Below are 57671 nucleotides of genomic sequence, written 5' to 3'. Positions count from 1 at the left end.
CGTCCGATCCAACGGCCACTCCGTCATGAGCGTCAGGCTAGTTACTCCTTACGGGGGGTCGAGGCGGCGTGTGCGGGTCCGTCGGCGGCCCGGCCAGAGCGTGCGCCCCGTCAAGTGCGCCCCAGCCCCGGGGCGCGCGCCCCGGGTCGGCTCGTAGAATCAGCGCACCATGGTTTACCTCGACCACGCCGCCACCACCCCGATGCTCCCGGAGGCGGTGCAGGCGATGACCGCCCAGCTGACCGTCACCGGCAACGCGTCCTCCCTGCACGCCGCCGGCCGGCGGGCCCGGCGTACCGTCGAGGAGGCGCGGGAGTCGCTCGCCGCCTCCCTGGGGGCGCGGCCCAGCGAAGTCGTCTTCACGGCGGGCGGCACGGAGGCCGACAACCTCGCAGTGAAGGGGCTGTACTGGTCCCGCCGGGCAGCCGATCCGGCCCGCACCCGGATCCTCGTCAGCCCCGTCGAGCACCACGCCGTCCTGGACGCCGTCGAGTGGCTCGCCGAGCAGGAGGGCGCCACCGTCGACTGGCTGCCCGTCGACGGCCACGGCCGGGTGCACGCCGACGCGCTGCGCGCGGCGCTCGCCCGCAACCCCGCCGACGTCGCCCTGGCCACCGTCATGTGGGCCAACAACGAGATCGGCACCATCCAGCCGATCCGCGAACTGGCCGAGGTGGCAAGGGAGTTCGAGATCCCGCTGCACTCCGACGCGGTGCAGGCGGTGGGCCAGCTGGACGTGGACTTCGCCGCGTCCGGGCTGGCCGCGATGACCGTCTCCGGCCACAAGATCGGCGGCCCGTACGGCATCGGCGCGCTGCTGCTGGGCCGCGAGCACGCCCCCGTGCCGGTGCTGCACGGCGGCGGCCAGGAGCGCCACGTCCGCTCCGGCACCCTCGACACTCCCGCCATCGCCGCGTTCGCCGCGGCCGGCCGGCACGCCGTGGCGCACCGCGAGGAGTTCGCCCGCGAGATCGGCGCGCTCCGCGACGACCTGGTCAAGGCGGTCCGGGCGGCCGCCCCCGACGCCCTCCTCGGCGGCGACCCCGACCCGGCCGGCCGGCTCCCGGCCAACGCCCACTTCACCTTCCCCGGCTGCGAGGGCGACTCCCTGCTGCTCCTCCTGGACGCCCAGGGCATCGCCTGCTCCACCGGCTCCGCCTGCACGGCCGGCGTCGCCCAGCCCAGCCATGTCCTGCTGGCCACCGGCATGTCCCAGGACCTCGCCCGCGGCACCCTGCGCTTCTCGCTCGGCCACACCTCCACCGCCCAGGACGTGGCGGCCCTGGCCGAGGTCATCGGCCCGGTGGTGGAGCGGGCGCGGGGCGCGGGGCTGAGCTAGGGACGGACGGTACCGCCGAGCCGAGCCGGATGAGTGGGTCCGGAGCCTGCCGGTCCGGCGGGGCGGGCCCAGGGGCTGTGCCCGCCCGCGGGTCACGTCCGGGGCGCCGGGCGGCGCAGTTCCGCGCGGACCAGGGCCAGGTAGCGGTCCCAGTCCCAGTGCGGCCCGGGGTCGGTGTGGTCGGTGCCGGGCACCTCGACATGGCCGACGATGTGCTCCCGGTCGGCCGGGAAGGCGTACCGGCGGCAGATCCCGGCGGTCAGCCGGGCCGACGCGGCGTACAGCTCCGGGGTGAAGGACTCCGGCCGGTCCACGAACCCCGCGTGCTCGATGCCCACGCTGCGCTCGTTGTAGCCGCGGTTCCCGGCGTGGAAGGCCACGTCCAGCTCGCGGACGGCCTGTGCGACGTGGCCGTCCCCGCGGACGACGTAGTGCGCCGACGCCTCGTGGAACGGGTCCCGGAAGACCTTCAGCGCGGTGGCGAAGCTGCCCTGGACGACGTGGACCACCACCCGGTCGACGGTGTAGTCGTCGGGGCGGTTCGCCTGCCGGTAGTTCGCCGGGGACGCGGCGGACCACTGGGCGCCGGCGAAGTCGACCTCGCCCTCCTTGCGCGGCCGGCTGTTCCCGGGCAGCCGCCACCACCAGTACGCCAGCTCCTCGCGGGCCGCCACCGCCGCCGCGCCCGCGGCCACCGCGGCACCGCCGCCGAGCAGCAGCGCCCGGCGCCGGGTGAGCCGCCGGCCGGTGCGCTTCCCGGACGCCGCGCCCTCCGCGCCGGCCGCCGCCGTCGTCTCCGCCACGCCCTCCGCCTCCTCCACGCTCTCCACAACGCTTTTCGGGCGTTCTCCGGTTCCGTCTACTCTGGAGGGGTTATGACTGATGCCGCCGCCCCCCGCCGCCTCCGCGTCCTCGCCGCCATGTCCGGCGGGGTGGACTCCGCCGTCGCCGCGGCCCGTGCCGCCGAGGCGGGCCACGACGTCACCGGCGTCCACCTCGCGCTGTCCGAGAACCCCAAGTCGTTCCGCACCGGGGCCCGCGGCTGCTGCACCATCGAGGACTCCCACGACGCCCGCCGCGCCGCCGACGTGATCGGTATCCCCTTCTACGTCTGGGACCTCGCCGAGCGCTTCCGCGAGGACGTCGTCGAGGACTTCATCGCCGAGTACGAGGCCGGCCGCACCCCGAACCCGTGCCTGCGCTGCAACGAGAAGATCAAGTTCGCCGCCCTCCTGGACAAGGCGCTCGCCCTGGGCTTCGACGCGGTCTGCACCGGCCACTACGCCAAGGTGATCCGCAACGACGACGGCACCCGCGAGCTGCACCGCGCCACCGACATGGCCAAGGACCAGTCCTACGTCCTCGGCGTGCTCGACGACCGCCAGCTGGCGCACGCGATGTTCCCGCTCGGCGACACCCCCACCACCAAGGCCGAGATCCGCGAAGAGGCCGCCCGCCGCGGCCTGTTCGTCGCCAAGAAGCCCGACAGCCACGACATCTGCTTCATCGCCGACGGCGACACCCAGGGCTTCCTCGCCAAGCGGCTGGGCACCGCCGAGGGCGCCATCGTCGACGAGTCCGGCACGCGGCTCGGCACCCACGACGGCGCCTACGGCTTCACCATCGGCCAGCGCAAGGGCCTGCGCATCGGCACCCCCGCCCCCGACGGCAAGCCCCGCTACGTCCTCGACATCTCCCCGGTGGACAACACCGTCACCGTCGGCCCGGCCCGCTCCCTCGACGTGACGGCGCTCACCGCGATCCGCCCCCGCTGGTGCGGCCGCCCGCCGGAGTCCGGCCCGGCCCGGTACACCGCCCAGCTGCGCGCGCACGGCGGCGAGACCGAGGTGACCGCCGAGCTGGTCGGCGGCACCGAGCTGCGGGTCGACTTCACCGAGCCGGTGCGCGGCGTCGCCCCCGGCCAGGCGATCGTGCTCTACGACGGCACCCGGGTCGTCGGCTCGGCGACGATCGCCGGCACCACCCGCCGGACGGCCGCCGCCGGGGCCCCGCAGCAGCAGGCCGGCTGACCCACCGTCACCCCGCCGCCGGCAGCCCCGTCCCGGCACCCCGACCCGCCCCGGCGCCGCCCGGGACAAATGTCATGGCCAAGTAGGGACAGTTGAGACTGCCGGCCGGGTGCCCCCGTGCCCGAGGCTTGGACCGTCCGCCACGGTGCAGCAGGCACCGGGCACGGCCCGACTCGGGGGAGACCATGGAGAGCCGGCAGCAGTCCACCGGAAGTCAGCTCGGCAAGGCCCTGATACCGCTGGTCGTCGACGCCGGCGTTCCGATGGCGTCGTACTACGTCCTCAGCAGCGGCTTCGGCATGAGCGACGTGGCCGCGCTGGCCTGGAGCAGCGTCGTGCCGGCGCTGCGCACGGTCTGGGGCCTGGTCCGGGAGCGCAGCGTCAACGGCCTGGCGCTGCTGATGCTGGTCGTCAACGTGGTGGGGCTGGCGACGAGCACCCTCACCGGCGACCCCCGGCTGATGATGGCCAAGGACAGCGCCACCAGCAGCGTCATCGGCCTCGCGATGCTGCTCTCGGTGGGCCTGGGGCGGCCGCTGATGACCGCCGGCCTCAAGCCCTGGGTGACGAAGGGCAGCCCGGAGGCGGACGCCGCATGGGACCGGCTGCGGGCGCACAGCGCGCGGTTCCGGCGGCTGGAGCGGCGGTTCACGCTGATCTGGGGAGCCGCGCTGCTGACCGAGTGCGTGGTCCGGGTCGTCTGCGTCTACCTCCTGCCGGTGCACGTCATGGTGTGGCTGGGCACGGTGCTGACGCTGCTGTCGATCCTGGTGGCCTCGATGGCCGGCGGCGCCTGCAGTGCCGAGTACATGGGGCGGCTGGTCGAGGCCGACATCCGGGACGCGCGCCGGGACGCGTCCGACGGGGCCGATGGGGTCGGCGGGGCCGGCGGCGACCGGGCCGCCGCGGTCGCCGTTCCCTCCGGCGTCTGAGGCGGCGCCGCGCGGGAGTTGGGGGAATCGCGTACAGATCGGGCGCGCCGGGCACCCCGCCCTCGATCGGCGGGGCCCGTTGCGCATAAGGTCGGCGATGCGACGGGACAACAGAGCCCCGCGTCGACGGTTCAACGGCGATCCGGACGGCACGCGGCTTTCGTCGGCCACGAAGGGAACGGAAGTCATGCCGACTGTTCACACTGGTGCCACGCACGGCGGTCCCACCGCCGGGCTCACCGCCCTGCATGCCGAGCTGGTCCGTCGGAATCCCGGTGAGGCGGAGTTCCACCAGGCGGCCCTGGAGGTCCTGGAGACGCTCGCCCCGGTGCTCACCGCCCGGCCGGAGCTCGCCGAGGCCAGGGTCCTGGAGCGGATCGTCGAGCCGGAGCGGCAGATCATGTTCCGCGTGCCCTGGCAGGACGACTCCGGCGAGATCCGGGTCAACCGCGGCTTCCGGGTGGAGTTCAACAGCGCCCTCGGCCCGTACAAGGGCGGCCTGCGGTTCCACGCGTCCGTCAACCTCGGCATCGTGAAGTTCCTCGGCTTCGAGCAGATCTTCAAGAACGCGCTGACCGGCCTGAACATCGGCGGCGGCAAGGGCGGCAGCGACTTCGACCCGCACGGGAAGTCGGACGCCGAGGTCATGCGCTTCTGCCAGTCCTTCATGACCGAGCTGCACCGCCACCTCGGCGAGCACACCGACGTACCGGCCGGCGACATCGGCGTCGGCGGCCGCGAGATCGGCTACCTCTTCGGCCAGTACCGCCGGATCACCAACCGCTGGGAGGCCGGCGTCCTCACCGGCAAGGGCCTGTCCTGGGGCGGCTCCAAGGCCCGTACGGAGGCCACCGGTTACGGCAACGTGCTCTTCACCGAGCAGATGCTCAAGCAGCGCGGCGAGGAGCTCGACGGCCAGCAGGTGGTCGTCTCCGGCTCCGGCAACGTCGCCCTCTACACCATCGAGAAGGCCCAGGCGCTCGGCGCCAACGTCGTGACCGTCTCGGACTCCGGCGGTTACGTCGTCGACGAGAAGGGCATCGACCTGGCGCTGCTCAAGCAGATCAAGGAGGTCGAGCGCGGCCGGGTCCGCGGCTACGCCGAGCGGCGCGGCGGCTCGGCCAAGTACGTCCCCGGCGGGCGCGTGTGGGACGTCGCCTGCGACGTGGCGCTGCCGTCGGCCACGCAGAACGAGCTGGACGCGGACGCCGCCCGGATCCTGGTCCGCAACGGCGTCAAGGCGGTCTCCGAGGGCGCCAACATGCCCACCACCCCGGAGGCGGTGGCGCTCCTGAAGGACGCCGGCGTCGCCTTCGGCCCGGGCAAGGCGGCCAACGCCGGCGGGGTGGCGACCAGCGCGCTGGAGATGCGGCAGAACTCCGCCCGCGAGGCGTGGTCGTTCGAGCGCGCCGAGGGCGAACTCGCCGCCATCATGCGCGGGATCCACGACACCTGTTTCCAGACCGCCGAGCGCTTCGGGCTGCCCGGTGACTACGTCGCGGGCGCCAACATCGCCGGCTTCGAGCGGGTCGCGGACGCGATGCTGGACCAGGGCCTGATCTGACGCCCCCGTTCACCCTGCGGGGCGCCGCGGGTGCCCCGTAGGGTGAACGGCATGAACATCTGCGTCTTCTGCTCCGCCGCCGACCTCGACGACCGTTATGTAGTGCCCGCCCGCAAGTTCGCCGAAATGATCGGCAAGGGTGGACATGCCCTGGTATGGGGCGGTTCGGACACCGGCCTGATGAAGGTCATGGCGGACGGCGTCCAGGAGGCCGGCGGCAAACTGCTCGGCGTCTCCGTGGAGTTCCTGGCGCACAAGGCGCGCGCCGGGGCGGACGAGATGATCGTCACCAAGGACCTCGCCGAGCGCAAGGCGCAGATGCTGGCGCGGGCCGACGCCGTCGTCGTCATGGTCGGCGGCACCGGCACCCTGGACGAGGCGACCGAGATCCTGGAGCTGCGCAAGCACGGGATGCACGACAAGCCGGTGGTGCTGCTCAACACCGCCGGCTTCTACGACGGGCTGCAGACCCAGTTCCTGCGGATGGCGGCCGAGGGCTTCCTGCCCGTCCCCCTCTCCGAGCTGGTGTTCTTCGCCGAGGACGGCGCGGCCGCGCTGGCCTACCTCGAGCAGCGGGCGAGCGCCCGGGGCTGACCTGCCGCCAGGGGCCACGCCGTAGGATCGGCCCCATGGGTACGCATTTGATCACAGGCGCGGGGTCGGGCATCGGAGCGGCGGTCGCGCGCAGGCTCGCCGAGCGCGGGGAGGAACTGTGGCTGCTCGCGCGGGACGTCGGCCGGGCCAAGGAGCTGGCCGAGCGGTTCCCCGGGGCGCACACCCTGGTCGGCGACCTCTCCGCCCCGGAGAAGCTCGACTGGGCGCTGGGCCACCAGCGGCTGCCGGAGCGACTGGACTCGATCCAGCACATCGCGGGCGTCATCGAGCTGGGCGCGGTCGGCGACCTGCCGGCCAAGGCGTGGCAGCGGCAGCTGACCGTCAACCTCGTCGCGCCCGCCGAGCTCACCCGCCTGCTGCTGCCGCTGGTCCGGATCGCCAAGGGCGACGTGGTCTTCGTCAACTCCGGTGCCGGGCTGACCGCGCACGCCAACTGGGGCGGCTACGCGGCGAGCAAGCACGGGCTGAAGGCGCTGGCCGACGCGCTGCGCGCGGAGGAGCACGACAACGGCGTCCGGGTCACCTCCGTCTACCCGGGCCGCACCGCCACCCCCATGCAGGAGAGCACCCACCGCCAGGAGGGCAAGGAGTACGACGCGTCGAAGTGGATCGACCCGGAGTCGGTGGCCACGGCCATCCTCACCGCGATCGACCTGCCGCGCGACGCGGAACTCAAGGACGTGGTGGTCCGCCCGGGCCGCTGACCCGCCCGTCTCTACCTCGCCCCCGTGCCGAGCGCACGGGGGCGACGTGCGTCGCGGGGCGGTCGCGTTTCGGGCGCGGGGCGGGGGCGTCCCGGGGCGTGTGGCGGGAGGGCACGGGGCCTCCGGGGTGGGTTGCGGACTGCTTCGCTTGACGTCCGCACACCCACCCCTCCGGCCCCGCACCCTCCCGCCACACGTACGGCCCGGCGCCGCATACCCTTCCCGGGTGAGTGAGAACACCAGGCACAAGTGGGCAGCGGGCGCGGCGACCGGGATCGGGTCGATGCCCGGCGGGGACGCCCGCGAAGCGGCGAAGACCGTCACCGGGTCGCTGGAGGACTTCCCCCATCTGCCCGAGCTCCCGGCACGGGGGCCCGGCGCCGACATGATCGGGCGGACCCTCGGCATGCTCGTCGAGCTCTACGCCCATGTGGAGCCCAGCGGCTGGCGGATCAGCGACCGGCCCGGCCGCGACACCCGCCGCGCCCGCTCCTGGCTCGGCGAGGACCTGGACGCCCTGGAGGAGTTCACCCAGGGGTACGAGGGGCCGCTGAAGGTCTCCGCGGTCGGCCCGTGGACCCTGGCCGCCTCCCTGGAGCTGCGCAACGGCGAGGCGGCGCTCGGCGACCCCGGGGCCTGCCGGGACCTCACCGAGTCCCTCGCGGAGGGGCTGCGCGCCCATCTCGCGGACGTCCGGCGGCGGGTGCCGGGCGCCGAGGTCGTCCTCCAGCTCGACGAGCCCTCGCTGACCGCGGTGCTCCAGGGCCGGGTGCGGACCGCGAGCGGCTACCGCACCCACCGGGCCGTGGACCGCGCGGTCGTCGAGGGCGCGCTGCGCGACCTCGTCGGCGCCGCGGACGGCGCACCGGTCGTGGTCCACTCCTGCGCGCCCGACGTGCCCTTCGGGCTGCTGCGGCGGGCCGGCGCCACCGGCGTCTCGTTCGATTTCGGGCTGCTCACCGAGCGTGAGGACGAGGCGCTCGGTGAGGCCGTCGAGGGCGGCACCGCGCTGTTCGCGGGCGTGGTGCCGGGCGTGGACGGCCCATTGTCAGACCCTGCCGGTAGCGTCATGGGTGTCCGGACGCTGTGGCGCAGGCTGGGGCTGGCACCGGGGCTTCTCGCGAAGTCCGTGGTGGTCACCCCGTCGTGCGGTCTGGCGGGTGCCTCGCCCGCCTACGCCCGCGTGGCGCTCGCCCACTGCGTCCGGGCGGCCAGGTCGCTCGCGGACAACCCTGAGTGACCGCCCACAAGGACACGGGAGGACAAGACGGTGGCTGGCGAACAGCACGCGGCGGCATCCGAGGTGCCCGCCGCGGCACGGGAGAAGCACGCGCAGCTCGCTGAGCAGATCGAGGAGCACCGCTTCCGCTACTACGTGAAGGACGCCCCGGTCGTCAGCGACGCGGAGTTCGACCGGCTGCTGCGCTCCCTGGAGGCACTGGAGGACGAGCACCCCGAGCTGCGCACGCCCGATTCCCCGACCCAGAAGGTCGCCGGGTCGTACGCCACGGAGTTCACCGAGGTCGCCCACCGCGAGCGGATGCTCTCGCTGGACAACGCCTTCGACGACGAGGAGCTGGCGGCCTGGGCCGAGCGGCTCGCCACCGAACTGGGCGGCGACCCGAAGAGCGCCGGCTACCACTTCCTGTGCGAGCTCAAGGTCGACGGCCTCGCGGTCAACCTCACCTACGAGCACGGCCGCCTCACCCGCGCCGCCACCCGCGGCGACGGCCGCACCGGCGAGGACATCACGCCCAACGTCCGCACCATCGCCGAGATCCCGCACCGCCTCCGCGGCGACCGGATCCCCGACCTGGTCGAGATCCGCGGCGAGGTCTACTTCCCGATGGAACGGTTCCTGGAGCTCAACGAGCGCCTGGTGGCCGACGGCAAGCCGCCGTTCGCCAACCCCCGCAACGCCGCGGCCGGTTCGCTGCGCCAGAAGGACCCCAAGGTCACCGCCACCCGCCCGCTGCACATGGTGGTGCACGGCCTCGGCGCCCGCGACGGCCTGGAGATCGACCGCCTCTCGGAGGCGTACGGCCTCCTCAAGGAGTGGGGCCTGCCCACCGCGACGCACAACCGCGTCGTCGACTCCCTCGCCGCCGTACGGGAGTTCATCGCCCACTACGGCGACCCGGAGACCCGCCGCACGGCGGTGGAGCACGAGATCGACGGCGTCGTGGTCAAGCTCGACGAGATCCGGCTCCAAGGCCGGCTGGGCGCCACCTCGCGGGCGCCGCGCTGGGCGATCGCCTGGAAGTACCCGCCGGAGGAGGTCAACACCAAGCTGGTGGACATCCGCGTCGGCGTCGGCCGCACCGGCCGGGTCACGCCGTACGCGGTCGTCGAACCGGTCACCGTCGCCGGCTCCGAGGTGGAGTTCGCCACCCTGCACAACCAGGACGTGGTCAAGGCCAAGGGCGTCCTCATCGGCGACACCGTCGTCATCCGCAAGGCGGGCGACGTCATCCCGGAGATCCTCGGCCCGGTCGCCGACCTGCGGGACGGCACCGAGCGGGAGTTCGTGATGCCGGCCGAGTGCCCCGAGTGCGGCGCGGCGCTCCAGCCCGCCAAGGAGGGCGACATCGACCTGCGGTGCCCCAACGCCCGCTCCTGCCCCGCCCAGATCCGCGAGCGGCTGTTCTATCTCGCCGGCCGCAAGTGCCTGGACATCGAGAACTTCGGCTATGTCGCGGCCACCGCGCTGAGCCAGCCGCTGGAGCCCGCCGAGCCGCCGCTGAAGGACGAGGGCGGCCTCTTCGACCTCTCCGTCGAGCAGCTGCTGCCCATCAAGTCCCATGTCCTGGACCCGGATTCGGGCCTGCCCAAGCGCGACCCGAAGACCGGCGAGGAGAAGGTCGTCACCTTCTTCGCCAACCAGAAGGGCGAGCCGAAGAAGAACACCCTCGCCATGCTGGAGAACATCCGCGCCGCCAAGGAGCGCCCGCTGGCCCGGATCCTCACCGGCCTGTCGATCCGCCATGTGGGCCCGGTGGCGGCGCAGGCACTGGCCCGCGAGTTCCGCTCCGTCGACCGGATCCGCGAGGCGAGCGAGGAGGAGCTGGCGGCCGTGGACGGCGTCGGCGCCACCATCGCCGCCTCGCTCAAGCAGTGGTTCGCCGTGGATTGGCACCAGGAGATCCTGGAGCGCTGGCGGGCCGCCGGCGTCCGGATGGAGGAGGAGCAGACGGGCGAGGAGGGCCCGCGCCCGCTGGAAGGCGTCACCGTCGTGGTAACGGGCACACTTCAGTCACACACCAGAGATGGCGCGAAAGAGGCGCTGCAGGCTCTCGGTGCGAAGGTGACCGGATCCGTTTCCAAGAAGACCGGATTCGTAGTGGTGGGCGACAACCCCGGTTCGAAGTACGACAAAGCCATGCAGTTGAAGGTCCCCGTGTTGGACGATGACGGCTTCGCTGTGCTGCTGGAGCAGGGTCCCGAGGCGGCACGAGCGGTAGCGGTCACTCCGCCTGAGGAGGAGTGAGGTGTCACCCCATCGGCGCATACCAGATTGATCTGGGAGGCCGGGTCGCATTCGGGCAACCGCTGCGGATCGCTGCCCGTGGCGGCCTTCCGCGTCCTACTGTTGACGTGTGCGCCTGTCGTGGCGCGGGCACAGCCGGCTGTGAGAGGGATCGGAATGAAACCGACCGACAGTGCCGCTCCGGCGTCGCGGCTCCGCCGGCTTGTGGTGCCCGCGTTGCCCGCGGCCGTGGTCATGGCGGCGGGCGTGGTGTTCGCCGCGGGTGTGCTGCACGCCCTGGGCCGCGGTGAACCGCTCTTTCCCGGCGGAGCCGTCGGCTGGTCGCTGGCGGTCCTGACCGGCGTCATCGTCGGCCATCTGGTCGCCCTCGGCCGCGACCGCTGGTGGGGCGGCACCGGCTCCGGGGCGGCCCTCGCCCTCGCCGTGCTCCTCCTGTACGGCTGGGTGCCGGCCGGCTTGGTCAGCCTCTCCGTCGTGCTCCTGGTCGGCGCCGCCCGGCGCCAGCGCTGGCGACAGGCCGTGGTCCACGGGGCCGTCGACCTCCTCGGCATCGGCGCCGCCGCGCTCGGCCTGGCCGCCTGCGGGGTGCACCCCGACGTCCACCGGCCCTGGGGCCCCGAGGAATGGGACCTCTCCGTGCTGCCCGAGGTCGTCGTGATGGCGGGCGGCTATCTGCTCGTCAGCCGGGGGCTGTTGTGGTGCAGCCGGCTGCCGCTCGACGGCGGTCTGCCCGTCCTCGCCCGCCCGGCGGTGGTGCGGCAGGCCCTGGTCGGCATCGCCCTGCTCGGCATCTCCCCGCTGATCGCGGTGTGCGCGGTGGGCGCCCCGCTGCTGCTGCCGCTCTTCGCGGTCCCGCTGATCGCGCTGGACTCCACCCTCTGGATAGCCCGGGCACGCGCCGAGGAGCAGCTGCGCGACCCGCTCACCGGCCTGCCCAACCGCCAGCGCCTGCTGGAGCGCACCTGGACGGCCCTGGACGAGGCCGGGCGGTCCGGCAGCCGGGCCGCCCTCGTCCTGATCGACCTCGACCGCTTCCGTTCGGTCAACGACACCCTCGGGCACCTCGCCGGCGACCGGCTGCTGCTCCAGATCGCCGACCGGCTGCGGCACGCACTGCCGCGCGGCGCCGAGGCCGCCCGGCTCGGCGGCGACGAGTTCGCCGTCCTGCTGCCCGCCACCGACTCCCTGACCAGCTCCCAGCGGGTGGCCCGCAACCTCGTCGCCGCCCTCGGCTCCCCGCTGGACCTCGACGGACTGACCCTCGTGCTCGAAGCCAGCGCGGGGGTCGCCGTTTTCCCCGAGCACGCGCTGGACGCCGAGGGCCTGCTGCGCCGCGCCGACGTGGCGATGTACCAGGCCAAGCGGGACCGCAGCGGCGTCGAGCTCTACGAGGCCAAGCGGGACGGCAACACCCCCGACCGGCTCGGCCTGCTGGGCGATCTGCGCCGCGCCCTGGACGCCGGCGACGTGGAACTGCACTACCAGCCCAAGGTCCGCTTCGACGGCCATGTCTCCGGCCTGGAGGCGCTGGTCCGCTGGGTCCACCCGGACCGCGGCCGGGTCCCCCCGGACGAGTTCATCGCCATCGCCGAGTCCTCCGGCCTGATGCCCCGGCTGACCGAGTACGTCCTGGAGACCGCGCTCGCCCAGGTGGCGCGCTGGCGCGCGATGGGCCTGGAGGTGCCGGTCGCGGTGAACGTCTCGCCCCGCGACGTGCACTCCCCGGGCTTCGCCGGCGCGGTCGCCGCCCGGCTCGCCCGACATCGCGTCCCACCGGGCGCCCTCCAACTGGAGATAACCGAACACGTCCTGCTGGAGGACCCGCAGCGGGCCGCCGACACCCTCGCCGGGCTCACCGCCCACGGCGTGAAGATGTCCCTGGACGACTTCGGCACCGGCTACAGCTCCCTGGTCCACCTGCGGCGCCTCCCGGTCAGCGAACTCAAGATCGACCGCTCCTTCGTGGCCCGGCTGGCCGTCGACACCGAGGACGCCGAGATCGTCCGCTGCACCCTCGACCTCGCCCACTCGCTGGGCCTGCTGGTCGTCGCCGAGGGCGTGGAGGACGACGAGACCTGGGAGCGGCTGCGCGACCTGGGCTGCGACGCCGTCCAGGGCTGGCTGGTGGCGGCCGCGATGCCACCGGACGAGACCACGGCCTGGTTGCGGGCCCGCGGTGAGCACGGCTGGCGCCGTGCGTCGGAGACGACCGCCCTGGCGGCGGAGAAGGCAGCCGAGCGCCCTTCGGGACAGGTCCTGAAGTGACCCGGCCACCGGCCGTCCCAACTCCCCGCTCCGACACCACCGCACCCGCCCAGGACCGGCCCCGCCCGGACCGGCAGACACCCGACGACCCCGCACCGGACGACCCCGCGCCGGAGCCAATCGCTCCGCACGACCCCGTACCGGACGCATCCGCTCCCGACGCCCCCGCACCGGAACCATCCGTTCCGGACGACCCCCCGCCGGGCGTCCCGGCTCCCCGGGGTCCGGCGGCGCCGGGTCCCAGGACAAACGATCCGGCCCCCGGCGCCCCGGACGCCCCGGCTCCGCCCGACGGCGCCGACGCCGACCCCGGTGAGCCGGAGCCGCCGGACGCCCCCCGGCCCCCCGCCGCGGACGGCGGCTGACCGCGCCGCCGCGGCCCCCGTCGACCCGCCCGGCCCGCCCCTTCCGGCGGCCCGTGCGGAAGCCCGTCGCGACGGTCCGGCGAAAGCGTTTCGCGGCAGCGTTCCCGTACGCCATAGGATTGGGCCGGAATACCCCGCCGGAGAATTCGCCCAGAAATCTCCTTCCGGAACACTCCGCCCAGAACACCGCCGAAAACACCAGAGGATCTCTGCATGCCTGGCATCACGCGCGAGGAGGTCGCCCACCTCGCCCGGCTGGCACGTCTGGAGCTGAAGGACGAAGAGCTCGACCACTTCGCCGGACAGCTCGACGACATCATCGGCGCGGTCGCCCGCGTCTCCGAGGTCGCCGGTCAAGACGTCCCGCCGACCTCCCACCCGCTGCCGCTGACCAATGTGATGCGTCCGGACGAGGTCCGTCCGTCGCTCACCCCGGAGCAGGCGCTCTCCGGCGCTCCCGCCGCGGAGCAGCAGCGTTTCAAGGTGCCGCAGATCCTGGGGGAGGAGTGACCACCATGGCAGATCTGATCAAGCTCACCGCCGCCGAGATCGTGGCGCGGATCGCCGCCGGCGAGCTCACCGCCGTCGAGGTCACCGAGGCCCACCTGGCCCGCATCGAGGCCGTCGACGAGAAGGTGCACGCCTTCCTGCACGTGGACCGCGAGGGCGCGCTGGCCCAGGCCCGCGCCGTCGACGAGAAGCGCGCCCGCGGCGAGAAGCTGGGCCCGCTGGCCGGCGTCCCGCTCGCGCTGAAGGACATCTTCACCACCGAGGGCATGCCGACCACCGTCGGCTCGAAGATCCTCGAGGGCTGGCTCCCGCCGTACGACGCGACGCTGACCAAGAAGCTCAAGGAAGCCGACGTCGTCATCCTCGGCAAGACCAACATGGACGAGTTCGCCATGGGGTCCTCCACCGAGAACAGCGCCTACGGCCCGACCGGCAACCCCTGGGACCTCACCAAGATCCCCGGCGGCTCCGGCGGCGGCTCCTCCGCCGCCCTGGCCTCCTTCCAGGCCCCGCTCGCCATCGGCACGGACACCGGCGGATCGATCCGCCAGCCCGCCGCCGTCACCGGCACCGTCGGCGTCAAGCCCACCTACGGCGGGGTCTCCCGCTACGGCATGGTGGCCTTCTCCAGCTCCCTGGACCAGGGAGGCCCGTGCGCCCGCACGGTGCTCGACGCGGCGCTGCTGCACGAGGCCATCGCCGGCCACGACCCGCTGGACTCCACCTCCATCGACGCCCCGGTCCCGCCGGTCGTCGAGGCGGCCCGCAACGGCAGCGTGGACGGGATGCGGGTCGGTGTCGTCAAGCAGTTCCGCGGCGAGGGCTACCAGCCCGGTGTGCTCCAGCGCTTCGACGAGTCGGTGGCGCTGCTCACCGAGCTGGGCGCCGAGATCGTCGAGCTGGACTGCCCGTCCTTCGACCTGGCGCTGGCCGCGTACTACCTGATCGCGCCCTCCGAGTGCTCCTCCAACCTCGCCCGCTTCGACGCCATGCGCTACGGCCTGCGGGTCGGCGACGACGGCACGAAGTCCGCCGAGGAGGTCACCGCGCTCACCCGCGAGGCCGGCTTCGGCCCCGAGGTCAAGCGCCGCATCATGCTCGGCACCTACGCGCTCAGCTCCGGCTACTACGACGCGTACTACGGCAGCGCCCAGAAGGTCCGCACCCTGATCACCCGCGACTTCGAGCGGGCCTTCGAGCAGGTCGACGTGATCATCTCGCCGACCACGCCGACCACCGCGTTCCCGATCGGCGAGCGCACCGACGACCCGATGGCGATGTACCTCGCCGACGTGTGCACCATCCCCGCCAACCTCGCGGGCAACGCCGCCATGTCGCTGCCCTGCGGACTGGCCCCCGAGGACGGGCTGCCGGTGGGGCTCCAGATCATCGCCCCCGCCATGGCCGACGACCGGCTCTACAAGGTCGGTGCCGCGGTCGAGTCCGCGCTCGGCGAGAAGTGGGGCCACCCGCTTCTGGAGGAGGCACCGGCGCTGTGAGCGGAATTGCGGGCACCGCCCAGGCCGTCCGGGCACTGGGGCAGAACGAGGACCTCGGAGGAGAGCTGTGAGCGGAAAGCTGGCCAAGGCGAAGAACTTCAAGAAGTCCAAGCCCGGCACGTACCTGTCCATCGGCACCACGCTGTTCGGCGCGGTGAGCGTCGTCAAGCAGGCGAAGAAGGCCAGGGGCGAGCACGACACGCTCCAGCTGGTCGACGCCGTTGTCTCCGCCGCCGCCATCGTCACCGGCGTCGCCCTGCTCGTCCGCGAACTGCGCCGTCTCAACGACGACGACGTCCTCGCGGGCTGACCGGCGCCGGACCTGAGAGGTTAGTTTCACCGTGACTGTCACCGACCTGGTGCCGTACGAGGACGCACTGGCCGCCTACGACCCCGTGATGGGTCTGGAGGTGCACGTCGAGCTCGGTACCAAGACCAAGATGTTCTGCGGGTGTGCGACCACCCTGGGCGCCGAGCCCAACTCGCAGACCTGCCCCACCTGCCTGGGCCTGCCCGGCTCCCTCCCGGTCGTCAACGCGACCGGCGTGGAGTCCGCGATCAAGATCGGCCTGGCCCTGAACTGCACCATCGCCGACTGGTGCCGCTTCGCCCGGAAGAACTACTTCTATCCGGACATGCCGAAGAACTTCCAGACCTCCCAGTACGACGAGCCGATCGCCTTCGACGGCTACCTCGACGTGCAGCTGGAGGACGGCGAGGTCTTCCGCGTCCACATCGAGCGCGCCCACATGGAGGAGGACACCGGCAAGTCCACCCACATCGGCGGCGCCACCGGCCGCATCCACGGCGCCCGGCACTCGCTGCTGGACTACAACCGCGCCGGCATCCCGCTCATCGAGATCGTCACCAAGCCGATCGAGGGCGCCGGCGCGCGCGCCCCCGAGGTCGCCAAGGCGTACGTCGCCGAGCTGCGCGAGCTCATCAAGGCGCTGGGCGTCTCCGAGGCCCGCATGGAGATGGGCCAGATGCGCTGCGACGTGAACCTCTCGCTGCGCCCCAACGGCACCGAGAAGTTCGGCACCCGCTCGGAGACCAAGAACGTCAACTCCCTGCGCTCCGTGGAGCGGGCCTGCCGCTACGAGATCCAGCGGCACGCCGCGGTGCTCTCCTCCGGCGGCACGATCGTCCAGGAGACCCGGCACTTCCACGAGGACGACGGCTCCACCACCTCGGGCCGGGTCAAGGAGGAGGCGGAGGACTACCGCTACTTCCCCGAGCCCGACCTGGTGCCGGTGGCCCCGTCCCGCGAGTGGGTCGAGGAGCTGCGGGCCGGCCTGCCCGAGCTGCCGCGCGTCCGCCGCAACCGGCTGCGCGAGGAGTGGGGCATCTCCGAGCAGGACATGCAGTCGATCCTCAACGCCGGGGCGGTCGACCTGATCGTCGCCACCACCGAGGCCGGCGCGGACGCCGCCGCCGCCCGCAAGTGGTGGATGGGCGAACTGGCCCGCCGCGCCAACGAGGACGGGGTGGACCCGGCCGCGCTGCCGATCACCCCGGAGCAGGTCGCCCGGGTCGCCGCGCTGGTCGCCGAGGGCTCGCTCAACGACAAGCTGGCCCGGCAGGTCATCGAGGGCGTGCTGGCCGGCGAGGGCGACCCGGACGCGGTCGTCGAGAAGCGCGGTCTGAAGGTCGTCTCCGACGAGGGCGCGCTAGGCACCGCGGTGGACGAGGCGATCGCCGCCAACGCCGCCATCGCCGACAAGATCCGCGGCGGCAAGGTGGCCGCGGCCGGCGCTCTGGTCGGCGCGGTCATGAAGGCCACCCGCGGCCAGGCGGACGCCGCCCGGGTGCGCGAGCTGATCTTGGAGAAGCTCGGCGTCGAGGGCTGATCCCCGCCCGTGTCCCGCAGCGGCCGTTCCTCCTCGGAGGGGCGGCCGCTGCGCGTGTGCCGGGCGTCGGCCGGCGCGGGCGCGGGCCAGGCTCGCCCGGGCCTCCGCCCGTAGGCGAGCGGGGAGTTGCCTCGCCACGATGCCGGGGGCGCGGAGCCGGGGAACGCCGAAGTTTTTCTTCGGGGGCGGAATGCCGTGGCCCGTCCCGGCGCTGTCACCGGAGAAGGATCAAGGACGGCGGCAGGAGCGGCAGCAGCGGCGCCCGCCGGAGAGCGGAGGAGTGGGGCATGGCGCAGCAGAACGTTCCGGTGCCGGGGCCGCGGGAGGTCGCCGCGCGGATCGGCCGGGTCGGGATCTGGCACGGCGGACTGGGCCGGGCGTCGGCCGCGGCCGCGCGGGAGTTCGCGGCCGGGGTGGAGCGGCTGGGGTACGGGGCGCTGTGGTTCGGCGAGGCCCAGTCCACCAAGGAGGCGTTCGCCCACGCCGGGCTGCTGCTGGCCGCCACCGAGCGGCTGACCGTCGCCACCGGCATCGCCAACATCTGGGTCCGGGACGCCACCGCGATGAACGCCGGCGCGCACACCCTCGCCGAGGCGTACGACGGCCGGTTCCTGCTGGGCCTGGGCGCCAGCCACGCCCCGCAGGTCACCGGGCGCGGCCACACCTACGCCAGGCCGCTGGCCGCGATGCGCGCGTATCTGGACGCGATGGACCGGGCCGAGTACGGCGCTCCGGTGGCCACGGCGCCCGCCCGGGTGCTCGCCGCGCTGGGCCCGAAGATGCTGGAGCTGGCCGCGGAGCGGGCGGCGGGCGCGCACCCGTACTTCGTCACGCCCGAGCACACCGCCCGGGCCCGTGAGGTGCTGGGCGCCGCCCCGCTGCTCGCCCCCGAGCAGGCGGTGCTGCTGGAGACCGACCCGTCCCGGGCCCGGGCCCTGATCCGCGAGCACCACCTCGGCTTCTACCTCGCCCTGCCCAACTACGTGAACAGCCTGCGCCGGCTGGGCTTCGAGGACGCCGACTTCGCGGACGGCGGCAGCGACCGGCTGGTCGACGCGATCGTGGCGTGGGGCGACGTGGACGCGATCCGGGACCGCATACGGGCGCACCACGACGCGGGCGCCGACCATGTGGCGCTCCAGCCGGTCACCGCCGGCGGCGATCTCGGGCTCGGGCAGCTGCGGGAGCTGGCGCCGGCGCTGCTCGGTTCCTGACGCACGGCGGCGACGTCGGGGGCATGCGGGGGAGGGGAGCAGGGGCGGAAAGTCCGTTAAGGGGCTTTTGGTGGGCGTAACCGCCCGATAAACAAGCAGGGTTGGCTCCTCGGCGTTCTCTGTGGGGAAGTCCACAAAGAGGACAAAGGATCTTTTCGGGCTGACACCCTGCACTCGGAAGCGGGTCCGCCGCGTCGGCGCACGGCCGCGGCGGACCCGCGCCGTCCCCGTTCCGCAAGCCCTGTCCGTCCGCGTTCGGCACCACCCGCTCCCGGGAGTTTTCGGCGCACAACCGGGAAGCAGCCCGTGACCGCTCTGGCTCGCTGGTGCCTCAGGCGCCGCCTCGTGGTGATCCTCCTCTGGCTCGCCGCCTTCACCGGGACGGCCGCCGCGGCGGGCCTGGCCGGGTCCGCGTACTCCACCGACTACGCGGTCCCCGGCACCGAGTCCGGGCAGGCCGGCGCGCTGCTGGCGAAGGCGTTCCCGGACCGCGCCGGCGACACCGACACCGTCGTCTGGCACACCGCCACCGGCAGCGTCCGCGCCGCCGACGTCCGCACCACCATGGAGCGCACGCTCGCCGACGTCGCCGAGCTGCCCGGCGTCGCCGCCGTCCAGAGCCCCTACGCGCCCGGCGGCGGCCGGCAGATCAGCCACGACGGGCACACCGCCTACGCCGCGGTGACCTTCCGCGCCTCGCCCGACGACCTGTCCCCGGCGCAGGCCGGCGCGGTGGTCCGGACCGCGCGGGCGGCGGCCGGCGGCGGCCTCCAGGTCGAGGTCGGCGGTTCCGGGGCCGCCCTCACCCAGGCACCACAGGAACGGCTGCCGGAGCTCATCGGGCTGGCCGCGGCGGCCGTGGTGCTCTTCCTCGCCTTCGGATCGCTGGCCGCGACCCTGCTGCCGATCATCACCGCGCTGGCCGCCGTCGGCACCGCCGCCGCCGGGATCAGCCTGCTCGGCCACGCCATGACCGTCGCCGACTTCGCGCCGATGCTGGGCATGCTGATCGGCCTCGGCGTGGGCATCGACTACGCGCTGTTCATCGTCACCCGGCACCGCAAGGGGCTGCGCGCCGGCCTCACCGTCCAGGAGTCCGCGGTGCGCGCGGTGGCGGTGTCCGGGCGCGCGGTGGTCTTCGCCGGCGCCACCGTCTGCATCGCCCTGCTCGGCATGCTCACCCTGCGGCTGGGCTTCCTCAACGGGGTCGCGCTGGCCGCCTCGCTCACCGTCGTCCTCACCGTCGCCGCCTCCGTCACCCTGCTGCCCGCGCTGCTCGGCCTGATCGGGACCCGGGCGCTGGGCCGCCGCGAGCGCCGCCGGCTGGCCGCCGAGGGCCCGCGGCCCGACCGGCGCACCGGCGCCGCCGCCCGCTGGGCCGGCTTCGTCGCCCGCCGCCCCAAGCTCCTCGGCGCCGTCGCCGCCGCCGTGATGGTCGCCCTGGCGCTGCCCACCCTCGGCCTCCGCCTCGGCACCTCCGACCAGGGCAACGACCCCGCGACCAGCACCACCCGCAAGGCGTACGACCTGCTGGCGGACGGCTTCGGGCCCGGCTTCAACGGGCCGCTGACCCTGGTCGGTTCCCTGGACGGCGCCACCGACCGGCTCGCCTTCGACAAGCTCCCCGGCACCCTCCGGCACACCCCCGGCGTCGCCCAGGTCGGCGGCCCGGAGTTCGACGGGGGCCACGCCACCGGCGTGATCACCGTCGTACCGGACAGCGCGCCGCAGTCCCGGCGGACCTCCGACCTGGTCGACCGGCTGCGCGGCACGGTGCTGCCGGCCGCCGCCGACGGCACCACGCTCCGGGTGCGGGTCGGCGGGGTCACCGCCGGCTACGACGACTTCGCCGCCGTCATCGTCGGCAAACTGCCGCTCTTCATGGGCGTGGTGATCGGCCTCGGCTCCGTCCTGCTGCTGCTCGCCTTCCGCAGCGTCGGCATCCCCGTCAAAGCCGCCCTGATGAATCTCGCGGCGGTCGCCGCCTCGTTCGGGATCGTCGTGGCGGTCTTCCAGTGGGGGTGGGGGAGCGAGGCGCTGGGCCTGGGCAGCGCCGGCCCGATCGAGCCGTTCCTCCCGGTGATCATGGTCTCGGTGCTCTTCGGGCTCTCCATGGACTACCAGGTCTTCCTGGTCAGCCGGATGTACGAGGAGTGGCGGCGGACGGGCGACAACCGGCGGGCCGTACGCGTCGGGCTCGCCGAGACCAGCCGGGTGATCAACTCGGCCGCGGTGATCATGATCGCGGTCTTCGCGGCCTTCGTCCTCAGCGGCGACCGGATCATCGCCATGTTCGGGATCGGCCTCGCCGCGGCGGTCGCGCTGGACGCCTTCGTCCTGCGCACCCTGCTGGTACCCGCCCTGATGCACCTGCTGGGCGGCGCCAACTGGTGGCTGCCGGCCTGGCTGGACCGCCGCCTGCCGCACCTGAGCATCGAACCGCCGCCGGAGCCCGCCGCACCCGCCCCGCCGGCGGACGACCGGCCCCCGGTGGCGGTCTGACGCCCGGAGCGGGCCGCGGGCCGGTTCTCATCGGACTCTCAGACGCGGCACCTACGGTCGCGCCCATGGGAACGACGACCGACAAGCGAACCGACGACGAGCCGATCAAGGAAGCGACGCACAAGAACGGGGAGACCGAGGACGGGGCGGCCGGCCCGCCCGCCGAAGGCGCCGGAGCCGACGAGGCCAAGGCCGGCACCACCGCCGGCCGGACCGCGACCGCCGCGGAATCCGGCACCGGCACCGACAAAGCCGCCGACACCGACACCGCCGCCGAGAACGACAACGACAAGGCCGACGCCGAGCACGAGGCCGACGCCCCGGAGGAGGAGCCCGAGCCCACCCGGTCCGGTGCCGCCGCCGGCGCCGGCGCGGTGGTCGCGGCCGGGCTCGGCCTCGCCTCCGTCACCGGCACCTGGCTCGGCACCCTGCTCGCCGAACGCCAGACGCTGCTGGGCCAGATCAAGCTCCAGTCCGGCAAGGCCACCGACCAGATCGCCACCCTCTACGGCGCCCCCTGGCACACCACCGCCCTGGTCAACGGGGTGTTCGCGGTGCTCGCCATGCTCGTCGCCGCGGTGGTGCTGACCGGCCGGCGCAGCACCTGGGCGCGGGCCGTGGCCTGGGGCGGACTGGCGCTCGGCCTCCTCGGGCTGCTGGTCTCGGCGGGCATGTACCTCGACCTGTTCGCGAGCCTGCCGAGCCTGCCTAAGGCACCGGGCGGCGGCGCCTGAGCCGCTCCTAAGGCCGGCGGCGGGCGCGCCTAAGGCGCCCGGGGCGCGGCGGCGGATTTCTCAGGTCCCGCACGCCCCCGGGCGCGGGATTCTGAGCCCCCGGCCGCCCGCCGCCCCCGGTTTCTCGGCCCCGCCACGGCCCGAAGATCGGGAACTCTCCCGATGTGGCGGACCCCCCTGGGCGACGAGAGTGGTGGTCGAAGGCGCCGGGCGACCGGCCCGGCGCCACCACCGCGTCCCAAGGGGAGCCACCATGTACGCCTCCGAACTCGAACTCCGGGTCCGCTACGAGGAACTGCGTCGCGAGGCCGACCGCCACCGCCTGGCGCGCGAGGCCGCCCGCGCGCCGCGGGCCACCGCCCGCTCCGGGGAGGACGAACCCGGAGGGCGGGTGAGTGCGGGCCGGGGCCGGCGGTGGGGGCGCGTCCGGCGCGCCGCCGCCTGACCGCACCCGGACCGTGGACACCACAGGGGCAGTTGTGGGTGTGCCGCACACCACTGCCGGAGTGTCGGACCCCTGTGCGATGCTCGGCACCGTGGAGAGCAGACCCCTCAGTCCCGTTTTCGTCGGCCGCGCGGCCGAAGTCGCCGAGCTGGGCGACGCGCTGGCGCGGGCCGCGGCGTCCCGCGAGCCGCAGGCCCTGCTGATCGGGGGCGAGGCCGGAGTCGGCAAGACCCGCCTCGTCGAGGAGTTCTGCGAGACGGCCCGCGCCCGCGGCGCCCACGTCGCGCTCGGCGGCTGCATCGAGATCGGCTCCGAGGGCCTGCCGTTCGCCCCCTTCTCCTCGATCCTGCACAGCCTCAACGCCCAGCTCCGGGACGAGCTGGCCACCGCCGTCTTGGGCCAGGAGGGCGAACTGGCCCGCATCCTGCCGGAGTTGGGCGAGCCGGCGGGCGAGTCGGGCAACGAGGAGCTGGGCCGGGCCCGGCTCTTCGAGCTGACCGCCCGCCTCCTGGAGCGGCTCGCCGCCCAGCGCACCCTCGTCATCCTCGTCGAGGACCTCCACTGGGCCGACCGCTCCACCCGCGAGCTGCTCGCCTACCTCCTGCGCACCCTCCACGACGCCCACATCCTCCTCGTCGCCACCTACCGCTCCGACGACATCCACCGCCGCCACCCGCTGCGCCCGTTCCTCGCCGAGATCGACCGGATGCGCACCGTCCGCCGCATCGAGCTGGACCGCTTCAACCGCGACGAGGTCCGCTCCCAGATCGCCGGCATCCAGGGCGGCGAGCCCGAGGAGGACACCGTCGACCGGGTCTTCAAACGCTCCGAGGGCAACGCCTTCTTCGTCGAGGAACTGGCCCGCAGCCTCGCCGACGGCTGCGTCTACGGCCTCAGCGACCCGCTGCGCGACCTGCTGCTGGTGCGCGTCGAGGCGCTCCCCGAGGACGCCCAGCGGGTGGTGCGGATCGCCGCCGAGGGCGGCTCCACCGTCGAGCACGAACTCCTCGCCGCCGTCTGCCAGATGCCCGAGGACGACCTCATCGAGGCGCTCCGGGCCGCCGTCGGCACCAACACCCTGATCCCCACCCAGGACGGCACCGGCTACCGCTTCCGGCACGCCCTGGCCCGCGAGGCCGTCGTCGACGACCTCCTGCCCGGCGAGCGCACCCGCCTCAACCGCCGCTACGCCCTCGCCCTGGAGACCGACCCGTCCCTGGTCCGCTCGGAGGTCTGCGCCACCCGTCTCGCCAGCTACTGGTACAAGGCCCACGACGCCGCCAAGGCGCTGCCCGCCGTCCTCGCCGCCGCCGTCCAGGCCCGCCGCCGGCACGCCTACGCCGAGCAACTGCGGCTGCTGGACCGCGCCCTGGAGCTGTGGGACGACGCGCCCCCCGAGGTCCGCCAGGGCGTGCGCCCGGTCGACTACGCCGAGGCGTACCCGGCCTGCGGCTGCGACGACGACGCCCTGCGCTTCCTGGACCTGCTCGCCGAGATCGCGGTGGCCGCCCGGCTCTCCGGCGACGGCGAGCGCGCCTTCACCATCACCAAACGCGCCCTGCGCGCCCTGCGCTCCGAGAACGACCCCCTGCGCACCGCCTGGTTCCTGGTGCAGCGCTCCCGGCTCTGCCAGGGCACCGGCCGCGGCGACGGCTGGGAGGACCTGGGCCGGGCCCAGGAGCTGATGCGCGGCCTGCCGCCGTCCTCCGTGCACGCCACGGTCATGGCCGCCGTCGCCAGCTGGCAGATGCTCCACGAACCGGGCCCCGGCACCTTCACCACCGCCGAACGGGCCGTGGAACTGGCCCGGTTGGTGGGCGACGAGGAGGCCGAGCTGAACTCCCGGGTGACGCTGGCGGGGCTGCGGGTGGACGCCGGGGACGTCGAGGGCGGCCTCGGCGAGTTCCGCACCGTCCTCGACCGCGCCGTGCAGGGCGGCTACTTCGCCGTCATCGGCCGCGGCCACATCAACCTCCCGGGCACCCTCGAAGGCGTCGGCCGGTCCCGCGAGGCCGTCGAGGTCACCGAGCAGGGCGTCGAACTCGCCACCCGCTACGGCCTGAAGAACACCGCCAGCTGGGTGCTGAGCAACCGCGCCGAGTCGCTCCAGTCCCTCGGCCGCTGGGCCGAGGCCGGCCGGGCCGCCGCCGACGCCCGCCGCCTCGCCCAGGACCACCGCGCCATCGCCCTGGCCGCCAGCCGGCTCACCGGCCTGGCCCTGGACGAGGGCGACCTCGCCGCCGCCGAACGCGAACTGGCCGTCGCCCAGGAGCACTACGGCACCCACGACCCCCAGCTGCAGCACGCCCTGCCCATGGCCCGGCACGCCCTGCGCCTCGCCGCCCGCCAGGGCCGCATCCTCGACGCCCGCGCCATCCTCGTCCGGTCCGCCCTGGAGGCCGGCTCCGCCCCCGGACTGCACCGCTACGCCTGGCCGCTGCTGTGGGCGGCGGCCGCCGCCGAGTCCGACGCCCGCGGCCTGCCCGCCGCCGCCCCCGACCGGCCCGGGATCCTCGCCCGCATCCGCGCCGCCGCCAAGCGGCTGGCCCGGCTCTCCCCGGTGTGGGACGCCTACGGCACGGCGGTCGAGGCCGAACTCCGCCGCGCCGAGGGCCGGGAGTCGCCCGACGCCTGGGCCGAGGCGGTCGCCGCCTTCGAGCCGCTGGAGCGGCCGCACGAGCTGGCCTGGTGCTGCCGCCGCTGGGCCGAGTCCCTGCTGCACGGCACCGAGCGCGCCACCGCCGGCCTCGACCGCCGCACCCCGCGCGAGGCCGCCGTACTGCTCCTCGGCCAGGCCCACACCGCCGCCGTCGAGATGGGCGCCCGCCCCCTGATCGGCGAACTCGAACTCCTCGCCCAGCGCGCCCGGATACCCCTCCCCGACCGGACGACACCGGCCGCGGCGAACGGCCCCGCGGCCGCCGCACCACCGTCCGCCGCCGAGACCCTCGGCCTGACCCCCCGCGAGCGGGACGTGCTCCGCCTCGTCGCCGACGGCCGCAGCAACCGCCAGATCGCCGACGCACTGTTCATCTCACCGAAGACCGCCAGCGTCCACGTCTCCAACATCCTCGCCAAACTGGGCGTCTCCGGCCGCGGCGAGGCAGGCGCCGTAGCCCACCGCCTCCGCCTCTTCGCCGACCCCTCACCCACCATGGAACCGGCCACCTGACACCACCGGCCGGCCCGCAGACACCGAGGCCACCCTCACAGGCAACGGGCCGCCCACGGCTGGATCACGACTGCTGCCCCTGCGCCGCCCGGACGACCACCACCCCGGACGCCAGGTCGATCGGCCCCTTCCCCGGATCCTCGTCCCCGACGTCGTCCACCACCAGCGTCATCCGCTGCCGCTCCTCGTCGGTGTGCTTCCGGCCGGGCGCGAACAGCTCTTCCACGACGTTGAACACGATGCCCCCTTCGGCGTGACCACTGGTCCACCCGTCCCCGCCACCGAGTCTAAGCAGCCGCCCCGCAAAAGGGATCAGCTCACCTCCAGACGGAGAATCCGGTCATCCCCCTTGCGGGGTGTGCCGCGCCCGTCCGTATTGCTCGTGACCAGCCACAACGCCCCGTCACCGGCCGCCACCACGGTCCGCAGCCGCCCGTACGCGCCCGTCAGGAACGCCTGCGGTGCCGCCACCGGCCGCGTCCCGTTCAGCGGGATCCGCCACAGCCGCTCCCCGCGCAGTGAGGCCATCCACAGTGAGCCCCTGGCGTACGCGAGCCCGCTGGGCGAGGCGTCCGCCGGCTTCCACACCACCACCGGATCGGCGTACCCCGCGGGGACCGAACCGCCCTTCCGCTTCCCCTCGACCTGCGGCCAGCCGTAGTTCCGCCCCGGCTCGATCAGATTGAGCTCGTCCCAGGCGTTCTCCCCGAACTCCGAGGCCCACAGCCGCGTCCCGCCGTCCCAGGCGAGCCCCTCCACATTGCGGTGCCCGTAGTCGTACACCACCGAGTCCGCCTCCGGGTTGCCGTGCGCCGGCTCGCCGTCCGGGGTCATCCGCAGGATCTTCCCGGCCGTCGAGCCCTTGTCCTGCGCCGGCGCCTTGTCACCGGTGTCGCCGGTACTCGCGTACAGCATCCGGTCCGGGCCGAACGCGAGCCGCCCGCCGTTGTGGATCCGGCCCCGCGGGATGCCCTTGAAGACGGTGTTGGGCGCGCCCAGCTGATTGCCGGGCTCCCGCCGCTCGTCGTAGATCATGCGCGCGATGCGGTTGTCGGACGCCGTGGTGAAGTACGCGTACACCTGGTGGTCGGTGCCGAACGACGCGGGCACCGCGAGCCCCAGCAGCCCGCCCTCGCTCCCCGGTTCCACCCCCGGGACCGACCCCAGCTCGGTGACCTTCCCGCCGTGCGCGGCCACCCGCACGATCCGCCCGCTGTCCCGCTCACCGACCAGCAGATCCCCACCCGGCAGCACGGCCACGCCCCACGGCGACTTCAGCCCCCCGGCCAACGTCCCGGTGACCCGCACGGCCCCCTTGGCAGGCGCCACCACACCGGACACCGACGGCCGCGGCGAGCCCGCCCCCACAGACGCCTCCGGCCGCCCACCCGCCGCACCGACGCCACCCCCACCGGCCGAACACCCGGCCCCCACAACCAGCGAAACGGCGACCAACACCACACTCCGCAAACGGCGTTGCACGACAGCAGCCCTCTCGTCGACGACGCCCCAAGAACACCACATCCCACCCCCGCCCACACGCCGCAACCCACCCGCACAGCACCACTTACGCCAGCCCCCACCCACCGGATCTCCACCCACCCACGGGAGGTGACGGGCCTCCGGGGTAGGGGTGTGCCGGACGTAAAGCGAAGCAGTCCGGCACACCCCTACCCCGGAGGCCCGTCACCGCACCCAACAGCCCCGCGCAGCGGCTCCGCGCCGCAGGCCACGGCGGGGAAACCCGACAACGTGGGAAGCCAGCCCCGCGCAGCGGCTCCGCGCCGCAGGCCACGGCGGGGAAACCCGACAACGTGGGAAGCCAGCCCCGCGCAGCGGCTCCGCGCCGCAGGCCACGGCGGGGAAACCCGACAACGTGGGAAGCCAGCCCCGCGCAGCGGCTCANTNCCNGGNCNCCAAAGCCCCCGGCAGCCCCCCGATCTCCCGCAGATCCGCCGGAGCCAACACCAGCCCCGCCGCATTCGCGTTCTGCACCGCCCACCGCTCCTTCTTCGTCCCCGGCACGGGGACCACATGGCGTCCCTGGGCCAGCACCCACGCCAGCGCCACCTGCCCGGGGGTGGCCCCGTACCGGGCGCCGACCCGCCGCAGCCCGGCCACCACCGGCTGGTTGGCGGCCATCATCTCGGCGGTGAAACGCGGGTGCCGGGCCCGTATGTCCTCCGGCTCGAAGCCCTGACCGGGGGTGAGCGTGCCGGTCAGGAAGCCGTTGCCCAGCGGCATCGCGGCCAGGAACCCGACCCCGCGCGACTCGCACCACGGCAGCAGCTCCACCAGCGCCTCCGGAGACCACACCGACAGCTCCGCCTGCACGCTGCTCACCGGGAACACCTGCTGGATGCGCTCCAGTTGACGCAGTGTCCCGGTGTGCATCCCCGAGGGGCCCGGGACCCGGGTACCGGGCGTGGCCCGGCCCGCCCGGAGGGCACGCGGAGGCCGGGCGGCGCGCGCTCCCACCGCGGACAGCCCCAGCGACCGCACCTTCCCGGCGGCCACCAGCTCCGCCATCGCCCCCCAGGTCTCCTCGATGGGCACCTCGGGGTCGGCGCGGTGGAGTTGGTAGAGGTCGATGCGGTCGGTCCGGAGCCGGCGCAGCGAGGCGTCGCAGGCGCGCTTGATGTACCCGGGCCGCCCGTTGGCGACGATGTGCTGGTCCCCGGCCAGCAGCCCGCACTTGGTCGAGACGAAGGCGTCCTCCCGCCGCTCCTTGAGCACCCGCCCCACCAGCAACTCGTTGGTGAACGGGCCGTACATGTCGGCGGTGTCCAGCAGGCTGCACCCCCGGTCGAGCGCGGCGTGCAGTGCCCGCAGCGACCCCTCCTTGCTGCGCTGCGACGCGCTGTACCCCCAGCTCATCGGCATGCAGCCGAGGCCGATCGCGCCGACCTCCAGGGCCGCCGCGCCGATTGTCCTGCGCTCCACCTGGTCGTGCCTCCGTCCCCTCGCCCCCGATCAAGGGCCAGACCAAACTAACGTCTGAACCAAACGTCTCTTCGCATAGCCTCGGGCCATGGCAACAGCAGCACCGCACCCGGCCTCCGGCGACGTCTGGCTCCCGATCCCGCCCGAGGAGATCGACGGTCTCCCCGAGGGCCTCGACTACGTCCACTGGGACGCCGGTCCCGAGTACCCCGCCGACCCCGCCCGCTGCGTCTTCTACGCGGTCCCCTACATGAAGCCCTCCGACGTCTGCCTGCGTCCGCTGGCGCGGATGAGCCGGGTGCGCGTGGTGCAGGCCCTCACGGCCGGGATCGAGAACCTGCTCCCGGGGCTCGACCGCATGCCGCCCGGCGCCCGGTTGTGCAACGCCCGCGGACTGCACGACGCCAGCACCGCGGAGCTGGCGCTGACCCTGACGCTGGCATCGCTGCGCGGTGTCCCGGAGTTCGTCCGGGCCCAGGACGCGGGGGAGTGGCGGCCGGACTTCCGGCCGGCGCTCGCCGACAAGTCGGTCCTCATTGTGGGCTATGGTTCGATCGGCAGTGCCATCGAGGACCGGCTCACGGCTTTTGAATGCGCGCGGGTGACGCGCATCGCGCGCACCGCCCGTGACACTGTGCGCGGTCCGGTGCATCCACTCTCCGAGCTGACCGCCCTCCTGCCCGCCGCAGACGTCGTCATTCTCGCCGTTCCGCTCACCGAGCACACCCGTGGCCTGGTAGGACGCGATTTCCTGGCCCGGATGAAGGACGGCGCACTCCTGGTGAACGTCGCCCGGGGAGCGGTCGTCGACACCGCCGCGCTGCTCGCGGAGACCGCGTCGGGACGGCTGCGCGCGGCCCTCGACGTCACCGATCCGGAACCCCTGCCCGCCGGTCACCCGCTGTGGCACGCTCCCGGCGTGCTCGTCACTCCACACGTCGGGGGCCCCAGCTCTGCCTTCCTGCCCCGTGCGAAGCGGCTGCTGCGCGGTCAGTTGGCGCTTTTCGCGGCCGGCGAGCCGGTCCGGAACGTCGTCGCCACCGCACCGGAATCCGGAGTTGATCGCTCTACGAGGCCGTAGGACTGCTCTCTGTGTCTACAAATCCCTAGATGGTCACGCTCTGTAGAGGCGCTATGTCCCTGAGTGACGGATCTGGTGTATCGTCCCGAGCGGGGATGCGCCGGGATCGTCACGGCGCGATACGAAAGATCCGGAACCGAGGGGGGCGACGGGCGATGTACTGCCGATGGATGATCCGCGAGACACGCGATCCACGACCGCCCGCAGCGATGCCGCCGGGACCCCGCACGCACCGTTCCCGACGCGGCCCGGCACGGATGAACGGGAGAGCACGGTGAGCGCCCCGGGGGCGATGCTCTCCCGGTCGCCCGCACAGGTCGGTGGCGCGCCGAACCCGGTGCCCCAGGTCGCGCTGGCCGTCGTCTGCGGCGCCTACGCCGTCGGCTCCGCGATGGGCTGGGGATCGCCGCGACTCGCCGCGATCATGGGGGACTTCGGGCTCAGCCTGGCCGCCCTCGCCGCCGCCGTCTCCTGCGGCCTGTACGCCCGCAGGTACGCCACGCCCTTCCGCCCCGCCTGGGTGCTGTTCGCCGTCTCCTCCGGGATGGCCGGCCTCGGCAACGGCGTCTGGGGCTGGTACGAGGTCGTCCGGGGGGCCACCGTCCCCAACCCCTCGCTGGCCGACTTCTGCTTCCTGCTGTTCGCGCCGCCGGCCATCGTCGGCCTGCTGGTGCTCGCCAAGCGGCCGGTGACCAGGGCCGGTTGGGTCTGCCTCGGGCTCGACGCCTGGCTGATCGCCGGCTCGCTGCTGACGCTGTCCTGGAGCCTCGCGCTCGCGCACACCGCGCACTCCCAGGGCCGCACGGTCGCCCAGAGCGCCCTCTCGCTGGCCTACCCGCTGCTGGACATCGTGCTGGTCAGCATGGTCCTGGCGCTGCACTTCCGGCGCTCCTCGGTGCACCGCTCGGCGATCAACACCGCCATCGCGGCCCTGGCGCTGACGGTGCTGTGCGACGCGCTGTTCAGCTCCCCGCTGCTGCACGACCACTACCGCTCCGGCCAGATCCTGGACGCCGGCTGGTTCGCCGGCTCGATGCTCTTCGCGTACGCCCCGTGGGTGGGCCGCCGGACCGCCGCGGCGACCGCCGCCGAGGGCCGCGGCCCCGGGGCGCGCCGTCCGCAGCCGTCCGGCAGCCGCCCCATCGCCGGCTCGCTGGCCGCCCTGACCCCGTATCTGGCCGCCGCCGTCTGCACGTTGGGCATCCTCACCAACGTCCTGGACGGGCGCCGCATCGACCGCGTGGTGCTCTTCACCGGCTGCACGGTCGTGCTGGCCCTGGTCGTCCGGCAGGGCATCATGCTGCTCGACAACATCACCCTCACCCAGGAACTCGCGCAGCAGGAGAACCACTTCCGCTCCCTGGTGCAGGGCTCCAGCGACGTCATCATGATCGCCGCGCCGACCGGTGTGCTGCGCTACGTCAGCCCCGCCGCCGCCGGGGTCTACGGCCGCGACGCGGAGGAACTGGTCGGCTCCGAGCTGGCCTCGCTGATCCACCCCGAGGACCTGGGCCGGGTGGTCCATGAGGTCCGCCGCTTCCTCGCCGCCTCGCCCGAGGCCGAGCCGACCACCCGGATCGAGTGCCGCTTCCGCGCCGGCGGGAAGCGCGCCGGCGGTGGGGGCACCTCCCGCTCGAGCGAAGCCGAGAGTGGGGGAGGCTGGCTGAACGTCGAGTCCACGGTCAACCGCCACCACGGCGGCCTGATCTTCAACTCCCGCGACGTCACCGAGCGCGTCCGGCTCCAGGCCCAGCTCCAGCACAACGCCTCGCACGACGCGCTCACCGACCTGCCCAACCGCGCGCTCTTCACCGAGCGGGTCACCAAGGCCGTCACCGGCCGCCGGGCCAGCGACCACGACACCGCCGTGCTCTACATCGACCTCGACGGCTTCAAGCAGGTCAACGACACCATCGGCCACCAGGCGGGCGACGAGCTGCTGATCCAGGCGGCCCGCAGGCTCGCCGAGTCGGTGCGGGCCGGCGACATAGCGGCCCGGCTCGGCGGCGACGAGTTCGCCGCCCTCATCACCGGTGACGGCACCCGCGACCGCGCCGCCCGGGAGTTCCGCATCCTGGAGATCGCCGACCGGCTGCGCGTCCGGCTGTCCGAGCCCTACCGCATCGACGGCCGGGACGTCCGGGTCGCGGCCAGCATCGGCGTCGCCTTCGCCGAACCAGGCGTCAGCCCCGCGGGCCTGCTGCGCAACGCCGACCTGGCGATGTACCGCGCCAAGCAGGCCGGCAAGGGCCGCGTCGAGCTCTACGCCCCGCAGATGCAGGACGAGGTCGCGCACCGCGCCGAGCTCGTCGGCAAGCTCCGCACCGCCCTCCAGGACGGCGAGTTCGCGCTGCTCCACCAGCCGGTGGTCGAGCTGGCCGGCGGCCGGATCACCGCGGTCGCCGCGCACGCCCGCTGGCGGTCCGCCGAGGGCATCCTCTTCACCCCGGCCGAGTTCCTGCGGGTCGGCGACCGCGGGCGGCTGACCGACGAGGGCGGCGAGCGCGCCGCCGAACTCGGCCGCTGGCAGCTGGAGGAGGCCGTGGAACAGGCCGCCGCCCGGCACCGCGCGGGCCACCAGGTCCCGGTCGCGGTCCGGCTCTCCGCGCGGCGCCTGCTGGACCGCGCGCTCACCCCGAAGGCCATCGAGGCGCTGCTCGCCCGGCACGGCCTCCCCTCGGGCGCGCTCGTCCTGGAGTTGTCCGAAAGCGACCCCCGGATCCCGCTCGACGACCTGGAGCGCCGGCTGGCCGCGCTGCGCCGGCTGGGCGTACGGATCGCACTGGACGGCAGCGGGTACGCCGCGATGACCGCGCTGCGCCGACTGCCCATCGACGTCCTGCGGCTGGACCGCGGGCTGATCGACGGCATGGTGGAGTCCGCCCGGCTGCACAAGATCACCGCCGGGATGCTGCGGATCGCCGCCGACCTCGGCATGCAGTCGGTCGCGGAGGGCGTGGACCTGCCCGAGCAGGTGCTGGTACTGCGCGCGATGGGGTGCACACACGGCATGGGCCTGGCTTTCTCCGGGCCGCTGGAGGAGCCCCGGCTGCGCCGCGCGCTGACCCGCGGCAGCTACCCGGTGCCGGATCTGACCGGCCAGGGCAGGGCGGTGGTGCTCAGCGGCAGCCGTCCGGTCGGGCGCTCCACCCCGGCCGGTGACGCGGAGGCATCCCCCGTTGCGCCCAAATAGTGAGACCTCCGTCCCACCCACTTGACACTCGGTGCACAGGAGGGGGAGGGTCAGTGCCATGCGCACCCGAATTCTCGTACTTGGAAAGCGCGTCGGCTGAAGCTGGGCCCCTGACGAACCCAGCTGACCACACCGGCGCGCTCCCCTCGCTTGCCTCACGGCACGAGGGGTTTTTTGTTGCACAGCAACCTCACAAACCCCGACAAAACCCTCAGCTTCGAGAAGAGACGCAGATGACCGAGCAGGCCAACGGGGCCCACCATCCGCAGCCGCGGGCCCGTCACACCGGCGGATCGCAGCAGCCCGCGACCGTCGAGCACGTCACGGGTGCGCAGTCCCTCATCCGCTCGCTGGAGGAGGTCGGGGCCGACACCGTGTTCGGCATCCCCGGCGGTGCGATCCTCCCCGCGTACGACCCGATGATGGACTCCTCGAAGGTCCGGCACGTGCTGGTGCGGCACGAGCAGGGCGCGGGACACGCCGCCACCGGATACGCCCAGGCCACCGGCAAGGTCGGGGTCTGCATGGCGACGTCCGGGCCGGGCGCCACCAACCTCGTCACCCCGATCGCCGACGCGCACATGGACTCCGTCCCGCTGGTCGCGATCACCGGCCAGGTCTCCTCCAAGTCGATCGGCACGGACGCCTTCCAGGAGGCGGACATCTGCGGCATCACCATGCCGATCACCAAGCACAACTGGCTGGTCACCGACCCCGCCGAGATCCCCCGGACGATCGCCGAGGCGTTCCACGTCGCCTCCACCGGCCGCCCCGGCCCGGTCCTGGTCGACATCGCCAAGGACGCCCTCCAGGCACAGACCACCTTCGTCTGGCCGCCCCAGACCGACCTGCCCGGCTACCGCCCCGTCACCAAGCCGCACGCCAAGCAGATCCGCGAGGCCGCCCGGCTGATCGCCGAGTCCAAGCGCCCGGTGCTCTACGTCGGTGGCGGCGTCCTCAAGGCCGGCGCCACCGCCGAGCTGAAGGTGCTCGCCGAGCTGACCGGCGCCCCGGTCACCACCACCCTGATGGCACTGGGCGCCTTCCCCGACAGCCACCCCCAGCACCTGGGCATGCCCGGGATGCACGGCTCGGTCACCGCCGTCGCCGCGCTGCAGAAGGCGGACCTGCTGATCACCCTCGGCGCCCGCTTCGACGACCGGGTCACCGGCAAGCTGGACTCCTTCGCCCCGTACGCCAAGGTCGTGCACGCCGACATCGACCCGGCGGAGATCGGCAAGAACCGCGCCGCGGACGTGCCGATCGTCGGGGACGCCCGCGAGGTCATCGCCGACCTGATCGTCGCGGTCCAGGCCGAGCACGAGGCGGGGCACAAGGGCGAGGCCGCCCGAACGGGATACGCAGCCTGGTGGAAGGACCTCAACCGCTGGCGGGAGACCTACCCGCTGGGCTACGACCTCCCCGAGGACGGCAGCCTCTCCCCGCAGCAGGTCATCGAGCGGATCGGCAAACTCGCCCCGGCCGACACGATCTTCGCAGCGGGCGTCGGCCAGCACCAGATGTGGGCCGCCCACTTCATCGACTACGAACAGCCCGCCACCTGGCTGAACTCCGGCGGCGCCGGCACCATGGGCTACGCCGTGCCCGCTGCGATGGGCGCCAAGGCCGGCCGGCCGGAGCGCACCGTCTGGGCGATCGACGGCGACGGCTGCTTCCAGATGACCAATCAGGAACTCGTCACCTGCGCGCTGAACAACATCCCGATCAAGGTCGCGATCATCAACAACGGCGCGCTGGGCATGGTCCGCCAGTGGCAGACCCTCTTCTACAACCAGCGCTACTCCAACACCGTGCTGCACAGCGGCCCCGAGGACGTCAACCCCGAGGCCAAGGGCACCCGCGTCCCCGACTTCGTCAAGCTGGCCGAGGCGATGGGCTGCGCCGCACTGCGCTGCGAGGACCCCGCGGAGCTGGACAAGGTCATCGAAGAGGCCAACGCCATCAACGACCGCCCGGTGGTGGTCGACTTCATCGTCCACGAGGATGCCCAGGTGTGGCCGATGGTCGCGGCCGGCACCTCCAACGACGAGGTCATGGCCGCCCGGGGCGTGCGTCCCGACTTCGGCGACAGCGAAGACGACTGAGGCCAGGACATCGCCGACGTCACGGACGCACGGAAGAAGAGAGAAGACGACATGTCCAAGCACACCCTCTCCGTCCTGGTGGAGAACACCCCCGGCATCCTCGCCCGGATCGCCGCGCTGTTCTCCCGCCGCGGCTTCAACATCGACTCGCTGGCGGTCGGGGTCACCGAGCACCCCGACATCTCCCGCATCACCATCGTGGTCAGCGTCGAGTCGCTGCCCCTGGAGCAGGTCACCAAGCAGCTCAACAAGCTCGTCAACGTCCTGAAGATCGTCGAACTGGAGCCGGGCGCGGCCATCCAGCGCGAACTGGTCCTGGTGAAGGTCCGCGCCGACAACGAGACCCGCTCGCAGATCGTCGAGATCGTGCAGCTCTTCCGCGCCAAGACGGTGGACGTCTCGCCGGAGGCCGTGACGATCGAGGCGACCGGGTCCAGCGACAAGCTGGAGGCGATGCTCCGGATGCTGGAGCCCTTCGGCATCAAGGAACTGGTGCAGTCCGGCACCATCGCCATAGGCCGCGGCGCCCGGTCCATCACCGACCGCTCGCTGCGCGCACTGGACCGTACGGCCTGATTCCGCCGGTCCGTTCGGACCGTATGGCGAGACCCCCCGACCTTCCCTTCCCCGCCCGACATACTGTGTGGGCACCCCGCTAGATCCAAGGAGATACCCGAAGTGGCCGAGCTGTTCTACGACGACGACGCCGACCTGTCCATCATTCAGAACCGCAAGGTGGCGGTCATCGGCTACGGAAGCCAGGGTCACGCCCACGCGCTGTCCCTGCGCGACTCGGGCGTCGACGTGCGCGTCGGTCTGCACGAGGGCTCCAAGTCCCGGGCCAAGGCCGAGGAGCAGGGCCTGCGCGTGGTGACTCCCGCCGAGGCGTCCGCCGAGGCCGACGTCATCATGATCCTGGTGCCGGACCCGATCCAGGCCAAGGTCTACGAGGAGTCCATCAAGGACCACCTCAAGGACGGCGACGCGCTGTTCTTCGGGCACGGCCTGAACATCCGCTACGGCTTCATCAAGGCCCCGGCCGGCGTCGACGTCTGCATGGTCGCCCCCAAGGGCCCGGGCCACCTGGTCCGCCGTCAGTACGAGGAGGGCCGCGGCGTGCCGTGCATCGCGGCCGTCGAGCAGGACGCCTCGGGCAAGGCGTTCGAGCTGGCGCTCTCCTACGCCAAGGGCATCGGCGGCACCCGCGCCGGCGTCATCAAGACCACCTTCACCGAGGAGACCGAGACCGACCTCTTCGGTGAGCAGGCGGTCCTCTGCGGCGGCGCCTCGGCGCTGGTCAAGGCCGGCTTCGAGACCCTGGTCGAGGCGGGCTACCAGCCCGAGATCGCGTACTTCGAGTGCCTCCACGAGCTGAAGCTGATCGTGGACCTGATGTACGAGGGCGGCCTGGAGAAGATGCGCTGGTCGGTCTCCGAGACCGCCGAGTGGGGCGACTACGTCACCGGCCCGCGGATCATCACCGACGCCACCAAGGCCGAGATGAAGAAGGTGCTCGCCGAGATCCAGGACGGCACCTTCGCCAACAACTGGATGGCGGAGTACAACGCCGGCCTGCCGAAGTACAACGAGTACAAGAAGGCCGACGAGGACCACCTGCTGGAGACCACCGGCAAGAAGCTGCGCAAGCTGATGAGCTGGGTGGACGACGAGGCGTGAGCCGTGGGACGGGGGGTCGCGACACTGTGCGCGGCCCCCTCGTCCGTGTGCCGCCGCACCCCCGCGCCGACCGGCCCGTCCGCCGCCGTGTCCGCCGCCTTGTCCATCGCGTAGAACCACGCATGGGTGATCCTTACGCTCCGGCACAGACCGTGCCGTGCCCCGCCACTACACTGCTCGACACAAGCGCGTCAGGCTCACAGCGTCGTGCGTCTTCCACGCGGCATTCCCCCTTACCGCCTTCGGCCGTCGGGACGGCCGTCCGCGAAGGTACTAGTGAGGACTGAAGACCACGTGAGCACTGCCAACCCGGGTAAACCCGTTGTACTGATCGCCGAGGAGCTGTCGCCGGCCACCGTCGACGCCCTCGGTCCGGACTTCGAGATCCGGCACTGCAACGGCGCCGACCGCGCCGAGCTGCTGCCCGCCATCGCCGGCGTCGACGCCGTTCTCGTACGCAGCGCGACCAAGGTCGACGCCGAGGCGATCGCCGCCGCCGGGAAGCTGAAGGTGATCGCCCGGGCCGGCGTCGGCCTGGACAACGTCGACGTCTCCGCCGCCACCAAGGCCGGCGTGATGGTCGTCAACGCCCCGACCTCCAACATCGTCACCGCCGCCGAGCTGGCCTGCGGTCTGCTGGTCGCCACCGCCCGCAACATCCCGCAGGCCAACACCGCGCTGAAGAACGGCGAGTGGAAGCGCAGCAAGTACACCGGCGTCGAGCTGAGCGAGAAGACCCTCGGCGTGGTCGGCCTGGGCCGGATCGGTGTCCTGGTCGCCCAGCGGATGTCCGCCTTCGGCATGAAGGTCGTGGCCTACGACCCCTACGTCCAGCCGGCCCGCGCCGCCCAGATGGGCGTCAAGCTGCTGACCCTGGACGAGCTGCTGGCGGTCTCGGACTTCATCACCGTCCACCTCCCCAAGACGCCCGAGACCCTCGGCCTGATCGGCGACGAGGCGCTGCACAAGGTCAAGCCGAGCGTCCGGATCGTCAACGCCGCCCGCGGCGGGATCGTCGACGAGGAGGCGCTGGCCAGCGCGCTCAAGGAGGGCCGGGTGGCCGGCGCGGGCCTCGACGTGTACGCCGTCGAGCCCTGCACCGACTCGCCGCTCTTCGCCTTCGACCAGGTCGTGTGCACCCCGCACCTGGGCGCCTCCACCGGCGAGGCGCAGGAGAAGGCCGGTATCGCGGTCGCCAAGTCGGTGCGGCTGGCGCTCGCCGGCGAGCTGGTGCCGGACGCGGTCAACGTCCAGGGCGGCGTGATCGCCGAGGACGTCAAGCCGGGGCTGCCGCTGGCCGAGCGGCTGGGCCGGATCTTCACCGCGCTGGCCGGCGAGGTGGCGATGCGCCTCGACGTCGAGGTGTACGGCGAGATCACCCAGCACGACGTCAAGGTGCTCGAACTCTCCGCGCTCAAGGGCGTCTTCGAGGACGTCGTCGACGAGACGGTGTCCTATGTCAACGCCCCGCTGTTCGCGCAGGAGCGCGGCGTCGAGGTGCGGCTGACCACCAGCAGCGAGTCGCCCGAGCACCGCAACGTGGTCACCGTCCGCGGCACCCTCGCGAGCGGCGAGGAGGTGTCGATCTCCGGCACCCTGGCCGGCCACAAGAACGTCCAGAAGGTCGTGGCGGTCGGCGACCACTCGATCGACCTCGCGCTCGCCGACCACATGGCGTTCCTGCGCTACACCGACCGCCCCGGCGTGGTCGGCACCGTCGGCCGGATCCTGGGCGAGGCGGGCATCAACATCGGCGGCATGCAGGTCGCCCGGGCCGATGTCGGCGGCGAGGCGCTGGTCGTGCTGACGGTCGACGACACCATTCCGGCGAGCGTGCTGGCCGAGATCTCCGACGAGATCGGCGCGACCTCGGTGCGCGCGGTGAACCTCACCCACTGAGCCACCGGTTCGCGCAGGTCAACGGGCCCGGTCCCCGCTTCGGCGGGGGCCGGGCCCGCGGCCGTCCGGGCGTCGTACGGTCTTGTACGGGCCTCGTGCGGGGTGCGCAGAGGGGGCCCGGGTCCGCTCGACCCGTTCGAGGATTCACTCGAACGGGGGAGTGGAGCCCGGAGGCGGGCGCCCCGCCGGGGCCGTCGCACGGGTGCCGCGGCCCGGCCGGCACCGGACCTCCCGAGTCGCCGCCGCGGCGGGCCGGGCGCGCAATGGGAACTGCGCGCGCGAGGGACCCGGCGCGTGCCCTGGTGGAGCCGGTGCGCGGAAGGAGGCGGGACGCCATGAACGCACCCCTGGGTGACACTCCGCAGAGCCTGACCGGACTGCGGGTGGTGGACGCGGAGGGCGCCAAGGTCGGCGTCGTCCAGCAGGTCTACCGGGACGACGCGACCGACGAGCCCGAGTGGATCACCGTACGGACCGGGCTGTTCGGGCTGAGGGAGAGCTTCGTGCCGCTGGCCGGGGCCCGGCGGGCCGGCGACGAACTGCATGTCCCGCATTCCAAGGGGACGATGAAGACGGCACCGAGGATCGACGCCGAGGGCCATCTCGGCCCGTCCGAGGAGGAGCGGCTCTACCGGCACTACGGGCTGCTCCGGCCGGGACCGGCGGGGCCGCCCGGTCCGGAGGGCTGACAGGCCGGCGCGGCCCCCGGCCGGCTCACTTCCCGGGGCGGGTCAGCAGCAGCTCGGTGTTGTGGTCGGCGGCGGTGCCGAGCTTGGCGTCCGGTGTGGCGTAGGGGTCGTTGTAGGACAACTCGCGGTAGAGCGCGGCGAGTCCGGCGTCGGAGGTGTCGGTGACGGACGTGGTGTACGGGGCGGCGGACTCGATGAGCGTGGTGAACAGCGACAGTGTGCCGTCGCCGTTGTCGGCCAGCTCGATGATCCGGGCGTGCTGCGGGAAGTCCACGTGCGAGGCGGTGTTGATCTCCCAGAAGGCGCGCTCGGGCACGGCGTGGGCGTGCGGGGTGATGCGGTTCTCGTGGGTGTGGCCGTTCACCCAGGCGACCACGTTGGGATAGCGCTGGAGCAGGGCGACCAGGGCCTTGCCGTCGTGCCGGGCCTCGAAGGGCCGGTACGGGTCGGGCAGCAGATTGCCCATGGTGGCGCTGGTGTGGTGGCTGAACAGCATGATCAGGGAGTCGCCCCCGCGGCCGCGCACCGTACGGCCGTCGGCGTCGTACCAGCGGCTGCTGTGCTCCTGCAGCACCGACTCCAGCCAGCGCAGCTGCGCCGTGCCCAGTGAACCGTCCGCCCAGCCCGCGCGGTTGGTGGTGTCCAGGCTGATGCCCAGGACGCCCTCGGCCATCGGGAAGGTGTAGTAGAGGCGGCCGCTGGCCGCCGCGTCGGAGGTGAAGCCGTGGCCCACCGGGCCCTCGCCGGTGTACGCCGGGTCCAGATGGGCCCTGGCGAACTCGGCCGGGGTGAACGGGTGGCGCCGCTCGTCCGGGGTGACCTTGCGGATCGCGCCGCCGTCGGTCAGCAGGGCGCCGAGCAGCGCCGCGGCCTGCGCCGGGTCGTGCTTGAGGGCGTCCGCGAGCCGGGCCGCGGTGGCGTCGTCGCAGCCCTCCAGCTTCCGGTCGCCGGTGTAGAGCTCGCCCAGCAGCCCGAGGTCGGGCAGGGTGCCCTCGATGCTGTCGTCGTGGTTGCCGACCGTGGTGTACCAGGGGACGGCCAGGCCCGGTGCGGTGAACGGGCGGGCCGCGCCCGACAGGAAGCCCGGTATCTGCGGCAGCCCCTTGGCCTTGTAGGCGTCCCGCAGCGCCGACTCGGGGTTCCAGTACGCCGCGTTGCCGGAGTTCTGCACGCCTTCGTAGCGCCGGGGGTCGCCGCTGCTGGGGGTGATCCGGCCGCCGCTCATCACCGTCAGATACCAGTCGAGCTCGATCCGCTCGTGGTTGTCGGTGTTGTCGCCGGTGGCCATCACCGAGCCGAACGGCAGCCCGGTGTACGGGCCCCGGCGCACCGCGTTGACCCGCTCGACGAGCGAGGAGGCGCCGCGCACGGTCAGTGCCTCGTGCGGGCGGTGCGCGCTGTCGTTGAGCCCGGCCAGGAACTCGAACCGGACCGGCGACTCGACGTCCGCCAGATGCAGGTCGGTGAACTGCACGAAGGAGGCGAGGCCGGTCCGGCGGTCGTCCCGCCCGGCGCTCCCGGCGGCCAGCTCGCCGCGCACCACCAGCGGCCAACCCGGCCCGGCCGCCAGCCGCTTGTACGCCCCGGCGCCGACGGGGCGGGCGGCCTGCTCCAGGGTGGTGCCCTTGGTGCGCACGGCGCGCGCCGCGGTGACCGCCAGCGCCCGGTCGTAGGAGGCCGCCGACCACAGCGTGGCCCCCGCCACCGCGGCGGACAGTCTGGACACGAACTGGCGGCGGTTCATCCCGTGCATCAAATCCCCCTGGGGCTGCGGTACATGACGGCAGGCAGGGGTGCACCGCAAACCGGCCAGGCGGGCGGGCACCCTCGGACGGCGCACACGCTACTTGCCGGTAGTGGCCCGCAACAGGCCCTGTGGACAACGGGTTCATGGACATCAGGTGGCGTCCCGGGGCACTCCGGGACAACCGGCGGCCGCCGGCCGCCCCGCCCCGAACAGCCCGCCCCCACAGCCGAGTTCGCCGCCCGCCGCACCGCGCGAACCACGACCGCGCCACCGGCACCCCTCCCGCCGCGCCGCCCCCGCTGCCCGGCCACCGCCTCAGAGTCGCGCCGCCTTGAGCGCCATGTGGAGCAGCAGTCGGTCCGCGCCCTCGTCCAGGTCGAGGCCGGTCAGCTTCTCGACCCGGCCGAGGCGGTAGTAGAGGGTCTGGCGGTGGATGCCCAGCCGCTGGGCGGTGCGGCCGGCCTGGCCGGCGCAGTCCAGGAACGCCTCGGCGGTACGGGCGAGTTCGGCGTGTGCGGGGGCCAGCAGCGGGCCGGCCGCCGGGTCGGGCGCCGTGTCCGGGAGGCCGGTCAGCAGGCGGTAGGCGCCTATGCCGTCCCACTCGGCCACGGGGCCCAGCCGGGGCTCGGCGCGGGCGGCGCGGGCCGCGGCCAGCGCCTGCCGCCAGGAGGCCGGGAGCTCGGCCGGCTCACGGGTGGCGAGGCCGATCCCGGCGGCGCCGCGCGGGCCGCGCGCCCCGGCCGCCGCCGGAGTGCCGCCCGCCCGCGGGGAGCGCAGCAGATGCTCGGCGGCCGCGTGGGCCGGCGCCGGCGAGCCGGTCTGGCGCAGCCGGACCAGGCCGGCCAGCGCGGCGGCGGTGCCGGGGCCCGGCCGGTCCGGGTCCCCGACCGGGGCGGTGGGCAGCGGGCAGGCCGCGAGCAGCCCGGGCAGGCTCGGCAGGGGAGCGGTGTCGGTGCCGGCGGTGTCCCAGGGGAGGACCGCGACGAGGGTGAGCGGGGTGCCGGGGGTGAAGCGCAGGGTGTCCCGGAGGGCGTCGCGCAGCGCGGCCGCCGCCGCGGCCCGGCCGGAGACCGGGGACGTCAGCAACTCCCGCAGCACCTCGGCGAGTTCGTGGCCGGCCCGGGACTCGTCGGCCAGCAGGGCGCCGATCCGCGCGGCGGTCTCCATCGCCTGGGCCATCCGCGGGTCGGGCGGGGTGCCGGCGCCGCCCAGCTCCAGATCGGTCAGATGGCCGTCGTCCAGCAGCCAGACGTAGCCGTGCACCACGCCCCCGTGCCGCACGGGCAGGCAGATCCGGCCGCGGAAGACCCCGGCCGCCGGGTCCGGCGGAATCCGCAGCGGCGCGGTGGCACGGGCGATCCCGAACGCCTCGAACCACGCCCGCACCGCCGCCGAGGACCGCCGCTGGAGGATCGAACGGGTCCGCACCGGGTCCATGACCTCGTCGTCCTCGCCCTCGTGCGCGCCGAACGCGATCAGTCCGAAGTCCCGGTCCTCCAGCGTCGCCGGCGCACCGAGCGCCGCCGAGATCTCGTCCACCAACTGCTGGTAGTCGCCGCGCACCGCCGCCCCACCCCTCTCCTGTCACTGCCGTCGCCTGGCTCCCATTCTCATACATCTGTCTGAGATGCCGGCCACGAAGGCGTGACAGCTGTCGATGGCCGGAAAGTGGCGAGATCCTTAAATTTCAGGTGGCTCATCTTGCCGCCGCGAGCGCCCGATCGGCGCCCGCCCCGGCATTTTTGTCATCCTGAATCGTGGAGGTGCCCCATGCTGGGTCCCGTGCTCCTCGCCGCCGCGCGCAGCGACAGCATCCGCCGCGTCGTCGCGGCCGCTCCGGTCACCCGACCCGTGGTGGACCGCTTCGTCGCGGGCGAGCGCCTGGACGAGTCGATGGCGGCCGTACGGAACCTCGCCGCGCGCGGCCTGGAGGTCACCCTCGACCACCTCGGCGAGGACATCACCGACCCGGCCGAGGCGCTGCGCAACCGCGACGCCTACCTCCAGCTCGCCGCCGCCCTCAAGGAACTGGGGCTGGGCACCAGGGCCGAGATGTCGGTCAAGCTCTCCGCGTTCGGGCAGGCGCTGCCCGGCGGGCACGACCTCGCGCTGCGCAACGTCACTCCGGTGGTCGAGGCCGCCGCCGAAGCCGGCACGACCGTGACGCTGGACATGGAGGACCACACCACCGTCGACTCCACCCTCGCCGTCCTCGGAACGCTGCGCGAGCGGTTCCCCCAGACGGGCGCGGTGCTGCAGTCCTACCTCTTCCGCACCGAGGACGACTGCCGGGCGCTGGCCGGGGAAGGCTCCCGGGTGCGGCTGGTCAAGGGCGCGTACAAGGAGCCCGCGACGGTCGCGTTCCAGGACAAGCAGGAGGTCGACCGGGCCTATGTGCGCTGCCTGAAGATCCTGATGGCCGGGCAGGGCTACCCGATGATCGGGTCCCACGACCCGCGGATGGTCGCCATCGCCCAGGAGCTGGCACACCGCAACGGCCGCAAGCCCGCCGACTACGAGTTCCAGATGCTGTTCGGCATCCGCGAGGCGGAGCAGCGGCGGCTGGTGGAGGAGGGCCACCGGATGCGGGTCTACATCCCCTACGGAACGGACTGGTACGGCTACTTCATGCGGCGCCTCGCCGAGCGCCCGGCCAACCTGACGTTCTTCCTGAGGTCCCTGGCCACCCGCGGCTGAGGACCCCGGCCGACCGTCCCGGGACGACCCGTACGACTCTTTTGGCACCGTATGGGTGGATGCTGGACGGGGGAGCGCCTCCCGGGACGGCGCACGGACCGCCGGCCACCCCCGGCCACCCGCCGTGGCAGCGGCCTCGGCATGACCGACGTACACCGACGTACGACAACGAAACGATCGAGAACGACGATCGCAAGCGTAAGGAGACACGGCCACCATGGACGCTGTGACCCAGGTCCCCGTGCCGGTGAACGAGCCGGTGCACAGCTACGCCCCGGGCAGCCCGGAGCGATTCCGCCTGGAGGCCAAGCTCAAGGAGCTGGCCGGCAACCCCATCGAGCTGCCCATGACCATCGGCGGCGAGCGGCGGATGGGCGGCGGCGAGCGCTTCGACGTCGTACAGCCGCACCACCACTCCGCCCGCCTGGGCACCTACGCCAACGCCACGGTCCAGGACGCGCAGGACGCGGTGGACGCCGCGCTGGCCGCCGCCCCCGCCTGGCGCGCGATGTCCTTCGACGACCGCGCCGCGATCATCCTCAAGGCCGCCGACCTGCTCGCCGGCCCCTGGCGCGAGACGATGGCCGCCGCCACCATGCTCGGCCAGTCCAAGACGGCCCAGCAGGCCGAGATCGACACCCCCTGCGAGCTGGTCGACTTCTGGCGCTTCAACGTCCACTTCGCGCGCCAGATCCTGGCCGAGCAGCCCCCGGTGAACGCCCCCGGCGTGTGGAACCGCTCGGACCACCGCCCCCTGGAGGGCTTCGTCTACGCGATCACGCCCTTCAACTTCACTGCGATCGCCGGCAACCTCCCCACCGCCCCCGCCCTCATGGGCAACGTCGTGGTCTGGAAGCCGTCCCCGACCCAGACCCTCGCCGCGGTGCTGCTGATGCGCCTGCTGGAGGAGGCCGGCCTGCCGCCGGGCGTCATCAACCTCGTCACCGGCGACGGCAAGGACGTCTCCGAGGTGGCCCTGGCCCACCCCGACCTGGCGGGCATCCACTTCACCGGCTCGACGAAGACCTTCCAGTACCTGTGGAAGACCGTCGGCACCAACATCGAGAAGTACAAGACCTACCCGCGGCTGGTCGGCGAGACCGGCGGCAAGGACTTCGTCGTCGCCCACCCGTCGGCCGACCGCGCCGTCCTGAAGACCGCGCTGACCCGCGGCGCCTTCGAGTTCCAGGGCCAGAAGTGTTCCGCGGCCTCCCGCGCCTACGTCCCGGCCTCCCTGTGGAACGCCGGGTTCAAGGAGGAGTTCGCCGCCGAGGTCGACGCCCTGAGCATGGGCGACGTCACCGATCTGGCGAACTTCATGGGCGCCGTCATCGACGAGCGGGCCTTCGCCAAGAACAAGGCGGCGATCGACCGCGCCAAGGCCGACCCGACCGTCGAGGTCGTGGCCGGCGGCACCTACGACGACAGCGTGGGCTACTTCGTCCGCCCGACGGTCCTGGTCTCCACCGACCCGGAGAACGAGATCTTCAAGGACGAGTACTTCGGCCCGATCCTCGGCATCCACGTCTACGACGACTCGGTCGAGGGCGGCTACGAGGCGATGCTCGACCAGATGGAGTCCGCCTCGGCCTACGGCCTGACCGGCGCCGTCATCGCCCAGGACCGTGCCGCCGCCGCCCGCACCTGCGCGAAGCTGCGCTTCGCCGCCGGCAACTTCTACATCAACGACAAGCCCACCGGTGCCGTGGTCGGCCAGCAGCCGTTCGGCGGCGGGCGCGCCTCCGGCACCAACGACAAGGCCGGCGCCAAGCAGAACCTGATGCGCTGGACCTCCACCCGCTCCATCAAGGAGACCCTGGTCCCGCCGACCGACTACCGCTACCCGCACATGGGCTGACGCTCACCCGCACGGCCGCGGCCCGGCACTCCTTCGGGGGTGCCGGGCCGCGGCCGTCGGCGCACCCCCGGCCCGCCTCCTGAGCTGCGCAGGAACGGCTCCGCGCATGATCGCCGTCTCAAATAGTAGGAAGCCCAAGTAATTGTGCAGACATCACGGGCGGGCTGTCCTAGCTTTGTAGGAGCCGAACGTATCGCTGCATCCAGCGAAGGCGGATGCGGCCCGGCGCGCCCGCGCAGGTGACCCCTGCGGCGCCGCGGCCCCCGCCCCTCCGGCCGTTGGCACCACCACCCCTCTTCGACACAGCCCTGCACTTCTCGGGGCTTTGGCATTGGAGACGCGCATCATGGCCGACACCATCGTCCGCAGGACCCGTCACTCCTCCCGTCAGACCGGCGACGCCGACCGCCGCAACGCCGCGGCGGCCCTCCAGCGCGCACTCGACCGCCGCGACAACGGCGGCGCGACCGGTCACTGAGCACGCCGCCCCCGCACCGGGGCGCACTGTCCGCATGCCGGACGTCACGTGTCAATCCATGGGACGGAGAGTAGGGTCCAGGCATGTCTCGCAGCATTCGCCTCGCAGTGATCCCCGGTGACGGAATCGGCCAGGAAGTCGTGGCGCAGGGCCTGAAGGTCCTCACCGCGGTCCTCCCGGAGGACGTCAAGCTCGAAACCAAGGAGTACGACCTCGGGGCCAAGCGCTGGCACCGGACGGGCGAGACCCTGCCGGACGCGGAACTGGCCGCGCTCAAGGAGCACGACGCGATCCTGCTCGGCGCGATCGGCGACCCGTCGGTGCCCTCCGGCGTCCTGGAGCGCGGGCTGCTGCTCAAACTCCGCTTCGCCTTCGACCACTTCGTCAACCTGCGCCCCTCGAAGCTCTTCCCGAACACCGCCACCCCGCTGGCCGGGCGCCCGGACATCGACTTCGTCGTCGTCCGCGAGGGCACCGAGGGCCCGTACACCGGCAACGGCGGCAGTCTGCGCACCGGCACCCCGGCCGAGGTCGCCACCGAGGTCAGCGTGAACACCGCCTACGGCGTGGAGCGGGTGGTCCGGGACGCCTACGAGCGGGCCAAGGCCCGCCCGCGCCGGAAGCTGACCCTGGTCCACAAGAACAACGTCCTGGTCCACGCCGGCCACATGTGGAAGAAGATCTTCGACCGGGTCGGCGAGGAGTACCCCGAGGTCACCACCGACTACCTGCACGTCGACGCGGCGACGATCTTCTTCGTCACCCAGCCCGAGCGGTTCGACGTGATCGTCACCGACAACCTCTTCGGCGACATCCTCACCGACCTCGCCGCGGCCGTCACCGGCGGCATCGGCCTGGCCGCCTCCGGCAACATCAACCCCACCGGCGCGTTCCCGTCGATGTTCGAGCCGGTGCACGGCTCCGCGCCGGACATCGCCGGCACCGGCAAGGCCGACCCGACCGCCACGATCCTCTCCGTCGCCCTGCTGCTGCGCCACCTCGGCCACGAGGAGCAGGCCGCCCGCATCGAGGCGGAGGTCGCCGCCGACCTGGAGGCCCGGGACGGTAGGGGCCGCACCACCGACGAGATCGGTGACGCGATCGCGGCACGCGTGGCGGGCTGACGCCCGACGTACCCGCAGCACCCCAGCGCCGGGCCGGTCACGGTCCGGCGCTGCCGCGTTCGGGGGCCCCGCCGGCCGGTGTGCCGGCGGCTCGCACGCCACCCTCCGACGCGGGTGTGCACACCGGTTCCGACGGCGGACGCCCGCGCGCGATAATCGGACGAGGGTCCGCCGTCCGGCGGGAAGCTCGGACGTCCCCGTAACGACCGGTACGACCGAGGGGCCGCGGCGCGCGCGGCCGCTTCCCGGAGCCCCGCGGCTGGCGCGGCCAGCGCAGGTATCGGACCACGCAGTGAAGGACACGGATAGATGACGACGCCCACGATCGAGCTCAAGCCCTCCTCGCACCCGCTGCCCGCGGCGGAGCGGGAGCGCATCCTGGCCGCCCCCGGCTTCGGCCGCCACTTCACCGACCACATGGTGACGATCAGGTGGACCGAGGGCCGCGGCTGGCACGACGGGCAGCTCGTGCCGTACGGTCCGCTCTCGCTCGACCCGGCGACCAACGTCCTGCACTACGCGCAGGAGATCTTCGAGGGGCTCAAGGCGTACCGTCAGCCCGACGGCAGCGTCGCCACCTTCCGCCCGGACGCCAACGCCCGGCGCTTCCAGGCGTCCGCCCGCCGGCTGGCCATGCCCGAGCTGCCGGTCGAGACCTTCGTGGAGGCGTGCGACGTGCTGGTGCGGCAGGACCAGGACTGGGTGCCGCCGCACGGCGGCGAGGAGTCGCTGTACCTGCGCCCGTTCATGATCGCCACCGAGGCCGGGCTGGGCGTCAAGCCCGCCTCCGAGTACCTCTTCGTCGTCATCGCCTCGCCGGCCGGCGCGTACTTCCCCGGCGGCGTCAAGCCGGTCTCCATCTGGCTGTCCGAGGACCGGGTGCGGGCCGTCCCCGGCGGCATGGGCGACGCCAAGACCGGCGGCAACTACGCCGCGTCGCTGCTGGCCCAGGCCGAGGCCGCGGCCCGCGGCTGCGACCAGGTCGCCTACCTCGACGCGGTGGAGCACACCTGGGTCGAGGAGCTGGGCGGGATGAACCTCTACTTCGTGTACGGCGCTGCGAACAGGGAAAAGCCGGTGATCGTCACCCCGAAGCTGACCGGCTCGCTGCTCGCCGGCATCACCCGCGACTCGCTGCTCGCCGTCGCCCGCGACCTCGGCTACGAGGCGGAGGAGGGGCGGATCTCCATCGACCAGTGGCAGCGGGACTCCGCCGAGGGCACCCTCACCGAGGTCTTCGCCTGCGGCACCGCCGCGGTGATCACCCCGGTCGGCACGGTCAAGCGCGACGGCGCCGAGTGGACGCAGTCCGGCGGCGAGCCGGGCAAGGTCACGCTGAGGCTGCGCGAGGCGCTGCTGGACATCCAGCGCGGGGTCACCGCGGACGCCCACGGCTGGCGGCACCTGATCGGCTGAGGCCGAGGCTGAGGACGAGGACGGGCGGCGCCCCGCGGGCCCGTCCGTAGCGAGGCCGCCCCGGTATCACGCCGGGGCGGCCTCGGCCGTCTGCTCCACGGGCCCGGCCGGTTCAGCCGACCTCCGCGGGCGCTTCCTTCGGGGCCGTGGCGCCTGCGGCGCGCAGCGGCGGGACCGGTCGCGGCTGCCGGGCGACCAGGGCGAGGTAGGCGAGGGCGGCGGTGGCGGCGGCGAGCAGGAAGCTCAGGTCGATCCCGCCGGTGTACTTCAGCAGCGGCCCCTCGTAGGGGGAGCCCACGCCGAGCAGGCCGACCGCGGAGCCCAGTGCCCAGGCGACGGTGGCCCGGACGTTCCAGCCGGCCCGGAACCAGTACACGCCGCCGACCGTGCCGCGGTTGTAGACCTGGAGCGAGTCCGCGTCGTAGACGCCGCGGCAGCGGGCGTAGCCGAGCACGGTGATGACCGCCCACGGGGTGCCGATGGCGGTCATCAGGAGGACGAAGGACGTCATCGCGTTCTGTGCGTCCCACAGGAAGTGGCCGGCGTAGACCAGCGCGGTGGACAGGCCGGCGACGACGTAGGTGGCCTGGGTGCGGGTGGCCCGCGGCAGGATCGCGTCCAGGTCCAGGCCCATGCTGTAGAGCATCAGGCCGGAGTTGCCGGCCGAGCCGGCCGAGGCGTTGAGCAGCAGGAAGACCAGGTACCACAGGGGCGCGCCGGCGACCAGCGGGCCGGCGTAGTCGGACCCGGCGCCGACCGCGAGCGCGCTGAACGTGCCGAACAGCTGTGGCACCAGCAGGCCCAGCACCAGGCCCAGGTAGGTGGCGCCGAAGACCGCCCTGGAGCTGTGGCGGCGGGGCGAGATGTAGCGGCTGTAGTCGCCGAGCAGGGTGATGAAGGCGATCGGGCCGCTGAGTCCTGCGGAGACCGCGGAGAGCAGCCAGGTCTGCCAGTAGCCGCCCAGCGCGTAGGGGACGCCCGGCACCGGACCCGTACCGAAGTGGTGCGCGAACGCGAAGACGCCGATGATCAGGAGGAGGGTCAGGCCGACCGAGAGCACCTTGCTCAGCCGCAGCAGCACCTTGTAGCCGTACACCGCGCCGACGGCGGTGGCGGCGGCCAGCACCGCGTAGACGACCGTGTACGCCGCCCCGTCCGCCGGCAGGCCGAGCAGGCGGTGCAGACAGCCGACCATCGCGTCCCCGCCGACCCAGAGGGTGAGCGCGGTGTAGCCGAGCGAGAGCAGCAGGCCGATCACCGAGCCGATGAGCCGGCCGCGGACGCCGAAGAAGGCGCCGCTGCTGGTGGAGAGGTTGGTCGCGCTGCGCAGCGAGACCAGCGCGAGCGGCGCGGTCAGCAGCGCGCCGACCAGGGTGCCGGCCGCGAGGGAGGTGACCGAGCCCCAGAAGCCGAGGCCGAAGGAGACCGGGAGCCAGCCGAAGATCACCACGCCGAGTGCGAGGTTCGAGCCGAGCAGGATCGACACCAGGTCGCGCGGACTGCTGGTGCGCTCGTCGTCCGGGATGGTGTCGACTCCGCGTTGTTCTATCGGCATGAGGGCTCCCCTGAGAGGCCGGAACAGAGATGAGAAGCGGTGCTGGGCGCGGTGCTCCGTGGTGGACAAGGGCTTCGTTCGGCGATGCCTGCGAAGCGCGTGCTCGCTGCTGCGAGATAATTTGAGTGATGCTCTAAAAGTGATCAGTTCAAGCCACCCTCTAGAGCGACGCTCAATATGAAGCACCGGTACTGCCTAGGTCAATGGTTTCGGAATGACGAATTCCGAGTTAGAGTGACGCTCAATTCGAGCGGGAGGAAGGGATCAGGATGCGGCTCACCCCCACGGAGCGCGACCGGCTGCTGCTGTTCGGCGCCGCCGAACTGGCCCGGGCGCGCCGGGCCCGCGGACTGAAACTGAACGTCCCCGAGGCGACCGCGTTGATCGCGGACACGGTCTGCGAGGCGGCGCGGGACGGGCGCCGCCTCGCGCAGGCCGTCGAGGCGGCCCGCAGCGTGCTCGGCCCGGAGGACGTCCTGCCGGGCGTGGCCGACGTCGTCACCGAGGTGCACGTCGAGGCCGTCTTCGACGACGGCTCCCGGCTGGCGGTGGTCACCGACCCGATCGGCGCCGGGCCGCTCGCCGGGACCGGCGAGGAGGCGGCGCCCGCGCCCGGCGCCGTGCTGCCCGGCCCCGCCGGCCCGGAGCCCGAGCCCGCTGTCGTCATCGAGGTGCGCAATACCGCGACCGTGCCGATCAGCGTCACCTCGCACTTCCACTTCTTCGAGGCCAACCCCCGGCTGGCGTTCGACCGCGCCGCCGCCTACGGCATGCGGCTGTGCGTGCCGGCCGGCTCGTCCGTGCGGTTCGACCCCGGCGGGTCCTCGGAGGTCGGCCTGGTGCCGATCGGCGGCGCCCGGATCGCGATCGGCTTCGCCGGCCTCGTCGACGGCCCGCTGGACGCACCGGGCGCCAAGACCGAAGCGCTGCGGCGGGCCGCCGCCTGCGGCTACCTGGGAGCGGAGGAGCAGGCATGACCATCGACCCGCACGAGTACGCCTCGGTGCACGGCCCGCGGGCCGGCGACCGGGTGGTCCTCGGTGACTCCGGACTCGTCGTCCGGGTCGAGTCCGACTCCCAGAAGCCCGGCGACGAGTTCCTGGCCGGCTTCGGCAAGACCGCCCGCGACGGACTGCACCTCAAGGCCGCCTCGCTCCGCGAGACCTGCGACATCGTCCTGAGCAACGTCCTGGTCATCGACGCCGTCCAGGGCATCCGCAAGACGTCCGTCGGCATCCGCGAGGGCCGTATCCACGCCATCGGGCGGGCCGGCAACCCCGACACCCTCGACGGGGTCGAGGTGGTCGTCGGCACCGGCACCTCCATCGTCTCCGGCGAAGGGCTGATCGCCACCGCCGGTGCCGTGGACACCCACGTCCACCTGCTGTCCCCGCGCGTCATGGAAGCCTCGCTGGCCTCCGGCGTGACGACGATCATCGGCCAGGAGTTCGGCCCCGTCTGGGGCGTCGGCGTCAACTCCCCCTGGGCGCTGGGCCACGCCTTCGGCGCCTTCGACGCCTGGCCGGTCAACATCGGTTTCCTGGGCCGCGGTTCGTCCTCCGGCGAGGCCCCGCTCGTCGAGGCGCTGGCCGAGGGCGGCGCACTGGGCTTCAAGGTCCACGAGGACATGGGCGCGCACGCCCGCGCCCTGGACACCGCGCTGCGGGTCGCCGAGGAGCACGACGTCCAGGTCGCCCTGCACAGCGACGGCCTCAACGAATGCCTCTCCGTCGAGGACACCCTGCGCGTCCTGGACGGCCGCACCATCCACGCCTTCCACATCGAGGGCTGCGGCGGCGGACACGTCCCCAACGTCCTGAAGATGGCCGGCGTCCCCAACGTCATCGGCTCCTCGACCAACCCCACCCTCCCCTTCGGACGGGACGCGGTCGCCGAGCACTACGGCATGATCGTCTCGGTCCACGACCTGAAGACCGACCTGCCCGGCGACGCCGCCATGGCCCGGGACCGCATCCGCGCCGGCACCATGGGCGCCGAGGACGTCCTGCACGACCTCGGGGCGATCGGCATCACCTCCTCCGACGCCCAGGGCATGGGCCGGGCCGGCGAGACCGTCCGCCGCACCTTCGCCATGGCCGGCAAGATGAAGGCCGAACTCGGCCCGGCCGAGGGCGACGGCGCCCACGACGACAACGCCCGGGTACTGCGCTACCTCGCCAAACTCACCATCAACCCCGCCCTCGCCCACGGCCTCTCGCACGAGATCGGATCGATCGAGGTCGGCAAGATGGCCGACATCGTGCTGTGGAAGCCGCAGTACTTCGGCGCCAAACCGCAGCTGGTCCTGAAGTCCGGCTTCCCCGCCTACGGCGTCACCGGCGACCCCAACGCCGCCACCGACACCTGCGAACCCCTCGTGCTCGGCCCGCAGTTCGGCGCGCACGGCGCGACCCCGGCGGAGATCTCGGTGGCCTTCGTCGCCGGCGCCGCGGCCGCACAGGGCGGCGACACCCTGCCCAGCCGCCGGCGCCGGGTCGCCGTCCGCGGCACCCGCGGCATCGGCCCCCGCGACCTGCTCCGCAATTCCCGGGTCGGCGACGTCCAGGTCGACGAACGCACCGGACTGGTCACCCTCGACGGCGACCCGATGCGCTCCGAACCCGCCGACACCGTCTCGCTGTCCCGCCTGTACTTCCTCTGACGCCACCGGCCGCCGGCCGCCCCGCCCCCTCTTCCGCTCCGCGACCCCGCGCGCACCTCACCACGACCGAGGACCCGTATGAACACCCCCGCCGCCGACGGCTTCCGCATGCCCCCCGAGTGGGCCCCGCACGAGCGCACCTGGATGGCCTGGCCCGGCCCCAACTTCACCTTCGGCGCCGAGGGCGGCGAGACGCTCGCCGAGGCCCGCCGCGCCTGGGCCGCCGTCGCCCGCGCCGTCCGGCAGTACGAACCGGTCACCGTCGTCGCCGGCCCCGGCCAGCTGGACGGCGCCCGCGCCCTGCTCGGCCCCGGCATCGACCTCGTCGAACGTCCCCTCGACGACGCCTGGATGCGCGACATCGGCCCCACCTTCCTCACCGACGGCCAGGGCGAACTGGCCGCCGTGGACTGGGTGTTCAACGGCTGGGGCGCCCAGGAATGGGCCGCCTGGGACCGCGACGCGAAGATCGCCGAACAGGTCGCCGGACTCGCCGGCGCCCGCCGCTACGCCACCTCCCTCGTCAACGAGGGCGGCGGCATCCACGTCGACGGCGAGGGCACCGTCCTGCTCACCGAGACCGTGCAGCTCGACCCGGGCCGCAACCCCGGCCGCACCAAGGAGGAGGTCGAGGCCGAGATCCACGCCCACCTCGGCACCACCAAGGCCATCTGGCTGCCGCGCGGCCTGTACGCCGACTACGGCCGGTTCGGCACCCGCGGCCACGTGGACATCGTCGCCGCCTTCGCCCGCCCCGGCCTGGTCATGGTCCACAGCCAGCCCGACCCCGACCACCCCGACCACGCCATCTGCAACGAGATCGCCAAGGTGCTGCGCGCCGCCACCGACGCCCGCGGCCGGCAGCTGGAGGTCGTGGAGATCCCCGCCCCCACCGTCCTGGAGGAGGACGGCGAGCCGGTCGACTACTCCTACCTCAACCACCTCCAGTGCAACGGCGGCATCGTGCTGTGCGCCTTCGACGACCCGCGCGACGAGGAGGCGGCCGCGCTCTTCCGCCGGCTGTTCCCCGGCCGCACCGTCACCCTCGTGGACGCCCGTACGATCTTCGCAGCGGGTGGCGGCATCCACTGCATCACCCAGCAGCAGCCGAAGGTCTGACGCACGTCCGGCCACCCGTCCCGACCCCGGAGGTCCCCGTGCCCGGTCCCGTACGCCGCCCCCGGCGGCGGCTCAGCCAGCCGCGCGAACAGGTGCTGGCCGCCGCGATGGCCACCATCGCCGCCGAGGGCCTGGACCGGCTGACCATGGCGGGACTGGGCCGCGAGGTCGGCATGAGCAGCGGCCACATCCTCTACTACTTCGGTACCAAGGACGAGCTGCTGCTCCAGACCCTCCAGTGGAGCGAGGAGCAGCTCGGCACCGAACGCCGGGCTGCCCTCGCCCGCCGGTGCTCCGCCCGCGAACGGCTCGACGCCCTGATCGACCTCTACCTCCCCGAAGGCCACCGCGACCCCCGCTGGACCCTGTGGCTGGAGGTCTGGGTCCGCTCCCAGAACGCCGACGACGAAACCCGCGAGCGCCAGCTCGAACTGGAGCTGGCCTGGCACCGCGACCTGGTCGCCCTGCTGGTCGAGGGCGCCTCCAAGGGCGAGTTCCGGCCCGTCGACGCGGAACGCTTCGCCACCCGCACCCGGGCCCTGCTCGACGGCTTCGGCACCCACCTCGTCGTCGGCCTCCCCGGCACCGACCGCGCGCAGGTGCGCGAGGAGGTCCGGCACTTCCTCGACGAGGCCCTCACCCCGCCCCCGGCCTGACGCCCGCGCCCCGCGGCCGGGACCGCAACGCACGCAAGTACGCGGGATCGTTGCCGCCCCGGCCCTTGCCGACCGGCCCGCTCTCCGCGACCGTGATCGGCTATGGGACGAGAGCAATGGAAGAAGATCTGGGTCGGCTCGGCCGGCAACATGGTCGAGTGGTTCGACTGGTTCGTCTACGCCAGTTTCGCGGTGTACTTCGCCGACGCGTTCTTCCCCAAGGGGAACGACACCGCCAACCTCATGAACACCATGGGGATCTTCGCCGTCGGCTTCTTCATGCGCCCGGTCGGCGGCTGGCTGCTCGGCCGGGTCGGCGACCGCCGGGGCCGTAAGGCCGCGCTCACCCTCACCGTGACCCTGATGTCCGCCTCCGCCGTCCTGATCGCCGTCGCCCCCACCTACGCGGTCGCCGGCTACGGCGGGATCGCCGTGCTGCTGGTGGCCCGGATGCTCCAGGGCCTCTCGGTCGGCGGCGAGTACGCGGCCAGCGCCACCTACCTCACCGAGGCGTCCGCGCCGGACCGCCGCGGCTTCGCCTCCAGCTTCCAGTACGTGTCGATGACCGCCGGCCAGCTGCTGGGCCTGGGCCTGCAGATCATCCTCCAGCGCAGCATGTCCGAGCAGGCGCTGCACAGTTGGGCCTGGCGCATCCCGTTCATCGTCGGCGCGCTCGGCGCCGGCATCGTCTTCTACCTCCGCCGCAGCATGCTGGAGGCCGACGTCTACGCCGAGGACGACCACGCCCGGACCGACCCCGACCGCGGCACCATGAAGGCGCTGTGGGCCCACAAGCGCGAGGCGCTGCTGGTCGTCGCGCTCACCATGGGCGGCACGGTGGCCTACTACACGTACACCACCTACCTCACCAAGTACCTCTCCGGCACCGCCGGACTGTCCAAGCCCACCGCTTCCCTGGTCAGCTTCTGCGCGCTGTTCCTCTTCATGTGCCTCCAGCCGCTGGCCGGCCGGCTCTCCGACCGGATCGGCCGCCGCCCGCTGCTGATCACCTTCGCCGTGGGCTCCACCTTCCTGACCGTGCCGATCATGACGTTGCTCCGGCACGCCGGCTCCTTCTGGCCGGCCCTGGGCCTGTCCCTGCTGGCCCTCGTCGTGATCACCGGCTACACCTCGATCAACGCCTGTGTGAAGGCCGAGCTGTTCCCCACCGGCATCCGCGCACTGGGCGTCGCCCTGCCCTACGCCGTCGCCAACGCCCTCTTCGGCGGCACCGCGGAATACGTCGCCCTGTGGTTCAAGAACGGCGGCATCGAGTCCGGCTACTACTGGTACGTCTCCGGCTGCGCGGCCGTCTCCCTGATCGTCTACCTGACGATGCGGGAGACCCGGACGATCGACCTGCACCGGGTCGGCAAGAACAGCGGCGACGGCACCGCCGAGCGCGTGCTCGCATCCTGAGACGGACGCCGTGACGGGGGCGGTCGTGTGCCAGACTGCCCCCGTGCTCTCGTTCGCCATTATTGGCAGCAGGCGCGCCGGTCCGCAGTGACCGCCCGTACGACCCGAGTACGGCGCGGCCATCGTCGTCCCCGACCCGCGCGCAGACCTCTCGCACCCGCGAGGGGTTTTTTCGTTTCCGGGCCCACCCGTTCACCGGAGGCGGAGCGCGAGGGATCATGGAGGGACGGTGGAACCGGTCATTCCGGTAGACCGAGACCCGACAGGAGCCAGACCAGCATGACGGATGTTCCCGAAGCCGCCGTCCCCGACGACTTCCACGTGTTCGACACCACGCTGCGCGACGGCGCACAGCGCGAGGGCATCAACCTGACCGTCGCCGACAAGCTCACCATCGCCCGGCACCTGGACGAGTACGGCGTCGGCTTCATCGAGGGCGGCTGGCCCGGCGCCAACCCGAGGGACACCGAGTTCTTCCAGCGCGCCCGCAAGGAGATCGACTTCCGGCACGCCCAGCTGGTCGCCTTCGGCGCCACCCGCAAGGCCGGCGTCCGCGTCGAGGACGACCCCCAGGTCGCCGCGCTCCTGGACTCCGGCGCCCCGGTCGTCACCCTGGTCGCCAAGTCCCACGTCCGCCACGTCGAACTGGCCCTGCGCACCACGCCCGAGGAGAACCTCGCGATGGTCCGCGACACCGTCGCCCATCTGCGCGCCCACGGCCGCCGGGTCTTCCTCGACTGCGAGCACTTCTTCGACGGCTACGCCCTGGACCCCGACTACGCCAAGGCGGTCGTACGCACCGCGTACGAGGCCGGCGCCGACGTCGTCGTCCTCTGCGACACCAACGGCGGGATGCTCCCGGCCCAGGTGACCGCGGTCGTGCGCACCGTCCTCGCGGACACCGGCGCCCGGCTGGGCATCCACGCCCAGGACGACACCGGCTGCGCGGTCGCCAACACCCTGGCCGCCGTGGACGCCGGCGCCACCCACGTCCAGTGCACCGCCAACGGCTACGGCGAACGGGTCGGCAACTCCAACCTCTTCCCGGTCGTCGCCGCCCTGGAGCTGAAGTACGGCCGCCGGGTCCTCCCGCCCGGCAAGCTCGCAGAGACCACCCGGATCTCGCACGCCATCGCGGAGGTCGTCAACCTCACCCCCGCCACCCACCAGCCCTACGTCGGCGTCTCCGCGTTCGCCCACAAGGCCGGGCTGCACGCCTCCGCGATCAAGGTGGACCCGGACCTCTACCAGCACATGGACCCGGCCCTGGTCGGCAACACCATGCGGATGCTGGTCTCCGACATGGCCGGCCGGGCCTCCATCGAACTCAAGGGCAAGGAACTCGGCATCGACCTCAGCGGCGACCGCGAGGCCGTCGGCCGGGTCGTGGCGCGGGTCAAGGAACGGGAACTGGCCGGCTACACCTACGAGGCGGCCGACGCCTCGTTCGAGCTGCTGCTGCGCGAGGAGGTCCGCGGCGAGCCGCTGCGCTACTTCACCGTCGAGTCCTGGCGCGCCATCGTCGAGGACCGCCCCGACGGCACCCACGCCAACGAGGCGACCGTGAAGCTCTGGGCCAAGGGCGAGCGGATCGTGGCCACCGCGGAAGGAAACGGCCCGGTCAACGCGCTGGACCGGGCGCTTCGGGTGGCCCTGGAGCGGATCTACCCCCAACTGGCGTCGATGGAACTGGTCGACTACAAGGTCCGCATCCTGGAAGGCGCCCTGGGCACCGGGTCGACCACCCGCGTCCTGGTCTCCACCACCGACGGCCGCGGCGAGTGGTCCACGGTCGGCGTCGCGGAGAACGTCATCGCGGCGTCTTGGCAGGCGCTGGATGACGCGTACGCGTATGGGTTGCTGCGCGCGGGCGTTACCCCGGAGGGGTAGCCCGCCGTTGCGCCTGCGGCGCGTTGCCCGCCCGACGGCGGGATCGTTGTCCGCTGCGCGGGGCTTTTCGGCCGCGGTGCCGGGCCTCCGGGGCAGGGGGTGTGTCCGGACTGCTTCGCTTTACGTCCGGACACACCCCCTGCCCCTCCGACCCGTCCCCTCCCGTGGGTGGTCATGAATCCGGTGGGTGGGGGCGGACGCGGGTGGTCGACTGCGCGCGGTCGAGGGTCTACGTT

Annotated in this window: 42 protein-coding genes and 1 pseudogene; 36 read left to right on the top strand and 7 right to left on the bottom strand. The window is 73.1% G+C overall.

Going from position 1 to position 57671, the window contains the following annotated elements:
• The first annotated feature begins 169 nt into the window (after positions 1-169).
• Positions 170-1339: a cysteine desulfurase family protein gene (locus B073_RS0116595; RefSeq protein WP_018539211.1), complete on the top strand. Its 1170-nt coding sequence runs from the start codon at positions 170-172 to the stop codon at positions 1337-1339.
• A gap of 92 nt (positions 1340-1431) precedes the next feature.
• On the opposite strand, the gene B073_RS0116590 is transcribed toward B073_RS0116595, so the two are convergent.
• Positions 1432-2142: an N-acetylmuramoyl-L-alanine amidase gene (locus B073_RS0116590; protein WP_037811895.1), complete on the bottom strand. Its 711-nt coding sequence runs from the start codon at positions 2140-2142 to the stop codon at positions 1432-1434.
• Positions 2143-2214: 72 nt separating this feature from the next.
• On the opposite strand from B073_RS0116590, the gene mnmA reads away from it, so the two are divergent.
• The 17 genes from mnmA (at position 2215) to B073_RS0116500 (ending at position 25227) form a co-directional block, all read left to right on the top strand.
• Complete coding sequence (gene mnmA, locus B073_RS0116585; protein ID WP_018539209.1) at positions 2215-3369, top strand: tRNA 2-thiouridine(34) synthase MnmA; 1155 nt, start codon at positions 2215-2217, stop codon at positions 3367-3369.
• A gap of 185 nt (positions 3370-3554) precedes the next feature.
• The gene (locus tag B073_RS0116580) at positions 3555-4301 is read left to right on the top strand and encodes a VC0807 family protein (protein ID WP_018539208.1); all 747 of its coding nucleotides are present in this window, start codon (positions 3555-3557) and stop codon (positions 4299-4301) included.
• Between the two features lie 187 nt (positions 4302-4488).
• Positions 4489-5865: an NADP-specific glutamate dehydrogenase gene (gene gdhA, locus B073_RS0116575; protein WP_018539207.1), complete on the top strand. Its 1377-nt coding sequence runs from the start codon at positions 4489-4491 to the stop codon at positions 5863-5865.
• Positions 5866-5916: 51 nt separating this feature from the next.
• A complete protein-coding gene (locus B073_RS0116570) occupies positions 5917-6459 on the top strand; it encodes a TIGR00730 family Rossman fold protein (protein ID WP_018539206.1) in 543 nt (180 codons plus the stop codon).
• A gap of 35 nt (positions 6460-6494) precedes the next feature.
• Entirely contained in the window at positions 6495-7184 is a 690-nt protein-coding gene (locus B073_RS0116565) for an SDR family oxidoreductase (protein ID WP_018539205.1), read from the top strand.
• Positions 7185-7410: 226 nt separating this feature from the next.
• A complete protein-coding gene (locus B073_RS0116555; RefSeq protein WP_026247450.1) occupies positions 7411-8424 on the top strand; it encodes a methionine synthase in 1014 nt (337 codons plus the stop codon).
• A 30-nt stretch (positions 8425-8454) separates the two neighbouring features.
• Positions 8455-10671: an NAD-dependent DNA ligase LigA gene (gene ligA / locus B073_RS0116550; protein ID WP_018539203.1), complete on the top strand. Its 2217-nt coding sequence runs from the start codon at positions 8455-8457 to the stop codon at positions 10669-10671.
• 156 nt (positions 10672-10827) lie between these two features.
• A complete protein-coding gene (locus tag B073_RS0116545; RefSeq protein ID WP_018539202.1) occupies positions 10828-12936 on the top strand; it encodes a putative bifunctional diguanylate cyclase/phosphodiesterase in 2109 nt (702 codons plus the stop codon).
• A 578-nt stretch (positions 12937-13514) separates the two neighbouring features.
• A complete protein-coding gene (gene gatC, locus B073_RS0116540) occupies positions 13515-13811 on the top strand; it encodes an Asp-tRNA(Asn)/Glu-tRNA(Gln) amidotransferase subunit GatC (protein WP_018539201.1) in 297 nt (98 codons plus the stop codon).
• 5 nt (positions 13812-13816) lie between these two features.
• The gene (gene gatA, locus B073_RS0116535) at positions 13817-15310 is read left to right on the top strand and encodes an Asp-tRNA(Asn)/Glu-tRNA(Gln) amidotransferase subunit GatA (RefSeq protein WP_018539200.1); all 1494 of its coding nucleotides are present in this window, start codon (positions 13817-13819) and stop codon (positions 15308-15310) included.
• A gap of 67 nt (positions 15311-15377) precedes the next feature.
• Positions 15378-15620, top strand: coding sequence for a membrane protein (locus B073_RS0116530; RefSeq protein WP_018539199.1), 243 nt, complete (start codon positions 15378-15380; stop codon positions 15618-15620).
• Between the two features lie 31 nt (positions 15621-15651).
• Positions 15652-17160, top strand: a complete 1509-nt coding sequence (gene gatB, locus B073_RS0116525) for an Asp-tRNA(Asn)/Glu-tRNA(Gln) amidotransferase subunit GatB (protein ID WP_018539198.1) — start codon at positions 15652-15654, stop codon at positions 17158-17160.
• Between the two features lie 287 nt (positions 17161-17447).
• Positions 17448-18374 (top strand): LLM class F420-dependent oxidoreductase, encoded by a 927-nt coding sequence (locus B073_RS0116520; RefSeq protein WP_018539197.1) that lies wholly within the window; start codon positions 17448-17450, stop codon positions 18372-18374.
• A 306-nt stretch (positions 18375-18680) separates the two neighbouring features.
• Positions 18681-20876 (top strand): MMPL family transporter, encoded by a 2196-nt coding sequence (locus tag B073_RS0116515; RefSeq protein WP_037811884.1) that lies wholly within the window; start codon positions 18681-18683, stop codon positions 20874-20876.
• Between the two features lie 65 nt (positions 20877-20941).
• The gene (locus tag B073_RS0116510; RefSeq protein WP_018539195.1) at positions 20942-21610 is read left to right on the top strand and encodes a hypothetical protein; all 669 of its coding nucleotides are present in this window, start codon (positions 20942-20944) and stop codon (positions 21608-21610) included.
• A gap of 253 nt (positions 21611-21863) precedes the next feature.
• Complete coding sequence (locus B073_RS0116505; protein WP_018539194.1) at positions 21864-22055, top strand: hypothetical protein; 192 nt, start codon at positions 21864-21866, stop codon at positions 22053-22055.
• Between the two features lie 79 nt (positions 22056-22134).
• Positions 22135-25227, top strand: coding sequence for a helix-turn-helix transcriptional regulator (locus B073_RS0116500; protein ID WP_018539193.1), 3093 nt, complete (start codon positions 22135-22137; stop codon positions 25225-25227).
• 64 nt (positions 25228-25291) lie between these two features.
• Here B073_RS0116500 and B073_RS47165 read toward each other — a convergent pair whose 3' ends face one another.
• The 3 genes and pseudogenes from B073_RS47165 to B073_RS0116485 form a co-directional block, all read right to left on the bottom strand.
• Positions 25292-25465 carry a DUF6191 domain-containing protein gene (locus B073_RS47165; RefSeq protein WP_018539192.1) on the bottom strand — a complete coding sequence of 58 codons (174 nt, stop codon included), beginning with the start codon at positions 25463-25465 and terminating at the stop codon, positions 25292-25294.
• Positions 25466-25539: 74 nt separating this feature from the next.
• Complete coding sequence (locus B073_RS0116490) at positions 25540-26751, bottom strand: PQQ-dependent sugar dehydrogenase (RefSeq protein WP_202486930.1); 1212 nt, start codon at positions 26749-26751, stop codon at positions 25540-25542.
• 378 nt (positions 26752-27129) lie between these two features.
• Positions 27130-28170 (bottom strand): annotated as a pseudogene (locus tag B073_RS0116485) (aldo/keto reductase).
• A gap of 88 nt (positions 28171-28258) precedes the next feature.
• Between B073_RS0116485 and B073_RS0116480 the strand changes: the two are divergent.
• From B073_RS0116480 to B073_RS40135, 7 genes are all read left to right on the top strand, one after another.
• Positions 28259-29251, top strand: coding sequence for a 2-hydroxyacid dehydrogenase (locus B073_RS0116480; protein ID WP_018539189.1), 993 nt, complete (start codon positions 28259-28261; stop codon positions 29249-29251).
• A gap of 274 nt (positions 29252-29525) precedes the next feature.
• A complete protein-coding gene (locus B073_RS40140) occupies positions 29526-32444 on the top strand; it encodes a putative bifunctional diguanylate cyclase/phosphodiesterase (RefSeq protein ID WP_420706441.1) in 2919 nt (972 codons plus the stop codon).
• Between the two features lie 233 nt (positions 32445-32677).
• Complete coding sequence (locus B073_RS0116470; protein WP_018539188.1) at positions 32678-34549, top strand: acetolactate synthase large subunit; 1872 nt, start codon at positions 32678-32680, stop codon at positions 34547-34549.
• 51 nt (positions 34550-34600) lie between these two features.
• The gene (gene ilvN / locus B073_RS0116465; protein WP_018539187.1) at positions 34601-35125 is read left to right on the top strand and encodes an acetolactate synthase small subunit; all 525 of its coding nucleotides are present in this window, start codon (positions 34601-34603) and stop codon (positions 35123-35125) included.
• A 102-nt stretch (positions 35126-35227) separates the two neighbouring features.
• Entirely contained in the window at positions 35228-36226 is a 999-nt protein-coding gene (gene ilvC, locus B073_RS0116460) for a ketol-acid reductoisomerase (protein ID WP_018539186.1), read from the top strand.
• A 294-nt stretch (positions 36227-36520) separates the two neighbouring features.
• Positions 36521-38125 (top strand): phosphoglycerate dehydrogenase, encoded by a 1605-nt coding sequence (serA, locus tag B073_RS0116455; RefSeq protein WP_018539185.1) that lies wholly within the window; start codon positions 36521-36523, stop codon positions 38123-38125.
• A gap of 335 nt (positions 38126-38460) precedes the next feature.
• The gene (locus B073_RS40135; RefSeq protein WP_018539184.1) at positions 38461-38814 is read left to right on the top strand and encodes a PRC-barrel domain-containing protein; all 354 of its coding nucleotides are present in this window, start codon (positions 38461-38463) and stop codon (positions 38812-38814) included.
• A 25-nt stretch (positions 38815-38839) separates the two neighbouring features.
• Here the strand turns inward: B073_RS40135 and B073_RS0116445 are convergent, their stop codons facing one another.
• Together B073_RS0116445 and B073_RS0116440 are read right to left on the bottom strand one after the other, a co-directional pair.
• On the bottom strand, positions 38840-40567 hold the full coding sequence (locus B073_RS0116445) for a TIGR03767 family metallophosphoesterase (protein ID WP_026247447.1): 1728 nt from the start codon (positions 40565-40567) through the stop codon (positions 38840-38842).
• A 309-nt stretch (positions 40568-40876) separates the two neighbouring features.
• Positions 40877-42124: a PucR family transcriptional regulator gene (locus B073_RS0116440; RefSeq protein ID WP_018539182.1), complete on the bottom strand. Its 1248-nt coding sequence runs from the start codon at positions 42122-42124 to the stop codon at positions 40877-40879.
• Between the two features lie 207 nt (positions 42125-42331).
• Between B073_RS0116440 and B073_RS0116435 the strand changes: the two genes are divergently transcribed.
• The 5 genes from B073_RS0116435 (at position 42332) to B073_RS0116415 (ending at position 48134) form a co-directional block, all read left to right on the top strand.
• Positions 42332-43258, top strand: coding sequence for a proline dehydrogenase family protein (locus B073_RS0116435; RefSeq protein WP_018539181.1), 927 nt, complete (start codon positions 42332-42334; stop codon positions 43256-43258).
• Between the two features lie 217 nt (positions 43259-43475).
• A complete protein-coding gene (gene pruA, locus B073_RS0116430) occupies positions 43476-45116 on the top strand; it encodes an L-glutamate gamma-semialdehyde dehydrogenase (protein ID WP_018539180.1) in 1641 nt (546 codons plus the stop codon).
• Positions 45117-45462: 346 nt separating this feature from the next.
• Complete coding sequence (locus B073_RS48775; RefSeq protein WP_018539179.1) at positions 45463-45594, top strand: hypothetical protein; 132 nt, start codon at positions 45463-45465, stop codon at positions 45592-45594.
• 83 nt (positions 45595-45677) lie between these two features.
• Complete coding sequence (locus tag B073_RS0116420) at positions 45678-46718, top strand: 3-isopropylmalate dehydrogenase (RefSeq protein WP_026247446.1); 1041 nt, start codon at positions 45678-45680, stop codon at positions 46716-46718.
• A gap of 309 nt (positions 46719-47027) precedes the next feature.
• Complete coding sequence (locus B073_RS0116415) at positions 47028-48134, top strand: branched-chain amino acid aminotransferase (protein ID WP_018539177.1); 1107 nt, start codon at positions 47028-47030, stop codon at positions 48132-48134.
• Between the two features lie 112 nt (positions 48135-48246).
• Here B073_RS0116415 and B073_RS40130 read toward each other — a convergent pair whose 3' ends face one another.
• Positions 48247-49689, bottom strand: coding sequence for a cytosine permease (locus B073_RS40130; protein WP_018539176.1), 1443 nt, complete (start codon positions 49687-49689; stop codon positions 48247-48249).
• Between the two features lie 269 nt (positions 49690-49958).
• On the opposite strand from B073_RS40130, the gene ureA reads away from it, so the two are divergent.
• The 6 genes from ureA to cimA all read left to right on the top strand — a co-directional run bounded on the left by ureA (position 49959) and on the right by cimA (position 57435).
• Positions 49959-50666 (top strand): urease subunit gamma, encoded by a 708-nt coding sequence (gene ureA / locus B073_RS0116405; RefSeq protein WP_018539175.1) that lies wholly within the window; start codon positions 49959-49961, stop codon positions 50664-50666.
• Entirely contained in the window at positions 50663-52351 is a 1689-nt protein-coding gene (locus B073_RS0116400; RefSeq protein WP_018539174.1) for an urease subunit alpha, read from the top strand. The genes ureA and B073_RS0116400 overlap by 4 nt, the downstream gene beginning before the upstream one ends.
• Before the next feature lie 78 nt (positions 52352-52429).
• Positions 52430-53470, top strand: coding sequence for an agmatine deiminase family protein (locus B073_RS0116395; protein ID WP_018539173.1), 1041 nt, complete (start codon positions 52430-52432; stop codon positions 53468-53470).
• Positions 53471-53508: 38 nt separating this feature from the next.
• Positions 53509-54126, top strand: a complete 618-nt coding sequence (locus B073_RS0116390) for a TetR/AcrR family transcriptional regulator (protein ID WP_018539172.1) — start codon at positions 53509-53511, stop codon at positions 54124-54126.
• Positions 54127-54228: 102 nt separating this feature from the next.
• Entirely contained in the window at positions 54229-55545 is a 1317-nt protein-coding gene (locus tag B073_RS0116385) for an MFS transporter (RefSeq protein ID WP_018539171.1), read from the top strand.
• Between the two features lie 279 nt (positions 55546-55824).
• Positions 55825-57435 carry a citramalate synthase gene (gene cimA / locus B073_RS0116380; protein ID WP_018539170.1) on the top strand — a complete coding sequence of 537 codons (1611 nt, stop codon included), beginning with the start codon at positions 55825-55827 and terminating at the stop codon, positions 57433-57435.
• Positions 57436-57671: the final 236 nt, after the last annotated feature.

The organism is Streptomyces sp. MspMP-M5 (assembly GCF_000373585.1).
Taxonomy (GTDB): Bacteria; Actinomycetota; Actinomycetes; order Streptomycetales; family Streptomycetaceae; genus Streptomyces.
Note: the sequence above shows the minus strand (reverse complement) of the source record. Positions and strands in the feature narration are given on the sequence as shown.

What these genes read in the sequence shown, in the direction of transcription:
- B073_RS0116595 (WP_018539211.1), top strand. Translation starts at nt 170, where the DNA reads ATGGTTTACCTCGACCACGCCGCCACCACCCCGATGCTCCCGGAGGCG.
- mnmA (WP_018539209.1), top strand. Translation starts at nt 2,215, where the DNA reads ATGACTGATGCCGCCGCCCCCCGCCGCCTCCGCGTCCTCGCCGCCATG.
- B073_RS0116580 (WP_018539208.1), top strand. Translation starts at nt 3,555, where the DNA reads ATGGAGAGCCGGCAGCAGTCCACCGGAAGTCAGCTCGGCAAGGCCCTG.
- gdhA (WP_018539207.1), top strand. Translation starts at nt 4,489, where the DNA reads ATGCCGACTGTTCACACTGGTGCCACGCACGGCGGTCCCACCGCCGGG.
- B073_RS0116570 (WP_018539206.1), top strand. Translation starts at nt 5,917, where the DNA reads ATGAACATCTGCGTCTTCTGCTCCGCCGCCGACCTCGACGACCGTTAT.
- B073_RS0116565 (WP_018539205.1), top strand. Translation starts at nt 6,495, where the DNA reads ATGGGTACGCATTTGATCACAGGCGCGGGGTCGGGCATCGGAGCGGCG.
- B073_RS0116545 (WP_018539202.1), top strand. Translation starts at nt 10,828, where the DNA reads ATGAAACCGACCGACAGTGCCGCTCCGGCGTCGCGGCTCCGCCGGCTT.
- gatC (WP_018539201.1), top strand. Translation starts at nt 13,515, where the DNA reads ATGCCTGGCATCACGCGCGAGGAGGTCGCCCACCTCGCCCGGCTGGCA.
- gatA (WP_018539200.1), top strand. Translation starts at nt 13,817, where the DNA reads ATGGCAGATCTGATCAAGCTCACCGCCGCCGAGATCGTGGCGCGGATC.
- B073_RS0116520 (WP_018539197.1), top strand. Translation starts at nt 17,448, where the DNA reads ATGGCGCAGCAGAACGTTCCGGTGCCGGGGCCGCGGGAGGTCGCCGCG.
- B073_RS0116510 (WP_018539195.1), top strand. Translation starts at nt 20,942, where the DNA reads ATGGGAACGACGACCGACAAGCGAACCGACGACGAGCCGATCAAGGAA.
- B073_RS0116505 (WP_018539194.1), top strand. Translation starts at nt 21,864, where the DNA reads ATGTACGCCTCCGAACTCGAACTCCGGGTCCGCTACGAGGAACTGCGT.
- B073_RS0116500 (WP_018539193.1), top strand. Translation starts at nt 22,135, where the DNA reads ATGCTCGGCACCGTGGAGAGCAGACCCCTCAGTCCCGTTTTCGTCGGC.
- B073_RS0116490 (WP_202486930.1), bottom strand. Translation starts at nt 26,751, where the DNA reads ATGTGGTGTTCTTGGGGCGTCGTCGACGAGAGGGCTGCTGTCGTGCAA.
- B073_RS0116480 (WP_018539189.1), top strand. Translation starts at nt 28,259, where the DNA reads ATGGCAACAGCAGCACCGCACCCGGCCTCCGGCGACGTCTGGCTCCCG.
- B073_RS0116470 (WP_018539188.1), top strand. Translation starts at nt 32,678, where the DNA reads ATGACCGAGCAGGCCAACGGGGCCCACCATCCGCAGCCGCGGGCCCGT.
- ilvN (WP_018539187.1), top strand. Translation starts at nt 34,601, where the DNA reads ATGTCCAAGCACACCCTCTCCGTCCTGGTGGAGAACACCCCCGGCATC.
- B073_RS40135 (WP_018539184.1), top strand. Translation starts at nt 38,461, where the DNA reads ATGAACGCACCCCTGGGTGACACTCCGCAGAGCCTGACCGGACTGCGG.
- B073_RS0116445 (WP_026247447.1), bottom strand. Translation starts at nt 40,567, where the DNA reads ATGCACGGGATGAACCGCCGCCAGTTCGTGTCCAGACTGTCCGCCGCG.
- B073_RS0116435 (WP_018539181.1), top strand. Translation starts at nt 42,332, where the DNA reads ATGCTGGGTCCCGTGCTCCTCGCCGCCGCGCGCAGCGACAGCATCCGC.
- pruA (WP_018539180.1), top strand. Translation starts at nt 43,476, where the DNA reads ATGGACGCTGTGACCCAGGTCCCCGTGCCGGTGAACGAGCCGGTGCAC.
- B073_RS48775 (WP_018539179.1), top strand. Translation starts at nt 45,463, where the DNA reads ATGGCCGACACCATCGTCCGCAGGACCCGTCACTCCTCCCGTCAGACC.
- B073_RS0116420 (WP_026247446.1), top strand. Translation starts at nt 45,678, where the DNA reads ATGTCTCGCAGCATTCGCCTCGCAGTGATCCCCGGTGACGGAATCGGC.
- B073_RS0116415 (WP_018539177.1), top strand. Translation starts at nt 47,028, where the DNA reads ATGACGACGCCCACGATCGAGCTCAAGCCCTCCTCGCACCCGCTGCCC.
- B073_RS40130 (WP_018539176.1), bottom strand. Translation starts at nt 49,689, where the DNA reads ATGCCGATAGAACAACGCGGAGTCGACACCATCCCGGACGACGAGCGC.
- ureA (WP_018539175.1), top strand. Translation starts at nt 49,959, where the DNA reads ATGCGGCTCACCCCCACGGAGCGCGACCGGCTGCTGCTGTTCGGCGCC.
- B073_RS0116400 (WP_018539174.1), top strand. Translation starts at nt 50,663, where the DNA reads ATGACCATCGACCCGCACGAGTACGCCTCGGTGCACGGCCCGCGGGCC.
- B073_RS0116395 (WP_018539173.1), top strand. Translation starts at nt 52,430, where the DNA reads ATGAACACCCCCGCCGCCGACGGCTTCCGCATGCCCCCCGAGTGGGCC.
- B073_RS0116385 (WP_018539171.1), top strand. Translation starts at nt 54,229, where the DNA reads ATGGGACGAGAGCAATGGAAGAAGATCTGGGTCGGCTCGGCCGGCAAC.
- cimA (WP_018539170.1), top strand. Translation starts at nt 55,825, where the DNA reads ATGACGGATGTTCCCGAAGCCGCCGTCCCCGACGACTTCCACGTGTTC.